55 protein-coding genes (1 of these 55 cut by a window edge) are annotated in these 56617 nt (G+C 65.7%); 16 read left to right on the top strand and 39 right to left on the bottom strand.

The window, feature by feature from the left end; genetic code table 11:
• The 4 genes in view from VGM20_02495 to VGM20_02480 are tightly spaced (at most 25 nt apart) and all read right to left on the bottom strand, a layout consistent with a single transcriptional unit that may run on beyond the window.
• Window positions 1–110, bottom strand: partial view of a peroxidase-related enzyme gene (locus VGM20_02495; GenBank protein HEY4099727.1) — the 5' end (the start) only. It extends 493 nt beyond the left edge of the window; only the first 110 of its 603 coding nucleotides appear in the window; the start codon lies at window positions 108–110; its stop codon lies off the left edge, out of view.
• Between the two features lie 14 nt (window positions 111–124).
• Window positions 125–715 carry a class I SAM-dependent methyltransferase gene (locus VGM20_02490; GenBank protein HEY4099726.1) on the bottom strand — a complete coding sequence of 197 codons (591 nt, stop codon included), beginning with the start codon at window positions 713–715 and terminating at the stop codon, window positions 125–127.
• 25 nt (window positions 716–740) lie between these two features.
• Entirely contained in the window at window positions 741–1142 is a 402-nt protein-coding gene (locus VGM20_02485; protein HEY4099725.1) for an SgcJ/EcaC family oxidoreductase, read from the bottom strand.
• Between the two features lie 9 nt (window positions 1143–1151).
• Entirely contained in the window at window positions 1152–1871 is a 720-nt protein-coding gene (locus VGM20_02480; protein HEY4099724.1) for a peptidase E, read from the bottom strand.
• A gap of 121 nt (window positions 1872–1992) precedes the next feature.
• Between VGM20_02480 and VGM20_02475 the strand changes: the two genes are divergently transcribed.
• The gene (locus VGM20_02475) at window positions 1993–3372 is read left to right on the top strand and encodes an amidohydrolase family protein (protein HEY4099723.1); all 1380 of its coding nucleotides are present in this window, start codon (window positions 1993–1995) and stop codon (window positions 3370–3372) included.
• Here VGM20_02475 and VGM20_02470 read toward each other — a convergent pair whose 3' ends face one another.
• The 3 genes from VGM20_02470 to VGM20_02460 form a co-directional block, all read right to left on the bottom strand.
• The gene (locus VGM20_02470) at window positions 3373–4209 is read right to left on the bottom strand and encodes a hypothetical protein (protein ID HEY4099722.1); all 837 of its coding nucleotides are present in this window, start codon (window positions 4207–4209) and stop codon (window positions 3373–3375) included.
• Between the two features lie 286 nt (window positions 4210–4495).
• Window positions 4496–7201 carry an ABC transporter permease gene (locus VGM20_02465; GenBank protein HEY4099721.1) on the bottom strand — a complete coding sequence of 902 codons (2706 nt, stop codon included), beginning with the start codon at window positions 7199–7201 and terminating at the stop codon, window positions 4496–4498.
• A 9-nt stretch (window positions 7202–7210) separates the two neighbouring features.
• Entirely contained in the window at window positions 7211–7555 is a 345-nt protein-coding gene (locus VGM20_02460; GenBank protein HEY4099720.1) for a PadR family transcriptional regulator, read from the bottom strand.
• A 192-nt stretch (window positions 7556–7747) separates the two neighbouring features.
• Between VGM20_02460 and VGM20_02455 the strand changes: the two genes are divergently transcribed.
• On the top strand, window positions 7748–9349 hold the full coding sequence (locus tag VGM20_02455; protein ID HEY4099719.1) for a M1 family metallopeptidase: 1602 nt from the start codon (window positions 7748–7750) through the stop codon (window positions 9347–9349).
• Window positions 9350–9361: 12 nt separating this feature from the next.
• On the opposite strand, the gene VGM20_02450 is transcribed toward VGM20_02455, so the two are convergent.
• Window positions 9362–11872, bottom strand: coding sequence for an ABC transporter permease (locus VGM20_02450; protein ID HEY4099718.1), 2511 nt, complete (start codon window positions 11870–11872; stop codon window positions 9362–9364).
• Between the two features lie 21 nt (window positions 11873–11893).
• Between VGM20_02450 and VGM20_02445 the strand changes: the two genes are divergently transcribed.
• Window positions 11894–12073 carry a hypothetical protein gene (locus VGM20_02445; GenBank protein HEY4099717.1) on the top strand — a complete coding sequence of 60 codons (180 nt, stop codon included), beginning with the start codon at window positions 11894–11896 and terminating at the stop codon, window positions 12071–12073.
• Between the two features lie 19 nt (window positions 12074–12092).
• Here the strand turns inward: VGM20_02445 and VGM20_02440 are convergent, their stop codons facing one another.
• The 3 genes from VGM20_02440 to VGM20_02430 form a co-directional block, all read right to left on the bottom strand.
• On the bottom strand, window positions 12093–12440 hold the full coding sequence (locus VGM20_02440) for a PadR family transcriptional regulator (protein HEY4099716.1): 348 nt from the start codon (window positions 12438–12440) through the stop codon (window positions 12093–12095).
• A gap of 179 nt (window positions 12441–12619) precedes the next feature.
• A complete protein-coding gene (locus tag VGM20_02435; GenBank protein ID HEY4099715.1) occupies window positions 12620–13282 on the bottom strand; it encodes a peroxiredoxin in 663 nt (220 codons plus the stop codon).
• A 53-nt stretch (window positions 13283–13335) separates the two neighbouring features.
• Window positions 13336–13917, bottom strand: coding sequence for a peroxiredoxin-like family protein (locus VGM20_02430; GenBank protein ID HEY4099714.1), 582 nt, complete (start codon window positions 13915–13917; stop codon window positions 13336–13338).
• Between the two features lie 156 nt (window positions 13918–14073).
• Between VGM20_02430 and VGM20_02425 the strand changes: the two genes are divergently transcribed.
• A complete protein-coding gene (locus VGM20_02425) occupies window positions 14074–15801 on the top strand; it encodes a winged helix-turn-helix domain-containing protein (protein HEY4099713.1) in 1728 nt (575 codons plus the stop codon).
• 20 nt (window positions 15802–15821) lie between these two features.
• Here the strand turns inward: VGM20_02425 and VGM20_02420 are convergent, their stop codons facing one another.
• From VGM20_02420 to VGM20_02410, 3 genes are all read right to left on the bottom strand, one after another.
• A complete protein-coding gene (locus VGM20_02420) occupies window positions 15822–16292 on the bottom strand; it encodes a DinB family protein (GenBank protein ID HEY4099712.1) in 471 nt (156 codons plus the stop codon).
• Between the two features lie 92 nt (window positions 16293–16384).
• The gene (locus VGM20_02415; GenBank protein ID HEY4099711.1) at window positions 16385–19012 is read right to left on the bottom strand and encodes an ABC transporter permease; all 2628 of its coding nucleotides are present in this window, start codon (window positions 19010–19012) and stop codon (window positions 16385–16387) included.
• 47 nt (window positions 19013–19059) lie between these two features.
• Window positions 19060–19416, bottom strand: coding sequence for a PadR family transcriptional regulator (locus tag VGM20_02410; GenBank protein HEY4099710.1), 357 nt, complete (start codon window positions 19414–19416; stop codon window positions 19060–19062).
• Between the two features lie 273 nt (window positions 19417–19689).
• Here VGM20_02410 and VGM20_02405 point away from each other — a divergent pair, with 273 nt between their 5' ends.
• Window positions 19690–22131: an ABC transporter permease gene (locus VGM20_02405; protein ID HEY4099709.1), complete on the top strand. Its 2442-nt coding sequence runs from the start codon at window positions 19690–19692 to the stop codon at window positions 22129–22131.
• Here VGM20_02405 and VGM20_02400 read toward each other — a convergent pair.
• Both VGM20_02400 and VGM20_02395 read right to left on the bottom strand, forming a co-directional pair.
• Window positions 22118–22888 (bottom strand): LytTR family DNA-binding domain-containing protein, encoded by a 771-nt coding sequence (locus VGM20_02400; protein ID HEY4099708.1) that lies wholly within the window; start codon window positions 22886–22888, stop codon window positions 22118–22120. The genes VGM20_02405 and VGM20_02400 overlap by 14 nt on opposite strands.
• Window positions 22885–23931 carry a histidine kinase gene (locus tag VGM20_02395; GenBank protein ID HEY4099707.1) on the bottom strand — a complete coding sequence of 349 codons (1047 nt, stop codon included), beginning with the start codon at window positions 23929–23931 and terminating at the stop codon, window positions 22885–22887. The genes VGM20_02400 and VGM20_02395 overlap by 4 nt, the downstream gene beginning before the upstream one ends.
• A gap of 137 nt (window positions 23932–24068) precedes the next feature.
• Here VGM20_02395 and VGM20_02390 point away from each other — a divergent pair, with 137 nt between their 5' ends.
• A complete protein-coding gene (locus tag VGM20_02390) occupies window positions 24069–26399 on the top strand; it encodes a DUF5916 domain-containing protein (protein HEY4099706.1) in 2331 nt (776 codons plus the stop codon).
• Window positions 26400–26445: 46 nt separating this feature from the next.
• Here the strand turns inward: VGM20_02390 and VGM20_02385 are convergent, their stop codons facing one another.
• From VGM20_02385 to VGM20_02370, 4 genes are all read right to left on the bottom strand, one after another.
• Complete coding sequence (locus tag VGM20_02385; GenBank protein HEY4099705.1) at window positions 26446–26847, bottom strand: hypothetical protein; 402 nt, start codon at window positions 26845–26847, stop codon at window positions 26446–26448.
• Window positions 26844–27167, bottom strand: coding sequence for a hypothetical protein (locus VGM20_02380; GenBank protein ID HEY4099704.1), 324 nt, complete (start codon window positions 27165–27167; stop codon window positions 26844–26846). Before VGM20_02380 ends, VGM20_02385 begins: the two co-directional genes overlap by 4 nt.
• Before the next feature lie 77 nt (window positions 27168–27244).
• Entirely contained in the window at window positions 27245–27874 is a 630-nt protein-coding gene (locus VGM20_02375; protein HEY4099703.1) for a hypothetical protein, read from the bottom strand.
• A gap of 101 nt (window positions 27875–27975) precedes the next feature.
• Window positions 27976–28353 (bottom strand): maleylpyruvate isomerase N-terminal domain-containing protein, encoded by a 378-nt coding sequence (locus VGM20_02370; protein HEY4099702.1) that lies wholly within the window; start codon window positions 28351–28353, stop codon window positions 27976–27978.
• A gap of 159 nt (window positions 28354–28512) precedes the next feature.
• Between VGM20_02370 and VGM20_02365 the strand changes: the two genes are divergently transcribed.
• Window positions 28513–29730: a DUF2911 domain-containing protein gene (locus VGM20_02365; GenBank protein ID HEY4099701.1), complete on the top strand. Its 1218-nt coding sequence runs from the start codon at window positions 28513–28515 to the stop codon at window positions 29728–29730.
• A 13-nt stretch (window positions 29731–29743) separates the two neighbouring features.
• On the opposite strand, the gene VGM20_02360 is transcribed toward VGM20_02365, so the two are convergent.
• Window positions 29744–30571 (bottom strand): hypothetical protein, encoded by an 828-nt coding sequence (locus VGM20_02360; GenBank protein HEY4099700.1) that lies wholly within the window; start codon window positions 30569–30571, stop codon window positions 29744–29746.
• Between the two features lie 405 nt (window positions 30572–30976).
• On the opposite strand from VGM20_02360, the gene VGM20_02355 reads away from it, so the two are divergent.
• From VGM20_02355 to VGM20_02345, 3 genes are all read left to right on the top strand, one after another.
• Complete coding sequence (locus tag VGM20_02355; protein HEY4099699.1) at window positions 30977–31600, top strand: sulfur transferase domain-containing protein; 624 nt, start codon at window positions 30977–30979, stop codon at window positions 31598–31600.
• A 128-nt stretch (window positions 31601–31728) separates the two neighbouring features.
• Entirely contained in the window at window positions 31729–32070 is a 342-nt protein-coding gene (locus VGM20_02350) for a PadR family transcriptional regulator (protein HEY4099698.1), read from the top strand.
• Entirely contained in the window at window positions 32067–34796 is a 2730-nt protein-coding gene (locus VGM20_02345) for an ABC transporter permease (GenBank protein HEY4099697.1), read from the top strand. The genes VGM20_02350 and VGM20_02345 overlap by 4 nt, the downstream gene beginning before the upstream one ends.
• A gap of 58 nt (window positions 34797–34854) precedes the next feature.
• Here the strand turns inward: VGM20_02345 and VGM20_02340 are convergent, their stop codons facing one another.
• From VGM20_02340 to bla, 9 genes are all read right to left on the bottom strand, one after another.
• A complete protein-coding gene (locus VGM20_02340; protein HEY4099696.1) occupies window positions 34855–36207 on the bottom strand; it encodes an aminopeptidase P N-terminal domain-containing protein in 1353 nt (450 codons plus the stop codon).
• 51 nt (window positions 36208–36258) lie between these two features.
• Window positions 36259–38418 (bottom strand): protein kinase, encoded by a 2160-nt coding sequence (locus tag VGM20_02335; protein ID HEY4099695.1) that lies wholly within the window; start codon window positions 38416–38418, stop codon window positions 36259–36261.
• Between the two features lie 82 nt (window positions 38419–38500).
• Window positions 38501–39022, bottom strand: coding sequence for a DinB family protein (locus VGM20_02330; protein HEY4099694.1), 522 nt, complete (start codon window positions 39020–39022; stop codon window positions 38501–38503).
• 47 nt (window positions 39023–39069) lie between these two features.
• Complete coding sequence (locus VGM20_02325) at window positions 39070–39678, bottom strand: hypothetical protein (protein HEY4099693.1); 609 nt, start codon at window positions 39676–39678, stop codon at window positions 39070–39072.
• A gap of 119 nt (window positions 39679–39797) precedes the next feature.
• Window positions 39798–40160 carry a BrnA antitoxin family protein gene (locus VGM20_02320; protein HEY4099692.1) on the bottom strand — a complete coding sequence of 121 codons (363 nt, stop codon included), beginning with the start codon at window positions 40158–40160 and terminating at the stop codon, window positions 39798–39800.
• A 363-nt stretch (window positions 40161–40523) separates the two neighbouring features.
• The gene (locus VGM20_02315) at window positions 40524–40940 is read right to left on the bottom strand and encodes a hypothetical protein (protein ID HEY4099691.1); all 417 of its coding nucleotides are present in this window, start codon (window positions 40938–40940) and stop codon (window positions 40524–40526) included.
• Window positions 40927–41490, bottom strand: a complete 564-nt coding sequence (locus tag VGM20_02310) for a YdeI/OmpD-associated family protein (GenBank protein ID HEY4099690.1) — start codon at window positions 41488–41490, stop codon at window positions 40927–40929. Before VGM20_02310 ends, VGM20_02315 begins: the two co-directional genes overlap by 14 nt.
• 27 nt (window positions 41491–41517) lie before the next feature.
• A complete protein-coding gene (locus tag VGM20_02305; protein HEY4099689.1) occupies window positions 41518–42009 on the bottom strand; it encodes a hypothetical protein in 492 nt (163 codons plus the stop codon).
• Window positions 42009–42983: a subclass B3 metallo-beta-lactamase gene (gene bla / locus VGM20_02300; GenBank protein HEY4099688.1), complete on the bottom strand. Its 975-nt coding sequence runs from the start codon at window positions 42981–42983 to the stop codon at window positions 42009–42011. Before bla ends, VGM20_02305 begins: the two co-directional genes overlap by 1 nt.
• An 84-nt stretch (window positions 42984–43067) precedes the next feature.
• Here bla and VGM20_02295 point away from each other — a divergent pair, with 84 nt between their 5' ends.
• A complete protein-coding gene (locus tag VGM20_02295) occupies window positions 43068–44450 on the top strand; it encodes a YCF48-related protein (GenBank protein ID HEY4099687.1) in 1383 nt (460 codons plus the stop codon).
• Window positions 44451–44457: 7 nt separating this feature from the next.
• Here VGM20_02295 and VGM20_02290 read toward each other — a convergent pair whose 3' ends face one another.
• On the bottom strand, window positions 44458–44655 hold the full coding sequence (locus tag VGM20_02290; protein ID HEY4099686.1) for a hypothetical protein: 198 nt from the start codon (window positions 44653–44655) through the stop codon (window positions 44458–44460).
• 66 nt (window positions 44656–44721) lie between these two features.
• Here VGM20_02290 and VGM20_02285 point away from each other — a divergent pair, with 66 nt between their 5' ends.
• The gene (locus VGM20_02285) at window positions 44722–44895 is read left to right on the top strand and encodes a hypothetical protein (protein ID HEY4099685.1); all 174 of its coding nucleotides are present in this window, start codon (window positions 44722–44724) and stop codon (window positions 44893–44895) included.
• Here the strand turns inward: VGM20_02285 and VGM20_02280 are convergent.
• From VGM20_02280 to VGM20_02260, 5 genes are all read right to left on the bottom strand, one after another.
• A complete protein-coding gene (locus tag VGM20_02280; protein HEY4099684.1) occupies window positions 44892–47009 on the bottom strand; it encodes a dehydrogenase E1 component subunit alpha/beta in 2118 nt (705 codons plus the stop codon). The two genes, VGM20_02285 and VGM20_02280, sit on opposite strands and share 4 nt — an antisense overlap.
• Before the next feature lie 85 nt (window positions 47010–47094).
• The gene (locus VGM20_02275) at window positions 47095–48630 is read right to left on the bottom strand and encodes a S41 family peptidase (protein HEY4099683.1); all 1536 of its coding nucleotides are present in this window, start codon (window positions 48628–48630) and stop codon (window positions 47095–47097) included.
• Window positions 48627–49832, bottom strand: a complete 1206-nt coding sequence (locus tag VGM20_02270; GenBank protein ID HEY4099682.1) for a tetratricopeptide repeat protein — start codon at window positions 49830–49832, stop codon at window positions 48627–48629. The genes VGM20_02275 and VGM20_02270 overlap by 4 nt, the downstream gene beginning before the upstream one ends.
• 124 nt (window positions 49833–49956) lie before the next feature.
• Window positions 49957–50472, bottom strand: a complete 516-nt coding sequence (locus VGM20_02265) for an MBL fold metallo-hydrolase (protein HEY4099681.1) — start codon at window positions 50470–50472, stop codon at window positions 49957–49959.
• A gap of 99 nt (window positions 50473–50571) precedes the next feature.
• Window positions 50572–50820, bottom strand: coding sequence for a hypothetical protein (locus VGM20_02260; protein HEY4099680.1), 249 nt, complete (start codon window positions 50818–50820; stop codon window positions 50572–50574).
• A gap of 101 nt (window positions 50821–50921) precedes the next feature.
• On the opposite strand from VGM20_02260, the gene VGM20_02255 reads away from it, so the two are divergent.
• Window positions 50922–51239: a nucleotide pyrophosphohydrolase gene (locus VGM20_02255; protein HEY4099679.1), complete on the top strand. Its 318-nt coding sequence runs from the start codon at window positions 50922–50924 to the stop codon at window positions 51237–51239.
• 4 nt (window positions 51240–51243) lie between these two features.
• Window positions 51244–52539: a hypothetical protein gene (locus VGM20_02250; protein HEY4099678.1), complete on the top strand. Its 1296-nt coding sequence runs from the start codon at window positions 51244–51246 to the stop codon at window positions 52537–52539.
• Between the two features lie 4 nt (window positions 52540–52543).
• Here the strand turns inward: VGM20_02250 and rsgA are convergent, their stop codons facing one another.
• Genes rsgA through VGM20_02235 form a run of 3 tightly spaced genes read right to left on the bottom strand, consistent with a single transcriptional unit; the run spans window position 52544 to window position 54695 of the window.
• A complete protein-coding gene (gene rsgA, locus VGM20_02245; GenBank protein ID HEY4099677.1) occupies window positions 52544–53452 on the bottom strand; it encodes a ribosome small subunit-dependent GTPase A in 909 nt (302 codons plus the stop codon).
• On the bottom strand, window positions 53446–53769 hold the full coding sequence (locus VGM20_02240) for a hypothetical protein (protein ID HEY4099676.1): 324 nt from the start codon (window positions 53767–53769) through the stop codon (window positions 53446–53448). The genes rsgA and VGM20_02240 overlap by 7 nt, the downstream gene beginning before the upstream one ends.
• A complete protein-coding gene (locus tag VGM20_02235; protein ID HEY4099675.1) occupies window positions 53766–54695 on the bottom strand; it encodes a proline dehydrogenase family protein in 930 nt (309 codons plus the stop codon). Before VGM20_02235 ends, VGM20_02240 begins: the two co-directional genes overlap by 4 nt.
• A gap of 129 nt (window positions 54696–54824) precedes the next feature.
• Between VGM20_02235 and VGM20_02230 the strand changes: the two genes are divergently transcribed.
• Window positions 54825–56153: an amino acid permease gene (locus tag VGM20_02230; GenBank protein HEY4099674.1), complete on the top strand. Its 1329-nt coding sequence runs from the start codon at window positions 54825–54827 to the stop codon at window positions 56151–56153.
• A partial coding sequence (locus tag VGM20_02225) for a beta-eliminating lyase-related protein (GenBank protein HEY4099673.1) occupies window positions 56154–56617 on the top strand: 464 nt, incomplete at its 3' end.

The following is a 56617-nucleotide window of genomic DNA, read 5'->3' as shown; positions in this document are numbered from 1 at the left end:
AACGCTTCGACCCAGTTGGGGTCGAATCCGGCGCGGCCGCGAACCGTCTGGTACATCTCGGCTGTGAGACCGGTCGCTTCCGATGCGGGTGTGGTGGCAATGAACGGCATGGCATTCCTCCGGGTCAGGCCGGTTTGATGGACTCGTAGTAGTGATTCTCGCCGACGTCTTCGTATTCACGGGCGACCACCACACCAGCGGAAGCGCAGATCGCGCGGTATTCCTCGGCTCCGAGTGACCGTGATTCGACGGCCGTCATCGCATCGATCCACACCTGTGGTCTCGGTGGCGATGTGAACAGCAGGCGACCTCCCGCGACGATCGCGTTCGACATCCGATTGATCAGCTGACGCTGTTCGGCGGGGAAGAGCAGGAAGACGAGTCCCCAGGCGATCACCGCGTCGAACTGGCGATTGAAGTATGTCGATTCGAGCACCGATTCACATTCGACCGGGACGTCGGGAAAGTTGCGCCGGAACGCCGCGACGAACGAGGGGGAGCCGTCGACCGCGTGCACATCGAGCCCTGCCTCGATCAGCTCGCGCGTGATCGGAAGGCCGGTGCCGCAGCCGAGATCGAGGACCGAGGACGACGCGGGGAGAGCGCGAGCCCAGGCGCGCACTTCGCGAGCGCCGATGCCGGTCGCCGGTGCGCGTCCGCGACCAGCGATGAACTCGGCGGCGACCGCTTCGTATCCGGTGGACTTGTCGGTCATGCGGCGACCCGGTGGAGGACCCGCTTCAGTCGGTCGCCGGAATGGAATGGTGCTCATGGAGCACCGTCCATTCGCCGTCGATCTTCTTCAACCCGACTGTCAATCGGAATTCGAGGTCGATCTCCTCCCCGCTCTTTTCGGTTCCGGCGCATTTCATCAACGCGACCGCAAATGCGACATCGTGACCCGCCGTGACCTGCAGCGATTCGATACGATACACCACTGGTTCGTGCGACCAGGTGAAAAAAGTGTCCCAGGTGCGGCGGTAGGCGTCAATCCCCTGCGGTTCCGGCGATGGCGGGACATCGAACATCACGATATCGGGCGAATGATGCGCCAGGATTGCCGGGAGGTCCTTCCGGCGCACGGCAGCAGCCCACTCTTCGATCAATGCGCGGATTGCGAGTTCGTCAGGAGTCGTCGTCATGAAGTCCCTCTATCGGCCAAGGATGCGTGTGGCGAGTGGTGTGGTGGTGACAGTACCACCGTCGTGCGTGAGGCGGTGCGCCAGGGCGCCGGGGCGCGACGTGATCGCTTCCCGGTAGTCGGTGCCGACGAAGTGGAGCGCCGCGCCATCATCCGCAGCATATCCCGTGACGCCGTGCTCCTTCACCATCGCGCGAAACACGGTCTGCCGCGCGGACTCTCCGTCGTAGTGTGGGCACGCCACCGCGGGGAGAAGCGCGAGCCCGTCGTTCAGTTCGCGATAGCCACCGAACGAATCCGTGATGCCGCCCTGAAACCAGCAGAGCATACCGGCGCTGATCCCCGCCATGATCGCTCCGGCTTCCCATGCGCGACGCAGCAACAGGTCGAGGCCGTGAACACGCCAGATGCTGAGCAGGTGTGCGGTGTTGCCGCCGCCCACGTAGAAGATCTCCTGCTCGGCGACAAACGCCGGAAGATCGGCCGTGGTCGCAGGCTGGCGCGCCAGCGCGGGAGCGTCGAACAGAGTGAGGTCGGTGGGCGCGGCCCGACCCGCGAAGGCGCGGTAGAACTTGGCGATGTACGACGGCGAATCGGCGCTGGCGGTCGGAAGGAAGCAGACGCGCGGCTTGGCACTCCCGGCGAGCGAGAGGATGAAGTCGTCGACTGCGGGGTTGTCCGGCTCCATCGAGAAGCCGCCCCCTCCAAGGGCTACGATCTGACCGGGCATCGACAGAATGGAAGGATCATGCTTCAAGCTGGCGTGCGATCCATCCGGGTGGCAAGGTCCGGGTGGTTCGAGGCGGGTATACTTTTCTTTGTCCGCCCGCATCCAGTCTTCGAGGTCCTTCATGCTCGCTCGCGTTGCCGTTGTCGCGCTCGCAGCGCTCAGCGCGGTTGTGCCTGCCGCGGCCCAGTCGCTCACGATCACCAATGTCACGATTGTCGACGTCACCAACGGGCATCTTCGCCCGCACATGAACGTGGTGATCGATGGGAAGCGGATCACCTCGATCGATGGCCGTTCACCGGCGAGCCCCACTTCGGGCACGACGCTCGACGGCACCGGGAGGTACCTGATCCCCGGGCTCTGGGACATGCACGTTCACGCCTTCTTCACCAACGACACCGCCCGTTTCCACAGCACCAGCGAGCTGATGCTCCCTACGTTCGTCGTCAACGGCGTCACCGGCGTTCGCGACATGGGGAGCAACCTCGATGCAATCCTCGCGGCACGCGACTCGATCGCCGCACATCAGCTGATCGGCCCGCGAATGGTCGTCGCGGGGCCGATGCTCGACGGACCGACGTCGCGATATCAGGCCATCATCAAGGTCACGACTGCTGACGATGCTCGAGCCGCAGTACGCAAGCTGCACGATCGCGGGGTCGACTTCATCAAGACGCAATCGCTGGTACCGCGCGCAGCGTATTTCGCGGTGGCTGAAGAGGTGAAGCGAGAGGGACTTCGATTCGAGGGACACGTTCCCAACGAGATCCGTGCGACCGAGGCGATCGCCGCGCAACAGCACTCCTTCGAGCATCTCCTCGGCGTCTTCGAAGCGAGCACCACGCGGGAGGATTCGATCGTCAATGGCGGCAAGCGCGACCATGCCACGATTCTCGCGTCACTGAGCGAAGCGAATGAAGCACGGATCATCGCGACGCTGGCGAAGGACCATGTGTGGCAATGCCCGACGATCGCTTCGGACCTGAACACGGCGGTCGACCTGACCTCCGATCCCGGTCTTCCGTTCATGCCGCACGGCACGGTCGAGGGGTGGAAGCGGACCGCACTTCGCGGCCTCAACGCGCCAGATACGGTCGCGGCGGTCACCCGCCGCTTTGCGGCGTTCGAACTCGATCTCAACCGGCGGCTTCACAAGGCCGGCGTGCCCTTCCTGGCGGGGACCGATGCGCCGGCGGGATTCGATCTCGTGCCGGGTCCGTCATTGCACCACGAACTCGAATGGCTGGTCGCGGCGGGTTTCACTCCCCTCGAGGCATTGCAGACCGCCACGATCAACCCGGCCATGTACCTCGGCCGCACCCGCGACCTCGGCACCATCGACGTCGGCAAGCTCGCGGACCTGGTGATGCTCTCGCAGAACCCGCTCGCCGACATCAGCAACACGCGAAGCGTCGTCGCGGTGGTCGCCGACGGCCGCTATTACTCGCCAGCGGACCTCGAGCGGATGCGACTGCATCTCATGGACCTTGCCGCGAAATAGCTATGGCTGGGCGTTGAGCCACGTCTGGAACCGCGCGAACAGCTGTCGTCGCGACAACGGCCGCGTCACATCGGTGAGTGCGGCGGCGAAGGTGCTCGCCGAATCCGCCAGGATTCGCTGATGCACCGATTCGCCAAATTCCGCTGCGAGGAAGGCCAGCACGGCGGCACCGCCGTTGTAATCATCGCGCAGCGAGAGATCCGGGCTGCAGCATGAGAACACGTCGGAGTGGGCCTTCGCCCACGCCATCAATCGACGCGACGTCGTGCTTCGATTCTCCGTCGTCGAATGAAAGATCGCGTCAAACTCCTGGAGACCTTGCACAAACCAGTTCGGCGCATCGTAGTAGGACCAGCCGCCGTCAGCACGCTGCCGCTGAACTTCATAGTGACCGATCGGGATGTACTCCGACATGAGAATCTTGGCGACATAGCTCTCGGAGTTCTTCCGAACACCAAGACTCGACACCGCCGTCGACTGCTGCATGGCCGGGGCCGAGGGTGCCAGGAGTTCAATGCGCCCGGTATCAACCCCCGCGCTGTCGCTGCAGCAGTGAATACGGGCATCGTCGACGGTGACACCGGCCGCGGGCGACGGGTACAAATAGATCCCGAGGCGATAACGGTCGGGGGTGACACCATATTTCGAATGCATCAACGCAATCGAACTGTCCGCCCATCGGATGATCATCGCAGTATCGCGGGCAACATCTGGCTGATAGAAGACCGAATAGTGCGAACGACGCACCTCGATCCATTGCCCGGCCGCAGTCGAGGCGTCGAGCGCGATCAATCCGGCAATCGCCGCAACAATCGCGAGTCGTAGCTGAGAGGTCATGTCACATTGGACAACCGTTCGGGCGGACTCGTTGATTCACCCACCTCCTGACCGGATCGGTTGACGCAACGCAGGGGTTCCCGATGACGCGATCCAGTCGGCGCCATTCTTCCGGTCGAACGACTTGAAGCCGCAACGGAGGCCTGCGGCCCTGAGGCCCTCCGGCCAGTTCATCAGCTGGAAGGGCAGATCCGGCATCGTCGAACGCCCCGAGTGTCCCACCGCGTCGATCCGGTCGCCCGCCGAAACACGATCGCCTGGTCGGCGTGCGGTTCACCTCGACCGGCTATTCCCCGCGCAGCGCCACGTTGGGGTCCACATGCGACGCTCGGCGCGCCGGCAGCCATGCGGCGATCGTCGCCATCGTGAAAAGAACGAGCACTGATCCGATCACGATCGCGGGGTCGAGAGGAGAGACGCCGAAAAGCATGCTGCGCAAGGTGCGCGTGGCCGCGGCGGCCCCCGCCACGCCGATGGAGAGACCGATCGCCGTCAGTATCAGGGCGCCTTTCAGAACGGATCGGAGGAGCGAGCCTCCTGTTGCGCCGAGCGCCATCCGGATGCCAAGCTCACGGGTCCGTTGCGCCACGGTGTACGAGAGGACGCCGTAGATGCCGAGCGACGCAATGACCAGTGCGATTGCGGCGAAGGCGCTGAGAATCAGGGCGTAGAACCGCGGTCGCACCGCCGACGCCGCGACATCGCCGTGGATCGTTCCGTATGAGTAGACCGTGGCGTCGTGGTCGACGGAGTGCACTGCGGCGCGCACCCCGGCGAACAGGCGATCAGGATCGCCGCCGGTGCGAACCATCATTGCCACGGTGAACGGCAGCGTTCCATATCCGACATAGATCGCCGGATCGACCGTCCCGTTGAGCGAATCGAGCTTTGCGTCGGGGACGATGCCCACGATGGTCCCGCGCGAACGAAAGGAATCCGCCGGCGACGCATCGACATGGTGCGACAACCCGAGGACGACCTGCTGCCCGAGGGCATTGCCGTCACGGAAATACTTCCGCACCAGCGCCTGGTTCACGACGACCACCGGCGCGACCTCCGGGCCTTCTTCCACAGTGGTGAACGTTCGACCGGCAACGAGCGGAATTCCCAGCGTTCGGAAGTAGTCCGCCGAAACCGGGAGAACTCTCGCATTCGGCTCGTCCTCGTGCGCCACCGGAGGACGACCCGTGATCTTGAACGAACTGGTGGCATTGAAGGAAGCCTGTCGATCGAATGGGCGTGCAGCTGCGACGGCAACGCTCGCCGTACCTGGGAGGCGCCGCAGTTGCTGCATCACCTGATCGGTGAATCGGCGGGTGTCGATGTCGTATCGATAGCGCGGACCGGTGAGTCCGATATCGAAGGCGACGACTCGCTCGCTCCCCATCCCGGTGTCGACGGCAAGGAGCCGCTCGAAGCTCCGCAACAGCAGGCCGGCACCGACGAGAAGGATCAGCGCGAGGCCGATTTCCACGACGACAAAAGTCTCCCGGGCGCGATGCCCTCCGGACTCCGATCCTCGCCCGCTGCCGCGGAGCGCGCCGCCGAGCGACGAACTCACGGTATGGAGTGCCGGGAGGAGGCCGAAGCCGATACCAACGAGCACGGCGATCGCCGCGGCAACACCAAGCACGACGAGTCGCACGTGGATCTCGTCGGCGCGTGGAAGGTCGGCGGGACCAAGGAGCACGACGATTCGCACCAGCACAAACGAGAGCAGCGCGCCGACGAGTGCGCCGGCGCCGGCGAGAATCACGCTTTCGGTGAGCAGCTGCCGGATCAGACGTCCGCGCCCGGCGCCGAGCGACGTGCGGACTGCAAATTCGCCGCGGCGAACCGATCCGCGAACGAGGAGGAGATTCGCCACGTTGGCGCAGGCGATCATCAGTACGAGGAAGACTGCACCGAGCAATGCATACAGTGGTGTTCTCAAGTCGCCGACCAGGGTGGTGGTGAGCGAGGCCGCACCGAGGTGGTAGCCCTGATCCGACTTCGGATAGGTGGTCGCGAGGATCGACATGATCCGCGAGAGATCGGCCCGGCCGCGCTCGAGCGTCGTTCCTGGACGCAGCCGCCCGATGACGTTCAGTTCGCGGAAGCCTCGGTTGTCGGTCTGGGTCTCCCACGACTCATAGACGGTCGGGATCCAGAGATCGGGATGCGATGGAAAGGTGAGTTGCGGATCGGCAACCCCGATGACCTGGTACGACGCACCGCCGATCTGGACCGTCGCGCCGATCACCTTGGGATCGGCCCCGAACAGCCGCTGCCACGCACCGTACCCGAGGACCACGACCTTCCCCGTCGACGCGGAATCCTCGCCGCGATGGAAGACTCGGCCTCGCGACGCGCCGACCCCGAGGAGATCGAAGAAACCGGCCCCGACTCGCGCCTCGTTGACCCGCTCCGCCTCGTGACCCGCCATCACGACATTCGCGCTCCGTCCTCCCTGCACCGGCACCAATGCGGTAAATGCCGTGGTCTGGCGCTGCATGTCGAACAGATCGAGCGGCGAGATCGCATCGGCGCTGCCGTCCTTGTCGAACGGCCGCAACTGCACCAGTGCGCCGGGATCGGCAAACGGGAGCGGTCGAAGAAGGACACTGTCGACAACGCTCATTACCGCCGTGGTGGCGCCGATCGCGAGCCCGAGGGTTCCGATCGCGACGGCGGCGAAGCCGGGTGCGCGACGGAATTGCCGGAATGCCATCCTGATATCCTGCCAGAGATCACTCATCGAAGCCTTCCTCTCGGCGAGTTCGAGCCGTCTATTGTCATGGTCGCGGAGCCACGCCGACACGGTACCCAGATCGCCGAGGCGACGATGCGCCTGCAGGAGTGCATCGTCGGGCGACGAGCCGGCCTGCGTGTAGTCGCGGGCGCGCATCTCGAGGTGGAAATCGAGTTCGTCACGTACATCATCGTCGACCACCGGCCGCCAGAAGCGGATGTAGCGACGGATCCCGCCGGTGCCACGATCGGGGTCACGCATTGCGCCACCTCATGCGACACCCGGGACGGTGCGAAGGACCGCGGTGACCGCCCCGGCGAACTTGAGCCATTGCACCGACTCACTGGTGAGGTGACGGCGACCGGCGGTGGTGATCGAGTAGAAGCGGGCGCGGCGGTTGTTCTCGGAGACTCCCCATTCCGACTTCACGAGCCGGCGGTCCTCGAGGCGGCGGAGCGCCGGATAGAGCGATCCCTCCTCGATGCGGAGAACATCGCCGGTCGACTGCTCGATCCATCGTGCCACGCCATAGCCGTGCGTGCGCCCGCCAAGCAGGGCGCGCAGGATCAGGACGCCGAGTGTTCCCTGCAGCAGATCCGCCGATTCGCCGGCCATTGTTGCTCTCCCTTGGCAAGTCTATGGGAACGATACGGCGCGACCCGGGATCGGGCAAGAGCCACCGCGCTGGCCGACGCGCCCGGTGGGGCCTATGGTTCGTCTCCCGCACCGGACGATATGCCCCGACACTCCGCGCTCCGACTCGCTTCCGCGGCCGCCGCCGCCGCCGCGATAATCCTCGTCAATGCGATGCCCGCGACTGCCCAGCGGCTCCGCACCTTCACCCACGCCGATTCGCTGCGCGGATCGACGGCGGCTCCGGATCGTACGTGGTGGGATGTCACCTACTATGATCTTCAGGTCGCGATCCATCCTGCCGACAGCACCATCGCCGGGCGGAACACGATCACCTACCGCGTCATCCGGCCGTCGCAGGAGATGCAGATCGATCTCATGGCGCCGCTGGTGCTCGACAGCGTGACGCAGGGTGGGCAGCCGCTCGCGATCCGCCACGACGGCGACGCGCACTTCGTCACGCTCACCACGCCGCAACGCACCGGGGAGCGGTACGCGGTCACCGCGTGGTATCACGGCCGGCCGAAGACGCTGCCCAACGACGGATTCCACTGGGCGAGCGATTCGCTCAAGCGGCCGTGGCTGATGACCGTCGATCAGGGGGTCGGCTCGTCGATCTGGTGGCCGCTCAAGGACAGCTGGGCCGACGAGCCGGACAGCCAGCGCATCGCGATCACCGTACCGGACCCGCTGATCCAGGTCGCATCGGGGCGGCTGCGCAGCACGACGCATCACAGTGACGGCACGACCACGTACGAATACGTCGCGAGCCAGCCGATCAACGCCTACGCCGTCAACGTGACCGCGGGGAACTACGCGCACATCGGCGAGACGTACGTCGGCGAGCGGGGGCCGCTGACACTCGACTTCTATCCGCTCGACTATCACCTCGCCGCTGCCCGGAAGCAGTTTCTCCAGGTGCGCACCATGCTCCAGTGCTACGAACACTGGTTCGGGCCGTATCCGTGGTATCAGGACGGCTACAAGCTGATCGAAGCTCCCACGACCGGAATGGAACACCAGACCGCGATCACCTACGGAAACAACTACGCCAACGGCTATCGCGGCCGCGACGTCTCCGGCACCGGCCTCGGCATGGGATGGGACTACATCATCGTCCACGAGAGCGCGCATGAATGGTTCGGCAACAGCATCACGGCACGCGACCAGCGCGACATGTGGATCCAGGAGGGCTTCGCGAGTTACGCCGAAGCGCTCTTTACCGAGTGCCTCTACGGCAAGGCGGCGGGAGAGGATTACATCGTCGGTGATCGCCGGGGGATTCGCAACGATGCACCGATCGAACTGCCGCAGTCAGGTGTCGGGTCGCCGGGCTCGGGCGACATGTATCCCAAGGGCGCGTCGATGCTGCACACCATTCGCCAGCTGGTCAACAACGACGAGAAATGGCGCGGCATTCTTCGCGGCTTGAGCCGCACGTTCTATCACCAGGTGGTGTCCGGCCCGCAGGTTGAGGCGTACATCGGCGCGCACGCGGGGATCAAACTCGACAAGGTGTTCGATCAGTACCTGCGCACCACCAAAGTGCCGACACTGGAATACCGGATCGGCGACGGACGACTGAGCTATCGATGGACCGATGTCGTCCCCGGCTTTGCCATGCCGGTGCGGGTGCGGCCCGGCGCCGGGGCGGCGTACGCGCTCATCAAGCCGACGGAGAAGTGGCAGACGGTGAAGACGACACTACCCGACGGAGGGGACATTGTGATCGACCGTAATTTCTATGTGAAGAGCCGGAAGGCGACCACTCCGTAATCCGCATCGCCGCTACTTGGAGAGGGCCGCGAGCGCCGGAATCCGGGCGGCCTTCCACGCGGGGACCATCGCCGCGACAACCGCGGAACCGGTAAGAACCGCCAGCGCGCCGAGCGCAGAGCGCCAGTCGGACGCGCTGATGCCGTGGAGCTCGCCCGTGAGCAGCCGGCTCGTCACCCACACCAGCGGGACACTCGCGAGCGTTCCCACCGCGACAAGGATCAGCGCCTCCCGGACCACCATCACGATCATGGCGCCGGGACGGGCACCCAGGGCAATGCGTAGCCCGATTTCGCCGGTGCGGCGGGTTACCGTGTACGTCATGATGCCGTACAGACCGATCGCCGCGAGCAGGAGCGCCAGGATGCCGAAACCCGCCGTGACCTGGGCGAGCAGCCGCTGCTGCGCAATCGAATCACTCATCGACACGGCGAGGGGGAGCGCGTCTTCGATCGGGAGGAGAGGATCCTGCGCGACCACTGCCGCACGAACCGCGGCGACGAGACGCGCCGGATCGCCCGATGTGCGGATTGCGAAATTGACGTCGGCGGGGACCCCGTTGAGCTGCTGATCGTACGACGTATAGAACCGGCGCGGCACGTCACCATCGAGGGTGTGATCCCTGATGTCGCCGATCACGCCGACCACCTCGAACGACGTGGTGTCGTCAATCTTGAACGAACGCCCGACCGGATCAGTCGAACCGAAATAGAACCGCGCGAAGGGCTGATTGACGAGCGCGGTGCGATGCCCATGAAGCGCGGCCTCCTGGCTGGAGAAGTCGCGACCTTCAATGAGGTGCGCACCGAGCGCGCTGACGTAGTTGGGCCCGACCTGGTCGGACGCCGACAGGCTATCGTCCCGAGTCTTGCCGCTCCATCCTGGAATCATCGGTGCAGTGGCCGACTCGATGCCGCTGAAGATCCCGTTCTCGGAGTACGTCACGGCGCGGATCCCCGGAATCGCAGAGAGGCGGGCGGTCAGCGTTCGCGTCAACTCGGTGAGCGCTTCCCCCGAGTAGCCGCGCGACCGCGAATCGACGGAGAGCATCAGGAGATGATCCCGGTCGATGCCGGTCCCGGTGTGCTCGAGATTGCGCAGGCTCTGCACCAGGAGCGCGGCGCCCATCAGGAGGACGAGCGAGAGCGCGATCTGCCCGGCGATCATCATCTTCCCCGCGGGAAAGCGCTCGCCCCTGGCGCCCAGCCTCCCTACGGTGCCGCGCGCACGCAGTCCGGCCGCGAGATCGAGCCGCACCGACCGCGTGGCTGGCAACAGACCGAAGAGCAATACGGCCAGCACGGAGAGCCCGAGCGTAAACATCAGCACGCGCAGGTCGAGCGAGATCGCCAGCGGAGTCTGATCTCCTGCGACCAGCGACACCAGCAGGCGTCCGGCAACCCACGCCGTGCCGAGCCCGGCCGCGGCAGCAAGCGACGCGAGGACCACGCTCTCGGTCATCAGCTGGCGGAGGAGCCGGCCTCGTCCCGCACCCATCGCCAGCCGCACATGGAACTCCGATGTGCGGGCGATGGCGCGCGCGAGCAGCAGATTCCCGACATTGGCACAGATGATGAACAGCAGCAGCCCCACTGCGGCCAGCATGGTGAAGAGCGGCGTCCCGTATACCGTCCGCATCCGCGAGAATCCGTTGGCGCCACGCTGGACCGGAATGGATTGGCGCTGCATCGCGGCGGCGTTGTCGGGCGGCTGCACGTGCTCGACGAGCGCCTGATGCACCAGCGGCGGAAGCCCGGCGATCGCATGAGCGACCGAGCCTCCCGGCGCCACCCTGCCGATCAGGAGCAGCCAGCTGACGTGGCGATCATCGAAGAGCGGAATGTGCGGCTGCAGCAACGGCTGCATCGTGATCGGAATCCAGATGTCGGTGGGCTTGTCCACGATTTCCCCCGCGAAGCCCGGCGCCGACACGCCGATGATCGTGAGCGCGATGTTGTCGACGACGATGGTGCGGCCGACGACATCGGGTGCACGGGCGAAGCGACGCTCCCAGTATCGATCGCTGATGACCGCGACCGGTGACGCACCGGCGACGCTGTCCTCCACCGGACCGAAGACGCGCCCCTTCGCGGCGGGAACGCCGAGCACCTGGAAGTAGTTGCCCGAAACGAACCGTCCTGCGGGATGCTCGAGTCCCGCAACGCCCGAATCGACCCGCACATCCAGACGGTCTGTCCGCCCGGAGGCGAGCATCCCCGAGACCAGCGGATTGTGACGAAGGTCTCGATAGAGCGGATACGAGTAGAGGTCTGCCTGTGGCGTGCCGTTCGACATCGAATTGATCCGCGACGTCTTCCCCAGCGACACCAGCTGCTCGGGTGCGTGCACCGGAATCGGACGCAACAGCACGGCATCGATCAACGTGAAGATCGCGGTGTTCGCTCCGATGCCGAGAGCAAGGGTGCAGATCGCGATGACGGCGAACGCCGGATTCCGCCGCAGGGCGCGCAGCGCGAAGACCGTGTCCTGCCTGAACTCCTCGGCGTAGCGAATGCGCGTCATCGACTTCTCCCGTTCGACATCATGAGTGAGACAGGCATCGTGTACGTGACGCAGGTCGCCAAACTGTCGCAGCGCCTCGTGGCGCGCGGCGTCCGCATCCATCCCGGCCGCGATGAGCTTCCGCGTGCGCATGTCCACATGAAAGGCGAGTTCCTCGTCGACATCGCAAGCCAGATGGTCCGGCCGCAAACCGAGGCGTGACGCGCGACGCATCGCCGGATCAGCTCGCCTGCGGTGCCGGTGCCGCGATCGCCTTGGCGACCGCCCGGGTGTACCGCTCCCACCGGGAGAGTTCACCGCGGAGTTCGATCCGTCCGGTCCGGCTCAGGTGGTAATACTTCGCCTTGCGATTGTTGTCGGAGTAGCCCCATTCCGAGACGAGCCAGCCGCGGCGCTCGAGCCGGTGCAATGCGGTGTAGAGCGGACCTTCCTCGACCAGCAGATCGCCGTCAGTGACGGTGTGGATCCACTCCGCGACCGCGTAGCCGTGCCGCGGTCCCGCGGCCAGCGCCTTGAGGATGAGAAGATCGAGTGTCCCGCGGAGCAATCCGCCATCGGCATCGAGCATGACCCGTTTCCCTCTTGTTTAGATGGGAAGATGCCGGAAGACGCCCGGCGGCGCAAGACAGGTCGAGACCTCAATGGCGGGACGATGGATAGGACGATGTCGCGGGCAGGGGAGCGCGAGGATGACCGCGCGCTCACCCCTGAATCACCGATCGGCCCGGAACTTCAGGCCGGACCGGGTTACGCCGCCGGCTGTGCCACGATCCTGAGATACGGCCGCGGTGCGCTCCATCCCTTCGGATAAATCTTGCGCGCCTCGTCGTCGGTCACGCCCCCGCCGATGATGACGTCGCCCCCCTGGGTCCACTGCGCCGGCGTCGACACCTTGTGCCGCGCGGTGAGCTGCAGCGAGTCGATCACCCGCAGGATTTCGTCGAAGTTCCGGCCGGTCGCCATCGGATAGATGATCACCAGCTTGATCTTCCGGTCCGGTCCGACGATGAACACGCAGCGGACTGCCTGATTGTCCGCCGCCGTCCGTCCTTCGCTGACGCCGGGAGTTGAAGCCGGCAGCATGCCGTAGAGCTTCGACACGGCGAGATCCGAATCGCCGATCATCGGATAGTTGGGCGCCGTCCCCTGCGTATCGGCGATGTCGAGCGACCACTTGGCGTGGTTCGAGACCGGATCGACGCTGAGCGCCATGATCTTGACGCCGCGGCGGGCGAACTCGGACTCGAGCTTCGCCATGTACCCGAGTTCGGTGGTGCACACCGGCGTGAAGTCCTTGGGATGCGAGAAGAGCACCCCCCACGAATCGCCGAGCCAGTCGTAGAAGTTGATGCGGCCCTGGGTCGTCTCGGCATCGAAGTTCGGGGCGGTGTCACCAATCGTGAGCGGCATTGTCGTGTTCTCCGGTGTGATGTGGTTGGTGTGGTGAAGCAACGGGCAATCGGTTACACGGTGATCAATGGCTGCGACGCGAGCCGCTGCGACTCGCCCTGCAGCGCGTGCCACGCGCGCACGACCTGCGGCGCGTCGAGCGAATCGGCGTACTGCGTGCCGTAGTGGGCCAGCACGATGCGGCCGGCCGCGTCGACGATGAAGTCGGCCGGATTGCCGGTGATACCGCCATCGCTCGAGAAGAGGCCTGGGGGATACCCGGCGGCGAGGGCCCTGGCGTAGTCGAACATCACCGCGGGCGACACCATGCCGCGCAGGCCGTTCTCGACGCCGTACGCCCCGAAGACGGTCCTGGCAGGATCGGGAACGAGATCAAACGGCGCCGCATCCCTCTGCGCCGCGGCCAGCTTGTCGGCAGGCGAGTGGTAGAAGACGATCGTGGTGAGGCCCGCGTCCCGCACCAGGTGATGCTCCTGGATGAAGCGGTGCATGTGCAGGTTGCAGACGGGGCACGTTGCGAAGCGGTAGAACTTGAGGAGGAGCGGGCGACCGCGAAGCTGCTCGCTCGAGACGCGGCGGCCGCCGATCGACTCGACGATGAATCCTGGGGCCGGGGAACCGAGGGTGAGGCGCATGATGGACTCCTGGCGGATCGTTGAATTGGCTGTCCGGGCTGGCTCGTCCCGGTTGCTGCGCGTATAGTGTGGGAGTCGGCATTTCCCCGACATTGGGCGCGCGCAGAGCGTTCGATGAGTGTTCGATGAGTGACCGGCGAGGAGCCCCGAAGAGCTGTGCCCATCCTTCGTTTTGGAACATTTGAACTCGATACCGATGCAGCCCAGCTCCTCCGCCAGGGGGTGCGCATCGCGTTGCCGCCGCAACCGTTCAAGGTCCTTGCCCTGCTGGTGACACAGAACGGCTCGGTCGTCACCCGGGCGGAAATCCGCGACGGAGTCTGGGGCACCGGGAGGCATGTCGAGTTCGACCAGGGCCTCAACTATTGCATCCGACAGATTCGCGAAGCGCTCGGCGATGACGCCGAGGCGCCGCGGTATGTCGAGACCCTGCCGCGGCGGGGGTACCGATTCCTGGCGCCGGTCGCGGCGGCGGCGCCGGTAACGGCCCGGCCACTCACGCGCATCATCGTCCTCCCGTTTCGCCAGCTGCGCGACGATGACGACACGGCATACCTCTCCTTCTCGCTCCCCGACGCCGTCGCCTCATCGCTCTCGGGGCTCGAGTCGCTCGTGGTCCGCTCCAGCCTGGTCGCCGCCCGGTATGCCGGCAACGCCACCGACACACACGCCATTGGTGCCGAGACCGACGTCGATGTCATCGTCACGGGGACGCTGCTTCGATCCGGGGGTCATGTGCGGGTGCACGCGCAACTCACCGAGTGCGCGTCGGGAACACTGCTCTGGTCCCATACGCTCCAGGTCCCGGTCGGCGATCTCTTTCAGATCCAGGACGAACTGGCGCGCGGTATTGTCGAATCTCTCGCGGTGCCGCTCACCGCACGCGATCGCCTGCGCTTGCAGAGCGATGTCCCGGCGAGCAAGGCGGCGTACGATTGCTTCCTGCGGGGCAATCAGCTGAGCATCGATCCCAAGCAGTGGAGCGTGGCGCGCGAGTACTACGAGCGCGCCGTGGCGGAGGATCCCCGCTTCGCGCCGGCCTGGGCGCGCCTCGGCCGGCTATACCACGTCGAGACCAAATTTTCTGAAGGGGTACACGACGGCGGGCTGGTTCGCGCCGAAGCGGCGTTCAGGAGGGCGCTCGAGTTGAACGCGGATCTCACGATGGCGCACAAGCTGTATGCGCAGCTCGAGGCCGACCTGGGCCGCGCGCACGACGCGATGGTCCGGCTCCTCGGCCGTGCACGCGCTGCCGACCCCGAACTGATGGCCGGCCTGGTGACCGTCTGTCGGTACGTCGGACTGCTCGACGCATCGGAGGCGGCGCACGAGCGCGCCCGCCGGCTGGATGGCAAGATCGGTACGAGCGTGATGCACACGTGGTTCATGCAGGGGGACTTCGCGCAACTGGCGCGGCTCTCGGTCAGCAGCTTTCCCTACATCGTGGCACTCGCGCTGGCAGAACTCGGGCGTGGAGAAGAGGCGCTGCCGGCGTTGTGCGAGGTCGAGGAAAAGATGCCGACCCGGCGACGGCACATGGCGGTTGGAGCGCGGGCATTGATCGAGGGGCGCGTCGCCGACAGCGTCGTCGCAGTTCGCTCGATGCTGTCACCGGACTTTCGCGATCCCGAGGGGCGCTTCTACGTGGCGCGCCACATCGCTCGCCATGGTGACGCCGAGGAAGCGCTCGCACAACTCGAGCGGATCACCGCCGACGGATTCTCCTGCTATCCGATGCTGGCCCGTGATCCGTGGCTGGACGCGCTGCGCGGCGTGCCGGCGTTCACGTCACTCCTCGAACGATGCGCGGCGCAGCATCGCGCCGCGGTCACTGCATTCGATGCGCTCGATGGTCAGTCAGTGCTCGGCGTCGCCTCGCCGTAAACTGCCGGATTCGCGCGCGGTTACGGCTCCGAATCCGCACTCGGTCCGTAGATGTCGGGGACCTTCGACCCCATGTTCCGCAGGTACGTCGAGAGCTGGCCGCGATGATGGACGCTGTGGTTGGTCGCAAAGCCGATCCACGCTCCACGCGACATCTGCATCCGGCCGTAGAAATCGACCGTCTCCGCGAGCTTCTCGCCGGGAAGCTGGTTCATCGCGTGCAGCTTCGCCGGAATCGTCGCCGTGTAATACTCGACCACATCCCCGACGTTGTTGAACTGCGCCGCGGCCTTCGCGGCTGCTTCCTGATCAAAGTGGAACTGGCCGCGCTCGATGCAGTCCAGAAACCACGCGTCGCTCGTCGCGATGTGGGTGGCGAGCTGCCACGCCGAGCGCGACTTGGGCGCGGGACGGTGCTCGCGATGTGCGTCCGGGACCGCGTTGAGCACCTTGATCGTCGAGGGAATCTCGTGTTCCCAGAGGGCGATCATGGCTGATGCAACGGCTTTGCCTTCTGCAGCGCTGGACATACTCGGCTCGACAGGAATGAGAGAGGAGCAAAGATAGCCCGCCCGCGCAAGCGCTACCCATGCAGCGCAGTCGCCGGATTCACGCCGGTAGCGCGCCGCGCCGGGATCACCGTCGCCGCAGCGGCAACCAGCGCAACCACTCCGATCGACGCGATCATCGTCACCGGATCGCGAGGACGGACGCCGACGAGAAAGCTCTGCAGGAATTGCGTGACCCAGAGCGACGCCATCGCTCCTGCAACGAGCCCCCCAATGATCGCACCCGCTCCCTGCCAGCTGAGCAACGCGACCACATCGAAGGCGGTTGCGCCGAGCGCCATGCGCACGGCGACTTCCGGGGTGCGCAGCGAGACGAAATAGGCGATCACGCTGTACACGCCGGTGATCGCGAGGAGCAACCCGGCACCGCCGAGGACGGTGAGCAGGATCAGCGTGAACCGCGTCGCCGCGAGATTGGTGCGCAGTTGCTCCTTCATCGTCGCCGCCTGGTAGACTGGCGCGGCGGGATCGGCATCCTTCACGACGGCGCGAATGACCGGCGCGAGCGCGGCACCGTCGCCGTGGCGGGCCCGGGCGACCACGGTCATCGCGCGCGACACCCACATCCATGCGTCGCTCGGCGCCTGTGCCATCGGCAGGTAGAATTCCGGCCCGACGTCCTGGGTCGGACCGTTGGAATGCACGTCGGCGGCGACACCAACGACCGTCTTCCACCGCGGGTCGGCGTCGGTTCCTTCGCAGCAGGCGATCCGCTTGCCGATGGCGCTCTCGTTGGGCCATGCCTTCCGGGCCAGCGCCTCGCTGACGACGATGACGCGCATCGCCCCGCGCACGTCGGCGTCGCTGATGTCGCGGCCGGCGACGAGCGGAATGTGCATCGCCGCGAGATAGCCCGGCGTCACCATCCGCAGCTGCGACTGAATGGCGTAGGCGATCGTTCGCGGCCGCCCTTCGGGGACGAGACCGTTGGAGGTCCCGGCAAATCCGAGCGGCGCCTGCGAGGTCAGCGCGGCCGCGGCGATCTCGGGCCGCGACTTGAGTGCCGTGACGATCCGATCGAAGGTCTGCTCTGCTTCGGCCACGCCGTCGCCCTGGGCAGGCTGGCCAAGCGCGACGCGCGCGGTGAAGAGTCCATCCATCTCGAAGCCGGGATTGATGCGCGCGACGTAGATCGCGCTGCGGATCAACAATCCGGCGCCGACCAGCAACATCAGCGCGACGGCAATTTCGATCCCCACGAGCGCGGTGCGAGCCCGGTCGCGGGTGCTCGCCATTGCGGTGCGAGTCCCCTCCTTGATCACGCCGTGGAGATCGGTGCTCCCGGCCCGAAGTGCCGGTACCAGCCCGAAGATGACCGAGCAGACGATCGCAATCATCAGCGCAAAGCCGAGGGCGGTGCCGTCGATGCGGGTCATCTCGAGGCGCGGGATTCCCGCCGGAGCAGCTGCGACCAGCAGTCGGACGCCGGCCCACGCCACGCCGACACCAAGCACCGCCGCGGCGGCGCCGAGCACCAGATTCTCGGTCATCAGCTGGCGAATGATCCGTCCGCGACCGGCGCCGATTGCCGTGCGGATCGCAAATTCCTTGGCGCGGCTCGCACCACGCGCGAGGAGAAGATTCGCCACATTGCCGCACGCGATGAGCAGTACCGATCCGACGGCACCGAGGAGCAGAAAGAGCCAGGTGCGATTGTCGCCGACGATCACATCCTTCTGCGAGCGAACATGCACGGCGTAGCCGGTGTTGGTCTGCGGATATTCCTTTTCCATGTCGCGGGCGATCGAGGTCAGCTCGGACTGCGCCCGGTCGATCGTCGCGCCAGGCTTGAGGAGCCCGATGACCACATAGTGATGATTGTCACGGTCGGTCAGCTGTTCGCCGGTGAACCCCGCCGGCGTCCAGAGTTCTTCGCCCGAGCTGGTGGGATCGAATCCTGCCGGCATGACGCCGACGATCAGATATGACGTTCCGTTGAGACGGATCGTCTTGCCGACGGCATCGCGGTCGCCGCCGAAGTCGCGACGCCACAGCCCGTCGCTCAGCACGGCCACGTTCGGATTTGGGTGATCCTCGGCCGCGGTGAAGACACGACCCACCGCCGGCCGGACGCCCAGCGTGGTGAAGAAGTTGGCGGTCACCTGCGCGCCGACCACGCGTTCCGGCGAGTCGCCTGAGGCGACAGTCATGTTGCCGAAGTCCGCGGCGGCGAGCTGATCGAACGAAGTCGAACGGCGCTGCCACTCCGCGTAGTTGCCTGCGGCAGCATTCCCGTCGACATCGTGCCAGCGATCGAAGACCATCGCGAGCCGATCGGCATGCGCGTACGGAAGGGGCCGCAGCACCACCGCTTCCGCCGCGCTGAAGATCGCCGTGGTCGTCCCGATGCCGATCGCGAGGATCGACACCGCCACGCAGCCGAAGACCGGGAGGCGACGCAACTGCCGCATCGCAAGACGGATATCCTGCATCAGTTCGCTCAGGTATTCGTGGCGTTGCATCTCACGCTCCCGTTGATAGCCGAGTGCACGGCATGTGGTCATCGTCGAGCCCAGGTCACCGAACTTGGTCATCGCTGCGCGCCGGGCGGCCTCGGGGTCGAGACCGCGGGCGATGTATTCGTGAATCCGCATTGCGACGTGGAAGTCGAGTTCGGCGTCGACCTCCTCGTCGACGCTCATCGTGCCCGGAATCGGGCGCGCGCCCTTCCGGCGACCCGGCCACCAGCTCACCGGTCGGGTCCTGCGCCGGTCGCAGTCAGGAGGACCAGCGACACGATGCTCACGTAGTCGTTCCAGTCCGATGTCTCGAGCTGCAGCTGCTTGCGGCCGCGGGGGGTGAGCCGGTAGAGCTTTGCCTTGCGGCCGAGCTCCGACATCCCCCACGACGCTTCGACCCATTTCTTCCGCTCCATGCGGTAGAGCGCCGGATAGAGCGACCCGTCCTCGATCTGCAGCCGGTCGCCGGTGGTGTCTTCAAGCCAGCGCGCGACGGCGTAGCCGTGACGCGGTCCCCCGCTCAACGCCTTGAGCACGAGGACATCGAGGGTACCGTGAAGCCAATCCTTGGACTGATCGCCGGACATTGAAGACTCGCGGCCAGGGTGATTACCAAGACTGTCTAAGTAACGCTACCAACGGATACCCAGACTGTCAAGGCAATGGCGATCGAGGAGTGTCCGTTTCCGGACAAGCGCAACCACAGGCGGACAGCCACAGGGTTTGACGGCACGGGCGCCACGACGCAAAGCGCGGCAGCGCAAGGACTTGCTGTGGGCAGCCGCGGCACGTTGGTTGCCCTTCCCTCCATCCGGTTCGTTGTCGGCAATGATGCCGCGACGCGTGCCCGAGGACTCGCCATGTTCGATTCGATCGTTCGCGACATCCGTTTTGCCCTCCGGACCCTGCGCCAGTATCCGATCTTCACCGTCGTCGCGGTGCTCACCATCGGACTCGGCATCGGTGCGACCGCTGCCATCTTCTCGGTGGTCGACGGTGTCCTCCTCCGATCGCTCGACTATGACGCACCGCAACAGCTGGTGCAGCTCGTCGGTGCCGGCACCGGCGACAATCAGCAAACCCAGTTTTCGTTCCCCGACTTCCGCGACCTTCGCACGTCGTCGCGCTCGCTGACAGAGGTCGCGAGCTTTCGCTACTGGCTGTTCAACCTGAGTGGCGGCGACCATCCTGAATCGACACTCGGGATCTACGTCGGTGACTCCATCTTCGACGTGTTGCGGGTCCACCCCGCCATGGGGCGGCTCTTCACCGGCGGGACCGAGTCGACCAGCTATCCCGAGGAAGCGGTCATCAGTGATCGCATCTGGCACGAACGGTTCAACGCCGATCGCGCGATTGTCGGCAAGGCGGCGATCATCGACGGGAAGCCGCGCACCATCGTCGGCGTGCTCCCCGCGAAGTTCCAGTTCCCCGACCTGGTGCCGTCGGCGGTGCCGATGCCCTCTCACGCGCCGGATGTCTATCTCCCGCTCGGCCACGAAAGCGCAAACGATCTCGACAATCGCGGCAACAACAACTACTGGGTGATCGCGCGGATCAGACCGGGCGCCGAGACCTCCGTCGCGGCCGATCTCGGCCGGATCGCGCGCACGCTGGCGCACGACCATCCTGATCAGGATCGTGATCTGGTGTTCAGGGGATCGCCGCTGCAGGAGCAGATCACCGCGCCGGCGCGCCGGCCGATCGGCATCCTCTTCGGCGCAGTGCTGTTCGTGCTGATGATTGCGTGCGCCAACGTCGGCGGCCTCCTCCTCGCCCGCTCCTCGCAGCGTGAACGCGAAATCGGCATTCGTACCGCGCTCGGTGCGTCGCCGGGACGCCTGGCGCGCCAGCTCCTCACCGAGAGTATCCTCCTCGCGCTGATCGGCGGGGTCGTCGGGATCCTGCTCGCCACCTGGGGCGTGGCACTCCTTCGCGCCATCGCGCCGAACAACATTCCCCGGGTTGGCGAGATCGCCGTCAACGGCCGGGTCCTTCTCTTTGCGGTGGCGGCGTCCGCGGTCACCGGCATGCTCTTCGGCTTCGCCCCGGTACTGCAGCAACGTGGCACCGGGCCGATCGACGCGTTGCGCGAAGGGAGCCGCGGCACCAGCCATCGCGGCCTGCGGAAGATGCGCGCAGCGCTGGTGATCGGCGAAGTGGCGCTCGCGGTGATGCTGCTCACCGGCGCCGGCCTGCTGCTGCGGTCGTTCAGCGCCATCGCGACGATCGACCCCGGCGTCGATCCCAGGAATGTGATGACAATGATCACGCTGTTGACATCGCGATTCGATGACGCCACATCGGCGCGATTCGACCGGGATGTGGTCACGCAGCTCAACCGCATCCCCGGCGTCGTGTCGGCGGCGTCGATCAATACGCTGCCGATGAGCAATCTGGGCAACTCCACCACCGCCGAGGCGGTGGAACATCCGTATGCCAACGTGAGCGACCTGCCGTCGGTGGGATATCGCACGATCGGCGGTGCGTACTTCGCCACGATGCGGATCCCGTTCATCGAGGGGCATGATTTCGACGCGCTGCGCGACACCGCGAAGTCGCCCGCGCCGGTTGCCATCCTCAACCAGACTGCCGCGCGGCTCTTCTTCCCCGACGGCAACCCGGTCGGCCGCAAGATCCGCGTGATGAACGGCGACACGACGGCGAAGGTCGTGATCGGCGTGGTCCATGACGTCCACGGCGAAGCACTCGACCAGCCGGCCAAGCCCGAAGTCTTCTATCCATTTGCCCAGGGGCCCGATCCGATCATCTCGCTCGCCATCCGGACGCAGGGCGACCCGCATCTCCTGCTGCCGAAGATCCGTCATGCGATCGCCGGCGTCGATGCCGATCAGGCGTTCTATGCCGAGCGGACGATGGGCGATCTGATGGCGGCGTCAGTGGCGGTGCGGCGCTTCTCGCTCACGCTGGTGGCGGGATTCGCGGTGCTGGCGCTCCTGCTCTCGGCGGTGGGCCTCTACGGCGTGATCGCCTTCTCGGTGGCGCAGCGCACCCGCGAGCTCGGCATTCGTGCGGCCCTCGGCGCCGAGCGCGGCGGGATCATGGCGCTGGTGCTGAAGGAGGGAGGATTCCTGGCGGTGAGCGGGCTGGTCGTCGGCTTCGCGGGATCGCTCGCGCTGTCGCGCGTGCTGAATGGAATGCTCTTCAAGGTCGGATCGAACGATCCGCTGACACGCATCGGCGTGCTCCTCTTCCTCGGAGCGGTCGTGATGGTGGCGTGCGCGGTGCCGGCGATGCGCGCCGCGCGAGTCGATCCGGTGGAGGCACTCAGGCGGGAGTAATCAGCTTCCGCAGGTTCTCCTGGTGATAGCGGCTCGATGTGACTGTCGCACCGCTGGTCAGCCGGACGGTGTACATCCCCTTGGCGTACCGTTCGAGCGCCGAGACAGCGCGGATATTCACCAGCGCCGAACGTCGTACCCGGATGAAATCGCCGCGGCTGGCGAGCCTGCGCTCGAGCCGGTCCATCGTGGTGCGCAGCGTGTAGCTCCGGCCGCCGGCATGCACGCGGACCTGATTCCCGGCGCTTTCGACCCATTCGACCTTCCCGGCATCGACGAAGACCAGCCGCTCGCCGTCGCGCACAACGAGGCGTGAGAGGGGAGTCCCTTGAGCGGGCGAGGGACCCACCGCATCGATCACCGCCTCGAGCCGGCCCGCACTGCCGCGCCGCGGTTCACGCGCGATCTGCATCGACGCACGATCGATCGCATCGCGCAGCCGCTCGGGATCGACCGGCTTGAGGAGATAGTCGAGCGCGTGCACCTCGAACGCCTTGATCGCATGCCGGTCGTACGCCGTGACGAAGATCACCACCGGCATCACCTCGGCGCCGATCTCCTCGATGATCTCGAACGCGGTGCCGCGACCCAGCTGGATATCGAGCAGCACCACGTCGGGCCGGCGTTCGACGATCGCCGTCACCGCCTCGGCACGCGTGCCACATTCGCCGACGATCACCGTCCCGGGAAGGCGACTGATCTCCCGACGAAGCCCCTGCCGTGCCAGCGGTTCGTCGTCGACGATGAGGAGCTTCACAGCGGAATCCGGATGTCGACCTGCGTCCCGTGCCCCCGTCGCGGGACGACCTCGATCGACGCACGCCCGCCGTACAGATGTTCCAGCCGCGAGCGGGTGTTTCCCAGCCCGACACCGACTTTCGCGCCAGGAGACGCGGCGCGCACGCCGTCGTCGGTCAACAGGAGCAGCAACGTGCCGTCGCGCTCGGTCGCGTCGATCGCGACGAACGACGAGCCGTCATCGGCGACGCCGTGCTGCAGCGAATTCTCGACCAGCGGCTGGAGGAGGAAGACCGGCACCCGCACGTCCATCACCGCCGGATCGATGTCCATGCGAACCTGGAGCTTGTCGCCAAACCGGACGCGCTGGATGTCGAGATAGTCGTCGAGAAATGCCAGTTCCTGGCGCAGCGGCACCTCGTGCGCGGTCTCGTCGAGGCTGCGGCGCAGCAGGGACGACAACCGCAACAGCATCTGTTGCGCCTTGTCGGGGTCCTGCCGCGCGAGGACCGAGATCGCATTGAGCGTGTTGAAGAGAAAGTGGGGCCGCAGCTGCGATCGCAACGCATCGAGCTTGCTAGCCGTCAGCGCGCGTTCGGTGTCGGCGTACAGGGCGCGAAAGCGGAAGGTCGTCAGCAGCACGAGGAGGGCCCAGTAGTAGAGCATCCCCATGAAGAAACCCCAGATCTGGGCGCCGCCGAGATTGGTGAATTGCGCCGGGTACTGCGCCAGCGTCAGGTGACCGGTGAGCAGACGCCACGTCGGCACGAGCGCGATGTAGGTGTAATCGGCGATCGGCGACAGGACGACCGATACCACGACGTGCGGCACCAGCTCACGCGCGCGAATGTCCAGACCGAGAGGCCAACGATTGGCTGCGGCGAGAACAATTGGCGTGTACCCGGCCCAGACGACCCAGAAGAGCATCTCCAGCACCACATTGCGGAGCGTCATGTGATGCCCGACGGCTTCGTTCATGAGCATCGGCTGCGCGGTGAGAAAGACGCCGGCGAAGAGCGCCAGCGCCACGATGCGCCACGAACCAGTCCGGAGCGAAGCCATGAGTAATGTATGGTGCGCGCAGAGCAGTGGAGCAACCGGCACCATCCATCACGCCAACGGGACCACTCAGCACGCAATCGGCACCGGCGGCGCAACATGCGTGGCGCCGGCGATTGGCGGTGGCCTATTGTGGCACCATGCTGATTCTCCTCGCCGCGCTCGCCGTGGTGCAATCCGATTCCACGGCACCGCGGGTGGCGATTCCTCGTGCCGCCGATTCCGGTGTGATGATCGACGGACGATTCGACGAACCGCAGTGGTCGCATGCGGCGGTGCTGCGCGGATTCTTCCAGTACGTGCCGACCGACAACCGCCCCGCGGATGACTCGACGGTCGTGCTGGTGTGGTATTCACCAACCGCGATCTACTTCGGGATTCACGCCCGACAGGACTCGGCCTCCGTCCGCGCCACGCTCGCCGATCGCGACAGGATCGCAGGCGACGACTACGTCGAAGTGATCCTCGATCCGCAGGGCGATCGCCGCCAGGCGTTCACCTTCGGCGTCAATCCACTCGGCGTGCAGTCCGACGGGATGCTGAGTGATGCGCCGCGACACAACATCGACATCACCAACTCGTCGCAGACCGGCGCGTTCGTCGTCGACTTCAATCCCGACTTTGTGTACACCTCGAAGGGGCGCCTCACCAGCTCGGGGTACGATGTCGAAATCCGGATTCCATTCAAGAGCCTGCGGTACCAGGCGCGCGACCCGCAGGACTGGGGGATCAACGTGATCCGCGTGGTCCAGGCGACCGGGCACCAGGAAACGTGGACCCGGGTGCTCCAGGCGCAGCCGTCATTTCTCGCACAATCCGGCACGCTCACCGGCCTCACCGGCCTGCATCGCGGTCTCGTCCTCGACGTCACACCGGAAGTCACGAGCACGACGGCCGGATCGCCGCAGGGATCGCGCTGGAATTACAGCGGCGGCGATCCGCGGGTCGGCACCACGGTGCGGTGGGGAGCGACTCCGACGCTGTCGGTCGCGGGAACGGTGCGGCCAGACTTCTCTCAGGTCGAGGCCGACGTGCCGCAGCTCCAGCTCGATCCACGCACGTCGAGCTTCTATCCGGAGAAGCGGCCGTTCTTTCTCGACGGATTGGAGTTGTTCAACACGCCGGTGCAGTTGATCTACACGCGCCGGCTCGTTGACCCGTCGGCCGCGATCAAGGTCACCGGTGCCGTCGGTTCGACGACGGTCGCGCTCCTTTCCGGTGTCGATGGTACGGTGGCGTCAATCGACTCGACGCATCCGGTCCTCAATGCGCTGCGACTGCGGCGGAATATCGGCGGCCAGAATACCATCGGCATGGTCTATACCGATCGCATCGATGGGTCGAACTTCAATCGCGTCGGCGCGGTCGACGGACGTGTGGTACTGGGTGGGGCGTGGGATGTCACGATGCAGGGCGGTGCCAGCGCAACACGCGATACCGCCACGGCGCCGATCGTCTGGGCGCCGATGTGGAAGGCGACTGCGAACTACGCCGGGAAAGAGTTTGGTCTCCGCGTCCAGTCGTACGGCGTCGACGGGCGCTTCCAGGCGTCGAGCGGATTCCTCTCGAACACAGGCTTCATCACCACCAATCTCATTCCGAGCGTCACGCTCGCCGGCCGCCCCGGGTCGCTGATGGAGAGCTTCAATGCCAATGTCTTTCTTGGCGACCGGATCAACGACTGGGGACGGCCGACACAATCGATCTCGCATGACGATCGGCAGGCGGACTTCTCGTTCGGGTTCACCCTCAAGGGCGGCTGGCAGGTGGGGACCGGGATCTCGATCGAGAAGTTCGGTTATCCCGGATCACTCTTCACCACCTACTGGATCGAGGAACGGGTCCCGGGGACGACGGCGCTCGATACGGTGCCGTTCACCGGGCAGCCGCACATCACCAATCTTGACCTGGGCGGCAACATCGCCACGCCGCAGTTCCAGCATTTCTCGCTCTCGGCGTTCGTGCTCACCCATCATGACGAGAACTTCCTGGAGTGGGCACCGGCGGAGATCCTGCTCAGCATCGTGGACGTGACCTGGCGGCCGACAGACCGGATTCGAAGCGAACTGATCTACAATCACGCGCAGGTGAATCGCCGCACCGACGGATCACTGGCGCAGTTGACGCGGATACCGCAGCTCAAGGTGGAGTACCAGCTTTCCCGCGCGGTCTTCGTGCGGGTGATCGGACAGTACACAGCGAGCCAGGTCGACTCGCTGCGAGATGAGTCGCGCACCAACGCGCCGATCCTGCTGCGCGATCCAGTCAGCGGAAGATTCACACGCACCGCCGCATCGTCGAGCAACGTCTTCGACCTGAACTGGCTCTTCTCGTACCGGCCGGTCCCGGGGACGGTGATCTTCGCGGGGTATGGCAGCAGCTACGATGATCCTGCGCCGTTCACCTTTCGCGGGCTCGCGCGGACCACTGACGCTTTCTTCGTGAAGCTGAGCTATCTCTTCCGGAAGTGAGTCGCAGGTGACGGGAGAACTCCGCGCGCGCAGAGCGAGACCGGTTTCACCGGTGCGGCTCCCTTTTGCGCTGCAGGTCGTTGACACATCCGCCGCTCGCAACCGGCATCCGCTCGCTGTGGCTGCTGTCGTGCCGGATGATCGGCATCCGGTCGCGCGCCGTCGAGTCGAGCGCGATCACCGGCATCGGGCAGTGCCATACAGTCGGTCGCGCAGGCCGGATGATGACGAACGGCCAGGTGCGGGCGAGCGGGCTTGCAGGGAGATCGGCCGATGGCGGACGGAGGTCGAACAAGGTCGGCGCCGGCGCGGTGTCGACGGGTTGCTTCGGTGCGTGCAGACCGACCTGGGCGTGCAGCGATGCCGCAGTGCAGCAGAGCGCGACGACCACCGATCGAATCACTCCGAGGCGAAGCTCCACCGATCCCTCCTGATTGAGTGCTGTCACGGATGAATGGGAGGGTCGTCGCTCCGGGCGTGGTGCGGCGGCAGCTGGCACGCATCGAGCGCCGCCACTGCGGCGTCGATGTACCGGGAGAATGGCGCGAGCTGTCCCACGGCGAGAACGTGCAAGTCGCGAAGTCGATCGCGCAATTCTGGCTCGTTCGCCGGATTGGGGTCGAGAATCATTGCCCGTGTCGTGGCGAGGTTGAGGGCGCGCCAGAACCGACTGCACTCCGGGCAGGCGATCGGAGGCGTCACCAGTTCGATGTAGGCCGGATCTTCTTCAAGCTCGTGCAGCGCCGATCGCACGCGCTGAAACGCCATGAGATCCATACCGCTCGGCTTTTCGGTGGGGGTGGAGAATATACGCCCCCGGACGCCGCGCCGCTCCGGGTGCCGCCTCAGGAGCCGCCAGTCATTCCGCTCGGGCAGCTCGTCCGCCACGCCGAGGCGCCGACCGTTGATTCGGTTCCAACCTGATCACCTCTGGAGTGACTGGTGCCACGCAGTGTGTCGCTGGCGATGAGAAAGTTGAACGTGATTACATCAAACCCGCTCGACCAGTTGATCTGCAAGGTGTCGCCCTTGATCTGCCACGCAGTGCTCCATCCCCAATCCTCGATCTGCTCAGGAGCCCGAAGCCACCGGTCGGGGATGACCCGCCGCCAATTCCCAAACGCCGTAGCGGTGTCGAACGGCGGCGGCGGATGATCGTGAAGGACGCGACGAAGACCGTCGTTCATTCGGTGCAGCATCGGCAGTCGCGCGAGCGGACGCCCGGCGTCAAGCCGGAAGATCTGGGGATCCTGCTGCGTCGGAGCGTCGATGTGCAGCCGGTAACAACCGACCATCGCCGTAACGCGAGCGGAATCGCTCTGCGCGTGAAGCGTCGTGACACCGACGAAGACGCACGCCGACAGCGCAACAAGGATGCGCCCCGCCGCGCCAGCCGTCGCAGGCGCGGCGATCGGCGGGTACCACGACGCGGGCGCCGGAGCGCCCGAGCCGCGGAGAGTCTCCGACCCGATCATCGCCCGAGCGCGCTGCGAATCTTGCCCAGGTGATGGTAGCTGTGGCGCACCGCGTGATCCTCGAGCATGAACTGACAGGTCAGCGGCGCGTCGGCGTACAACTAGATCGGTGCCGCCGAGTCGAGCTGTGCATCACTGAGTCCGCGAATCGCCTCCGCGGCTTCCGCACTGTTGACGCGAAGCACTTCCAGCGCTTCCGCCTTGGTGCATCCCTTGTTGTCGTTCGCATGCGCGGCGTTCATCGCGGCGATCACGTCCCAGGTCACACCGGTGACCGGCTTGCCTGCAGCCAGCGCAAGCGCCAGCTGGATCTCGATCGGATAGACACTGGCGACGTGATGAACCACCACGCCAACGGTGCGGCCGTCGTGGGGAATCGGTGTCTGCCATTCGGCATCGGACAGGCCGGCGACGAGTGTCGCCAGGTCACGGGCGCCTCGGAGCAGCGTCTCCGCATGTCCATCGCTTCGTGTACTCATGGTCCCCTCTCTTTCAGGTCTGTGGCGCACCGGAATGACTCGCAGGAGGTCGAAAAAGATACTCCTCGATCGCTCTTACGCCTTCCAAACCACCAACCTCCCGCATCGGCCACAGGGCCCGAGACATTTCATCCCGGCTTCCTTCTTCCGAGAGCTCTCGTGCCGCTCCATTCCCGCAACGTCCTGTGCGCCCGCTCGCTCGCAGCCATGATCCTCCTGGCGGGATGCGGCTCCTCCGCCGCGCCAACGCGCTACGGCTTCGTCGCGCTCCTCGGCAACGACACCGTTTCGATCGAAAGCGTCACCCGCACCGGGAACCGGCTCACAAGCGATGAAGTCGATCGCTTCCCGCGGGTGCGGCGGCGTCATACAGAGATCCGGCTCGCGTCGGATGGAAGCATTCGCCACCTCGAGATGGATATCCGGACACCGAGCGAGCCGCCGCAGGAGCGGCTGCGACATGTGGTGGCGGATGTCTCGAAGAAGGCAATCCGGATCGTGAAGACCGACAGCACCGGCGTGGTGCGCATCAACCAGGACCCCGGCGGGATGCTGGCGATGCCGCAACTGGAGCAGATGTACTCGCTCACCGATCTCTACTTTGCGGCCGCGTTCGCCAGCGCGCCGTCAACGCCGGTCGGCGGGACGATCAGGCTGCGTCAGTACTACATCGATCGGGAGTTCGACCGCTTCTCGCTGCATCGCGGCGTGGTGCGCATCCTTGGCAACGGCCGAGCATCATTGAGCCACGACTGGCTCTCGGGAACCGCCACCGCGACCTTCGACTCGGCGCACCGGATGCTCACCTATTCGGGCGCGGGAACGACGTACAAGGTGGAAGTCCGGCGCCTCACCGATTCGCTTCCGGATGTGGAGGCGATCGGTGCGCGATTCGCGGCCGAGGAGGCGGCGAAGGGTGGCCCGACGCAACTCAGCGTGCGCGACACGGCGCGCGGCGTGATCGGTCACGACACGATCTCCGTCGATTACGGGCGCCCGTTGATGCGCGGCCGCGTCCTCCTCGGCAATATCGTGCGATACGGTGACGTTTGGCGCACCGGTGCCAACGCCGCGACGCAATTCACCGCCACCGCGCCGATGACGCTGGCGGGAATGCAGCTGGCGCCAGGGACCTACACGCTCTGGACGGTGCCGACGAAGAGTGAAGTCGACCTGATCGTCAACACGCAGTACGGCCAGTGGGGAACGGAGTACAACCCGAAGTACGATCTCGGCCGGCGACCGCTGGTTGTGGGAACGATGTCGGCACCGGTCGAGGAATTCACCATGTCGATCGTGCCGGGCGATGCGCGCCACGGCACGATGGTGCTGGAGTGGGGGTCGTTCCGGTGGACGGCGCCGATCGTGGTGCAGTAGATCGGCGCCGGCGTCAATTATCCCAGGTCGGACGCGGTAGCAGATTGGCCAGCTGATCACGCAATCGCCGCGCGCGATCATGCTCCGTTCCCGGCGGCCCGTGCACGTCGAGGCACGAGAAGGTCGCCGTGCCGTAGTGGATGCCATCAAGCATCTCGATAAACAGTGATTCTCCGGTGATGTCTCGGCATGGCGGCCGTTGCACGATCGGCAGGAGATCGACGCCGGTGACAGGATCTCGCCCGCCCGGCTTGATGAAGCGATAACCGGGGGGCTCGGGGTCGTATCCAGTGTCGACCACTGCACGCAGGACACCGCTCTGGTCGAGCAAGCGTAATACGTGGTGCCAGTTGATCGGAGCGCCGATCCTGCAACCCTCGAGTTCTCCATCCCCTCTGCGGATCCACGGTCCGCAGCGAAAGACGCGACGGTCACTGTCGTTGCGTGCCTCGACTTCGCGGAATTGTCGCGCCCCGGCCGTGTCTCCTGGATCCGGAGCAAAATGCCCCTCAAGCAGATACGCCTCGCCGACTGCGCGATGGTCGGCGGTCCGGATGCGAAAGACATACTTCGGAGTACAGCCACCGCAATCGATCTCCAGGCGGATCTCGCGTTCGCCGGGTGGCAGCGCGGACGATTCAAGGGGAGCGAACCCGAGGCGATCAGTGCCGTCAGTGGGCTCCGAGTGGAGGCCATATGGACGTGGCACCACGTGTCTCAGTCCGGCGTCGAAGGTCAACGGCGGATTGTGGGCGCAGGCCGCGAGCAGGCACGGCACGACCGCGCAGATCAGTCGCTGCAGCATCGGCCGGTGGGGATCAATCAGCGCGGCTGGTACCATTCGTCAAGGTTCGGGACGGAGACGATTCAGGTCGACGTGAATGTAATTAACAACGAGGCCGGCGTGCGAATCGATGACCTGATCCGCACGCCGTCTCTTCTGCTGCCGCTGCGGCCGCAGCGGGCGATGCATCATGACACCTGCTTCGCCGGGTCAATGGGGGATCCCGGCGGTTGCACTGACACCGGTACCGGCGATGGCGATGGAACGGGTGCCGGTACCGGATCGGGTGCCGGCGCCGGTTCCGGCGTTGCGGCGCTTATGCGGGACAGGTGCGGGCGACTGCGGACATCAAGCGGGACGCCGCGGACAAGGTCCGCTCACGGCCCGCACAATTCCATCACACCCCCTGCGAACGATCGGGTGAGATTGGGGCGTCCAGTGCGCCTTCTCCAGGAGATCGTGATGACGAGATTCACCGCAGGACGGATACTGATCACCGGTGCTCTGCTGAGTGCCGTCCCGCCGGTGGCCGCCGCGCAGGGAGCCCAAGGGTCGAGCCCTGGGAGCATCCCGAAGTTCGTGAACTTCGACACGACCGGGATGTTCCAGGGTCTGTTCTTCTCGGCCGGCGACCGACTGTTCGTCGCCGGTCAGCCAACCGAGAAGGGGCTTCGCGAGATGAAAGCGCGCGGCGTCACGACGGTGGTGAACCTGCGATCGCCGGGGGAAATGGCGCGCGTCGGATTCGACGAGGCCGCGGTCGTCAAGCAACTCGGCATGCAGTACGTCTATCTGCCGATGCGGGGCGACTCGGTGATGCCGTTTACGCCGGCGGCGGTGAAGTCACTCGCCGCGGCGATCGCAGGAACCGATGGCAAGGTCCTGCTCCACTGTACCGTCGCATGGCGGGCGCGTCATCTCTATGGCGCGTACCTGGTCACCGAGATGCATGCACCACTCGACGAGGTCCTGACGAAACTGGATCTCGTCACTCCTTCGGATATCCGCGCGATGCGGGAACTACAGCCGTTCGAGGAGTTTCTGGGGCACCCGGTGCCGCAGTTCGCGAAGTACCGGTCGCCGTGAGTCAGGAGCCCTGAACGAAGGGGTGAAGCCGAGAGCCGGGGGCCGAGGGCCCCCAACGCCTCGCGCCCTCCTCCTGCAACCGTTTCACCCCCTCCGGCGTCGTATTGGTAACCCATAGGACGGTTGCCATGTCCAAATCCGATGTGATGCAGGGCACGCTCGCCCTCATGATTCTCCGCACCCTCGCCGTCCTCGGCCCGTTGCATGGCTACGGCGTCGCGCGGCGCATCGAGGAAACCAGCAAGAACCGCCTCGCCCTCAACTACGGCACCCTCTATCCCGCGCTCCTCAAGCTCGAGCAGGAGGGCGCCATCAAGGGCGAGTGGCGGCCATCCGAGAACAACCGCCGCGCCAAGTTCTACGCGCTCACCGCCGCGGGCCGGAAGCTGCTTGCCCGCGAAGAGCGCGAATGGCAGCGTACCGCCGACCTGATCTCCGCCTTTCTCTCGCTTGAGCCGGGGCAGTCATGAGACACCTTCGCGCCATCCTCGCGCGCATCATCGGATTCTTCGGAGATCACGACGACCGTGCCATTCACGACGAACTGCAGGCGCACATCGAGATGGAAACCGACGAGAACATTCGACGCGGCATGTCGCCGGCAGAAGCGCGACGGCAGGCGATCATCGCATCCGGAGGGCTGACCCGCGCCGCCGAAGCGATGCGCGATCAGCGCGGCCTCCCGTGGCTCGAGATCGTTGCGACGAACTTCCGCTACGCCTTTCGCACGCTGCGCAAGAGTCCGGCGTTCACCTCGATCGTCGTGCTCACCATCGCCCTTGGCATCGGCGCCAACGCCGCCATCTTCTCGGTGTTCGACCAGTTCCTGTTGCGTCCGGTTCCGGTCCGGGACCCCGGCGGCCTCGTCAATTTCGCCCGCGTTGGCGTCACCACCGGGTATCAGTCCTGCGGACAGGCCGGTGACTGCAATCAGGTCTTCGATTACCCGCTGTTTCGCGACCTCCAGCGCGCCCAGACCGGCTTCACCGGCATCGCGGCGCACGTCCTCTTCGACGCCAACTTCTCGGCGCGCGGCCACGCCCTGACCGGCGATGGCGTGCTCGTGTCGGGGAACTACTTCGCGGTGCTCGGGCTGCACCCCGCACTCGGACGATTGCTCGACACCACCGACGATCAACGTCCCGGCGACGCGCGCGTTGCCGTACTGAGCCATGACTTCTGGCAGACCGAGTTCGGCGGCGATCCGGCGATCCTCAATCAGTCGCTGATCGTCAATGGCCAGTCGATCACCGTGGTGGGAGTGGCACCGCGTGGATTCACCGGCACGACGCTCGGTGCCAAGCCGCGCGTGTTCGTTCCGATCACGCTGCGCGAGCTGCTCAGCCCCGGGTCGACTGACCTCACTGAACGGCTCGAAGCGTGGGTCTACCTGTTCGGGAGGCTCAAGCCGGGCGTTTCAGTCGACCAGGCGACCGCCGGCATCAACGTGCCGTACCGCGCCATACTTCACGACGTGGAAGCACCGCTGCAGCAGAATCTCTCACCGAAGACGGCGGCCGCGTTCCTCCAGAAGCAGATCAGGCTCGACCCGGGAGCGCGCGGGCAGAGCAATCTCTCGCGCCAGGCGGAGACGCCGCTCCTGCTGCTGCTCGCGATCACGGCACTCGTGCTGCTGATCGCCTGCGCCAACATCGCCAACCTGCTGCTGAACCGGGGGGCCGCGCGGGCGGGCGAGATGGCGGTACGGCTCTCGATCGGCGGCAGCCGCCGTCAGCTCGTGGCGCAACTCCTCACCGAGGCCTGCCTCCTTGGTCTCATGGGCGGGGCACTGTCGCTCCTGGTGGCGCGCACGACGCTTGGTGCGATGGCGCGGCTCCTTCCGCCTGCCACCGCGTCGACATTCAACATTCATCTGGACACCACGATCCTCGCCATCACCGCGATGCTGGCGCTGGTTACCGCATTCGCCTTCGGCCTCTTCCCGGCGCTCCATGCCACGCGACCCGACCTGGTATCGACACTGCGCGGTGTCACCGGTCAACCGGCCGGCGGTCGCGGTGCAGCACGCTGGCGTACCTCACTCGCGACGTCGCAGCTCGCGCTGTCGATGGCGCTGCTTGGTGCGGCCGGGCTCTTCACGAAGAGTCTTGCCAGAATCAATCATGTCGACCTGGGCCTCAGGATCGATCACCTGGTCACCTTCGGCATTTCGCCGGAGCTGAACGGCTACACGCCCGAACGCACGCTGCAGTTCATGCAGCGCCTGGAGGACTCGCTTCGGCAGATTCCGGGCGTCACGGGTGCCACGGCATCGATCGTCCCGCTGCTCGCCGGCAGGAACCGGGCGCGCGGCTTTGACGTCGATGGCTTCGTGAACGGCCCGGATGTCGACAACACCTCGCACTACAATCGCGTCGGCGCCGGATATTTCGGCACCCTCGGCGTACCGCTCATCGCGGGACGCGAGTTCACGCGCTCCGATGGGCCGAGCGCGCCCAAGGTTGCCATCGTCAACGAGGCATTCGCCAGGAAGTTCACGCCAGGCGTAAATCCCATTGGGCGCCGGATGAATGTGGGGAATGGTACGCCGCGCGATGTCGAAATCGTCGGACTGGTCCGGAATGCGAAGTACAGCGAGGTACGTGACGATGTGCCGCCACAGGTGTTCTTCCCCTACGCACAGGATCCCGGACTCGGCGCCGCGTCCTTTTATGTGCGCACCTCGCAGGACCCCGATCGCCTGATTCCAATGATTCCGCGGGTCCTGGCGCGACTGGATCCCGGGCTGCCGGTGCAGGAGATGCGAACGATGCCGGAGCAGATCGAACAGAACGTCTATCTCGATCGATTCATCGGCGACTTCTCCGCCGCGTTCGCCATCCTGGCCACGCTGATCGCGGCAATTGGACTCTATGGTGTGCTGGCACAGACGGTCACGCAACGCACCCGCGAGATCGGTGTCCGCATGGCACTCGGCGCGGCACCGGGGCGCGTGCGCGTGATGATTCTGCGCCAAGTCGGCGTGATGATCGTGGTGGGTGGGGGAGTCGGCATCGCGGCAGCGGTTGGACTCGGGCGCCTTGCGCAGTCGCAGTTGTACCGGATGAACGGCTACGATCCGGCCGTCCTCGCCACCGCAGCGATCACGTTGTCACTGGTCGCCCTGGGCGCGGGGTTGATCCCTGCCGTGCGGGCGTCGCGGGTGGAACCGATGCGAGCGTTGCGAGCGGAGTAAGCTGTAGCCCTTCAACTTCTCCTTCAGCGCCAGGAATCGGGGATTGCCTCGCAGCGATTTAGCGTGATCCGTGCGGCCGCATCGCGCGTTCTATCTCGGTGGCCGAGTCTGGCAGTCCCGTCGTAAGAATCTCGAACCCGGTCGGCGTGACAAGGATCATGTCCTCCATGTAGAACCCTTGTCCGCCGACCACGAAGATCGGCTCGTAATCCACCGTCATCCCCGCCCGCAGCGTATCCGGCAATGCTTCGGCAGCATCGAGACCGATGCCGTGCAATTGCCAGAACGGAATGCCGTCGGGACGAGTGATCACCGCCGCGGCGTCTCGGCCAAGCGACGTGCGCAACGCGGGCCGACGACGGGCGACTGCGGCGACGCTGGCGCGGATGACGGCGTCGGCGGTCGCCCCGGGGCGCAGCGCGGCGAGCCCGGCCCGGTACGCCGTGACGAGGAGATCGATGACTTCCGCCTGGCCGGCGGTGAAGGCACCAGACACCGGCACCGTCCGGCCGACATCTCCCTGGTAGTGATCGACCTGACAGCCGATGTCGAGTCGCGCGACCTCACCGGCGTGCATCACACGGTCGAGGTGCCCGGGGTCGATGAACGACGTGAAGGGGGTGGGAAACGCGGAATTGGGGCCGGACATCGCCCACGGCCAGAACGACACACCGCCGGCGTTTCGGACGCACGCTTCCACAACGGCCGCTTCCACTTCGCGTTGACGCCGCCCGGGCGAGAATCGAGGTAACGCCGCGAGGAGCGCCGCGGCGCTCGTCGCAGCCACGCGGCGCAGTGTCGCGATCTCGCCTGAATCCTTTACCGCACGGATAGCGCTGAGGATTGTGCCACCGCTGCGCACGACAGCGTTCGGCCACCTCTGCTGGATCGCGCGCCGCCACGCGCGCCACGGATTATCAAGGGTCGCCAGCGAATCGAGCGGAGTACCCAGATCGCCCGCGAAGTCGTTCGCCGAGCCACCGTCGTCGACGAAGATCGTCCGATGCGGGTCGGTCGACAGACGGTTGTCGATGTACGACCGGAAGTCGCTCCATTCGGAGACGTGGTCGACGTGAACGGCATTCGGCGACAACGCCGTCGGTGCTGTCTGCTTTGGCGCAAAGAAGCGCAGGTCTGGTGGAAGATCAGCCGGAAGGAACAACTCTGCGTGGTGTGTCGCACCGTCGAGGACGAGAACCGCTGCAAGCGATCGCTCGTCACCGGTGAAGTAGAAGAAGTTTGGCTCTTGATTGAATGCGGCGTCGGTCGACCCCGCGGGCGCCCAGCGGGAGCGAATGATGAGCAGACCGTTTCCAAGTTGGGCGTACGCGTGCGCGAAACGCGCTGGGTATGTCGAAAAGGGGGTCGCGGGTAGAGCGCCCTGGGCGCGCCCGACGGTCGGCGCGATCATGCTCGCGATCAGAAGTGCCGGCAGGGCGACAAAGCGTCGGAGGATCAGGATCTATCCCTTCAACTTGTCCTTCAGTGCCAGGAACCGCGGATTGCCCCGCAGCGATTCGAGATCGGCGTCATTCTCGATCCAGTTCCAGTGCCCGAACCCGGCCGCCACGGCACGTTCCAGCAAGGTGATCGCCTCGTCAGCTTCGCCGCTGGTGGCAAACATGCACGCGATATTGTAGAGCACCGTCGCGTCGCTCGGGTTGATCGCCAGCGCCTGCCTCGCCCAGTCCTTCGCCCCATTGAGCTCGCCAAGATGCGACAGCGCGATCGCGCCCATGTAGAGCGCCCGCGGATCATCCGGGTTGAGCTCCAGCCGCTTGGCCGCAGTGATCGACTGGCGACGATACGCGAGCTGGGCTTCCGCCGTGCGTCCCAGATTCGCGAACGTCTGGCCCATCAATCCTGCGACGACATAATCTTCGGGACGCAGCTCCGACGCCCGCTCGAACATCTTCAGCGCCTTGTCGTGCTTCCCCTGCGCCGTGAGCGCCCGGGCATACATGTACGCGGCGTCGAAGAGCTGCGGATTCAGCTTCATCGCCGTCTCGAACTCTCCTTCGGCATCGGCGTGCCGGCCGCGCAGCGACACCGCCATCCCGCGCGCCACGTGCGCCTCGGCCAGCCCCGGATCGAGTTCCAGCGCCCGGCGACTCGCCGTCTCGGCGTTGGAGAGGTTGGCCTCGGACGCGTCGAAGTTGGTGTACAGCACCGAGCACGAGTCGGCGAGCCCCGCGTACGCCAGCGCGTAGGTCGGATCGATCTCGATCGCCTTGGCGAACATCTGCCGCGCAAATTCGAGACTCTGCTTCTGGAACTGATGGAAATACTGCCGCCCGCGCAGGTAGCAGTCGTACGCTTCGACGTTCGCCGTGGGCACTCGCTCGATCGCCCGCTTTTCGTCGTCGCTCAGGATCACTCGCAGCGCCTTGACGATGCTCTGCGCGATCTCGTCCTGGATGGCGAAGACATCCTCGAGGTCGCGATCGTAGCGCTGCGACCAGAGCTGATACCCGTCGGCGACGTTGACCAGCTGCGCCGTGATGCGGAGCTTGTTCCCGGCCTTGCGAACGCTCCCTTCCAGCACCGTGGCGACATCGAGCTTCTTGCCGACCTGGCGGATGTCCTCGGTGGTCGCCTTGAAGGCGAACGACGAGGTGCGCGACGCGACCCGCAACGCCTTGATCGTCGTCAGCGCGTTGATGATCTCTTCCGCCATGCCGTCGGTGAAGTAGCCGTTCTCCCGCTCGGCGCTCATGTCGGCGAACGGCAGGACCGCGATCGACTTGGGTGCGGTGGCGTGCTTCACCGTCGGCTGTTCGGCCGGTGTCGCCACCTTCGGCCAGATCAGCGCCTTGGCGAACTCGGCCGACGTGTCGAAGCGCTCGCGCGGATCCTTCGACAGCGCCTTGGACACCGCCATGTCGATCTCGTCCGGCACCGTTGCATCGATCTTGTGCAGGGACGGAACCGGATCGGTGAAACGCTTGCTCAGCACCGCCTGCGCCGTGGCACCGGTGAATGCCCTGGCGCCTGAGAGCATCTCGTAGAGCATGCACGCCAGCGAATACTGATCGCTTCGTCCATCGATCTCCGACTCGCCGACCGCCTGCTCGGGGGAGACGTACGCCGGCGTCCCGACCATCATCCCGGTCTGGGTGAGTGTGTCGCCGGCCGAGACGCTGACCGCCTTGGCGATGCCGAAGTCCATCACGGTCGCTTCGCCCTCGTGCAGCATGATGTTTTCGGGCTTGATGTCGCGATGCACGACCCTTTGCCGATGGGCATAGTCGAGCGCGCCGGCAATCGCGCGCGCGATGTGCAGCGCCTCGTCGAGCGGCAGCTTGCTGCGCCGGTTGAGCGTCGCCCGGAGCGATTCGCCCTCGACATACGGCATGACGTAGTAGAGGAAGCCATCGGCTTCGCCAGAATCGTGCAGCGGCAGGATGTGGGGATGGTTGAGGCGGGCGGCGACCTTGATTTCGCGGAGGAAGCGGTCGGGGCCGAGCGCCGAGGAGAGTTCGGAGTGGAGAACCTTGAGCGCCACGGTGCGGTCATGCTTGCGGTCGTGGGCCAGGTACACCGTGGCCATCCCACCGCGGCCGAGTTCACGCTCTATGGTGTATTTGTCGGCCAACGCCCGTTCGATCAGTTCCAGCGCCAACCCGTCCCCCCTCACCGTAAGGCGCCAAAGCTAGCCGGGATTCGTCAGAGCACCAGCAACGGATTCGATGCGCCGCTTTCGCTCACGCCGGGGGCTCGACGAGTTGCGTGATCGCCGCGAGATGGTGGTCGTCGTGATCGGCCACGAAGACGGCCAGATCGATCAGGCGCATCGGCGTCCGCAGGCGAGGATGCAGCGCCGTACGGGTGAGGGCGGAAGCGTCCGCGGTCGCCAGGAGCTGCACGAACTGGTGACGCAGTCCCCGGAACTCGGCGAGGAGATCTTCCAGTGGACGCGCGTTGTGGTTCGCCTCGTGGGTGCGCCGGTTCGCGAGATCGGTGGGCGCCAGTTCCGGTTCCGCGGCGAACAGCTGCTGCGCCCGGCGAAACCACAGCGGCTCCAGGTCGACGAGATGCCCGACGTTCTCCTGCGCCGACCAGTGGCCCGGATGGACCCGGGTAAGAACGTCGGCGGGCAACGCTCGCGTGCGTTCTTCGAGTCGCGCGGGCGTGCCGCGCAGTCGTTCCACAAGACTGGGAAAGCGGCTGCTGGGGAGTGCGAAATCAAAGGAGCGCTCGAACCACTTCTCAGGTGATGGCGACATTCACGGAGCTCCGGTGCGGAAGGTGGAGACGGTGGCGCGGTCGCTCATCACTGCGAAATCCGGTGTACCTCCATCGTCCAGTAATCGCGGATCCACGTCTTGCCGCGGTCGAAGGTCGCGTCGGCGCGCCAGAGGAACTTCGTCGGCTCGATCGCGAAGTACCTGAATCGCACCAGCATCGTGCCATACCACTCGGTGAGGAGACGGTCGGCGCCGGCGCTCCACATCAGCCCCGGCTGCCACGCGCCGCTCGACGTGGTGACCCCTTCCATCTGCCAGAGGTGCCGCTGCGGATTGAAGACGCGGTAGGTCCAGGTGCCGGCATCCCACGTCGAGTTCGGATCATCGGGACGGAAATGGTCCTCGATGAAGACGCCCTTCCCGCCAGTCTGCTTCCTGGTGAAGACCCAGTGGCCAGTGAACGGCTGGCTGAACGCACCGTTCTGGGCGCGCCCCTGGAAAGTGAACGACCAGGTGCCGACCATGAAGTCGTAGTCGCCGGGATCGCTTCGCGCGGTGAGGGTGTCGTTGACGTCGAAGTTGGCACCCATCGTGTCGGGGAGCGGGATCGCGCGGGGAGCGGTCTGCGGAGTCTGGGCCGCGAGCGGAAGTGCCGTGGCGAGCGCGAGCGTGGCGACGAGGTGCAAACGACGCATCGGTGCAGCTCCGGGAAATGGGCGTTGAGCCGGATCGGTCGGACTGCAATGGTCGGTGAATCGTCGAGCGTGACGGAGACCTGACGAGGTAGCGCGGCGGGAGGTTTCGGGGAATTGCCCTAGCGGGAATTGCCCTTGCCCGTGCGCCTCCCCGCCTCCGCGACCGCTCGTGCCCGCGGCGCTCGGCCGCGGGCGTGGGACATATAGGCGCGCAGCACTGCGTTCATCCGAGTCTGATATCTGGGGCCAAGGCTTCGGAACCATTCGAGTATATCGGCGTCGACTCGCAGTGAAATCGCCTCTTTCATCATCGGCATCACCAGCGTGCCGTTGTCCCAGAAGTCGTTGGGAAGATCGGCCAGCTCCGGCGGCGCATTACGCGCAATCTCCTCTTCGCTCATGGCACGAAGCCGCGCGAGATCAGCGCGTCCGCGCGGCGACTTATCGATCTTCGACCGCTTCGCGGTGTGCTTGGCGCTCATGATGATTGCTCCGTCTTGCTGAGATGATCCGGCGGGTCAGAACTCCGCCCGTCCGATACCGATCGGTGAAACACACGGTCAGCTCAATTCCCTCGACCGATCCGACCGCGAGAATCCGTCGCTCGCCGTAGTCCCGGCGGCTGTCCTCGCGCTGTACGGTGAACTCCTCGAAAATCCGGGCCGCGAATTCGAAGTCGAATCCGCGGAGTCGAAGGTTCGCGGCGCTCTTGGCCGGGTCCCATGAGTACTGGAGCATGAATATGGTTCTGTATATACAGATGTCAAGGCAGAGGGAAAGATCGCCGTGACGATCAACTGCGGATCAACGACTGGCGAAGAGTCCTGCGATCAGGGGCCGACCAGTCAGTCCTGCGCGACGATCCGCCGCCGCCCCCACACCAGAAACGGCACGACGGTGAAGATCGCCGCCGCAACCCAGTAGGTCGCACCGACGCCGACCACCGTCACACCGGAGGTCTGGATCGGGATCAGCGTCCCCGCAACCAGCGGCGCACAGAACGCGATCACGCCGATGACCGCCGAGTAGAAGAACTGCTGCGCGATCTCGAATCGACCGAACAAGCGCGACATCCAGCGATTGACCAGCGCGTGCGCCGGCCAGACGAGGAGCGCGAGCGGGATTCCCCAGACGAGTGCGTCGGCGATGGCGGTGCCGATCGGGCGGCCGTCACCGGCGAGTGACGTCACCATCCCCTTGGCGACCGACGCCGCGGTGAAGGCGATCGGGAAGCCGATGGTGCTCGCGTTACGGCCGCTCAAGAAATCCCCTCCCCGCGAAGATCGCCGGCATCGCCTTCTCGATGCGTGAGGTGCGCGTCGCCGACTGCTTCGCGCCGGCGAAGTGGTAGAGGTAGCTGCGCTGCCGCCCCGGTGTCAGCGCGTTGAAGGCACGCTTGAAGCGCGCGTCCTTCCGGAATCGCGCCGTGAGTTCGTCGGGTACCGGGAAGTCGGAGGTCTTCTTCCGTTCGACCTTGAGTCCCGCCTTCTCGACGGCGATCGCTTCACGCACGTACGCCTTGATCGTCGCCGCCTTCGCCGTGATCTCGCGCGCGCTGGTGAACTTCATCACCCGCGCGGCCTGCACCTGGCCGAGTTGCACCAGCAGATGCTTCGGGTCCTTGAGCAGCGCGCCCTGGAAGAAGCCGAGGGCGAAATACTCCTTGAACCCCTGCATGATGACGATGTTCTTGCGGTCGATGGTGTAGGTGGGCTTTCCCCACTTGCACTCTTCCTTCATCGCGAAGCCGGAGAGGACGCGCCGCATCTCGGCGATCTCCCCTTTCCACTGATCCCGGTATGCCATCTCCATGATGAACTGATCCTCCCGCTGTCGTGGTCAGGACTTGCTGCGGCGCCGGGGCTTGGTTGATGCCGACTGCATCACGATCGATCCGGTGCCGGTGCGCGGGAACGGGATCGGATTCCGGGCAATTGCTTCGTCGACCAAGCGCGTGACGGCGGGACGCCGCAGGGTGGCAGCGCTATCGATTGGCACAAAGCGGACCAGCTTCCCCGACCCTCGCAAGAGCTTTTCGGGATCCGGCAGCTCCTTGCCACGACTCAGGTAGAGCGCGACGCCCTTGGCATCGGCGCGGATCGCCAGGACGCCATCATAGCCGTGATCATTCGGCGAATACGAGATCGCCAGCCATGAGGTGTACTCGTAGATCAGTTCGTGTGCTGTCGGGAGGCGTTTGCGGATCGCGCGGCGCAGGGTGGCGATGAGCGGCGCATGTGCCGGCGCGTGTTTGGCGATCACGGTGCGCAACGCCGCTTCGGCGGAGCGCCGTGCCGCTGGAGAGCCGGGATCAGGCGATGCGGTGGCCATCACGGAGCAACCCTTCCCTTCTCTTCGCGCAAGACGCGCTGAGCGACATCGTTCCGCGCATTCGCGACAAACTTCGCCATCGCGGATCGGTCGATCAAGGCTGAGGTATCGCCGCTGTCGCGGAGGGCGATCCGGTGCCAGAAATCCGACGCCTCGGGATGCGGCGTGAGGAGGATATCGCACGGCAGATGGTCGAGCAGCGCCAGCCCGTGCTCGAAATCCTGGATGGCGTTGGGGTAAGCCGTGCTTCGGGTGTAGAGGAAATCGTCGTCGGACGCCGGTGACTGGCTGTCGACATACACGATGTCGACACAGTGGCCTTGTCCAGAGCGAAGCGGCGGCTGGCCGCGCAGTTGACCGACCGGCCCGCTCGTCGTATCGCACGACCGCCAGCTCCAGCTCGTTCCCCCGGGCGTGTGTCCCGGCGTGAGATGCGCCGTGATGGTCAGCGGGCCCACGTGAAGTTTCTGCCCGTCGTGGACGATCTGGTCGACATGCACCGGTGGGTACGGAAGGACCACACCGTATTGCGGGTCGCTCGGATCGGACTGACCGCGTTCGAGGGTCGGCGCGCTCCGGGCGCTCGCCGCCACGCGTGCGCCGGACAATCGCGCCAGTTCGGCGAGACCACCGGCGTGATCGCTGTGGTCGTGCGAATTGAGGAGGAGCTTCACATCCTCGATCCGGAAGCCGAGGGCCTGGATGTTGGCGACGATCAACGGCGCCGACATCGCGAGAGCCCCGTCGATCAGGATGTGTCCCCTGGGCGAGGTGATCAGGATCGACGACAGACCGTCGGTGCCGACGTACCAGGTGTTCGCGAAGATGCGAAACGGCGCGTGCGGCTGGTTCCACTTGGCGCACCTGGAGCAGCGCGCCGCCGAATACGCGACGCGAACGGTGTCGGCCGACTGGGCGCCGGCGGGGACCGCGATGACGAGTGACGCCATCAACAACTGGTATGGACGGAGCATCCAGAAGAATAGCGAAACCCCGGTTCCGGAATCAGGCGTAGATTCTTCCACCCGATCCACCTCCCATACGCCGCGGGGGCCGTGATGCGATCCGCCCGTTTCAGGCTTGGTGCCACCAGCACCGGTCGTCGCGCGAGAGACCTGATCCTCGTCGCCGCCGTGTTGACGCAGGCCACATGCGAGGGACGCGATTCGACCGGGCCCGGATCAAGTGCCGTCGCCGACATCGCGCTCACGACGACCGCCGTCATCGTGGTACCGCAGCAGACGCTGAAGTTGACCGCGACACCGCGCGACGCAGTCGGCAATCCGCTCACGGGCCACACCGTCGTCTGGAGCTCTTCGCAGCCGGCCGTCGCGACCGTCGACAACAGCGGGCTGGTGACCGCCCAGGCGCCGGGAATGGCGACGTTGACCGCGATGATCGACGGGAAGAGCGGATCGGTGACGATCACCGTTCGCCTCCCGGTCCTGCCGCCATCTCCCCCTGGTGCCGACACAGTCTCGGCACTCGGGCCGTGGACACTGGTGCTCAGCCGGCCGATCACGTCGAAATACGAGGGGCTGGCGTTTCCCGACTCGCTCCATGGCTGGGTCGTATCGGATCAGGGCGACATCATCGCTACGGCCGACGGTGGCGCCACATGGACGCAGCAGGCGAGCGGCCTCGGCCTGTTGCGTAGCGTCGACTTCATCGACAGCACTCGCGGCTTCGCGGGAACATTGCTGGGGAAGTTGTTCAGGACGACCGACGCGGGAACGACGTGGACCGACGTCACCTCCACACTCCCCAGGACGCCGGTCGGTTTCTGCGGGATGACGCATGTCGGCAACCATGTGCACATCGTGGGTCGCTACATCGGCGCGACGGATTATTTCATGTCCCCCGATGGCGGAGCGACGTGGCAGTACACCAATCTCAGCGCGCTGATGGGGGGACTGGTCGATATCGCCTTCGTCAACGAGTCGATCGGATTCATCGGCGGAGCCGGCATTGGAGTCGGGAGGGCGACCGGACCCGCGACGGTGCTCAAGACGACCGATGGCGGTGCGACGTGGCGCACGGTGTTCACCAACGCTGCCGGAATTGGATGGGCGTGGAAGATCTTCATTGTTTCGGCCAACGTGATCTATGTCGCGGTCGAATCAGACGACGACACCTATCGCGTGCTCAAGTCGGTAGATGGCGGTGAGACCTGGGCAGTGGAGATCGTCGCGACCGGACAACCGACGGGGACAAGTAAGACAGGATTCCCCGCGGGCGGATTGCAGGGGATCGGATTCCTCGATGCCAACGTGGGGTGGGTCGGCGGCTTCTTCACCGGGATGTTTGCCACGACGAATGGTGGTGCGACGTGGAGTCCGGTGACGCTCGGGAGCGCGTACGTCAATCGTTATCGGCCGGCCGGCAGCACGCTCTTCACTGCGGGAACGCAGGGAGTGCTGCGCTACGACGCGCGGCACTAGCTGACGCTCACCCGTGCGAGTTGTAGACGCTCGGCTCGCCGCGGGCGAGCAGGAGGAGGTGGATCAGGAGTTCTCCGGCGATGAATGCCACACCGCCGATCCACCACGGCATCGTCGACGGATGATGGTGGAAGAAGAGCGCGCGCGTCGCCATCGCGCCGGCGTAGAGCAACGATCCACCGATGAACCAGGCGACGACGCGCACGACGAATCCGACGATGCGATTGCTGATCAGCGGGCGAAGCTGATTTCGGCAGACGAGTTCGACGAAATGGCCACCGAGGGTGAACCAGAGGGCGAACTCGACGCCGAGCGGGAAGAGTGCGAGACGGCGGTGGACCAGCGCGATGATCGCGCCGATCGCGATCGCGAGTCCGATGGTGCGACGCAGCGTCCGCGAGAACGGTTCGGAGAAGTGGTCGGTTGGTCTCTCCGCCTCGCCTAGTATTTCAGAACCTCGACCATCGCGGCCTGGAGGCTTTCGACCTGCGGCAGGATCACATCCTCAAGCTCCGGCGCGTACGCCACGAATGTATCGGTCGCCGCGACGCGCTTGACCGGCGCATCGAGATACTCGAACAGATCCGACGCGATCTTCGCCGAGATCTCCGAGCCGTAGCCCCAGCTCAGCGAATCCTCGTACGCCACGATCACGCGGCTGGTCTTCTTCACCGACGCGGCGATCGTGTCCCAATCGACCGGATTGAGTGACCGCAGGTCGATCACTTCGACACTCTGCCCCGTGGCATCTTTGATATTCCTTGCGGCCTGCCATGCGCGCTGCACCACGGCGCCGTACGTGACCACCGTCAGATCGCGCCCCTCCTTCACCACCCGCGCCTTGCCGAACGGGATCATGAAGTTCGGTCCGGGGTACTTCCCCTTGTTGTATGTCTGCCGGTAGAGGTGCTTGTGCTCGAGGAAGAGGACCGGGTCCTCGCAGCGGATCGCGGTGCGCAGCAGTCCGTTGGCGTCGAGTGCCGTCGACGGACAGACGACGCGGATCCCCGGCACGCCGGTAAAGATCGCCGCCCCGGTCTGCGAGTGATACACCGCGCCACCCTTGAGGTATCCGCCGTACGTGACACGTACGACCACCGGTGCTGCGTTGGCGTTGTTGCTCCGCCAACGGAGCAGCGCGAGCTCGTTGCGGAGCTGCATGTAGGCGGGCCAGATGTAGTCGAAGAACTGGATCTCGACGACCGGCTTCATCCCGCGGGTCGCGAGCCCGATCGCCCGGCCGATGATATTCGCCTCGGCGAGCGGCGAATTGTATACCCGCGTCCCGCCGAACTGGTTCTGCAATCCGAAGGTGACCTTGAAGACGCCGCCCTTCCCCTTCACCGCCGTGCGGTTCGACTCGCGCGATGCGTCGGCGACGTCCTGGCCGAAGACGAGAATCCGCGGGTCGCGCGCCATCTCGTCCCTGAGGCAGGTGTTGAGGAGATCAACCATCGTGGTCGGCTCGCCGGTCGACTGCGGGTCGTCCTCGGTGTCGAACTGCTCCGCCGTCGGATCGACGTCGGGAGAATAGACATACTGATAGATCGTGTCGGCGGTCGGCTGCGGCGATGCGAGTGCGATCCCCGTCGCCACCTCGATCTCCTCGTTGACCGCATTGCTGATCTGCTCCAGCTCCGCCTCGGTGGCGATGCCGTCAGCGAGCAACTTGGCCGGATAGGTGCGCAGCGGGTCGCGCGCGGCGTCGGCCTCGCGCTCGGACGCCGGCCGGTACGCCACTTCGTCATCGGACAGCGAATGCGAGTATGGGCGGATCACCCTGGCGTGCACCAGCGCCGGCCCCTTGCGGGTGCGGGCGTGGTCGAACGCCTTGAGCATCACGTCGTACGAGGCGACCGGATCGCAGCCGTCGACTTCCTGGATGAAGAGGTTGGGGAACGACTGCACCAGCTTCGAAATCGATCCGCCGGCGGTGTTCACCTCCACCGGGACCGAGATCGCGTAGCCGTTGTCCTCGATGAGATAGACGATCGGCAGCTTGAGATTGCAGGCGGTGTTGAGCGATTCCCAGAACTCGCCTTCGCTCGTCGTCCCTTCGCCCGCGGTGCAGAGCACGACTTCATCGCCCGCCGATAGGTCGCGCGTCGCGTCGCTTGCCGGGGCGCGCACCGCGATCTCGGCGGCGCCGACCGCCTGGAGGAACTGCGTCCCGGTCGGACTCGACACGTTGACGATGTTGAGTTCCTTGTGCCCCCAGTGCGACGGCATCTGGCGGCCGCCGGAGTTGGGATCATCGGCGGCGGCAACCGCCGAGAGGAGCTGCTCGGTCGCCGTCATGCCGAGACCGAGGCAGAGGGCGCGATCGCGATAGTAGAGGTAGAACCAGTCGTGGCCGGGGCGGAAGATCCTGGAGGCGGCGGCGGTCACCGCTTCGTGGCCGGCGCTGGAGATCTGGAAGAAGATGCGATTCTGCCGCTTGAGCTGGACTTCCTTGTCGTCGAGCCGGCGGGAGAGGAGCATCAGCCGGTAGAGATCGAGGAGCTCGGTCTTTTCGAGCCGGATCGCTGAGCGCGAGCGCGCCTGGGTACGGGTGGCCATGGTCCAAAGATGCCCCGCCGGGGGGCAGATGTCATCCCGATCCCTTGCTTGGCGTCCTGCGGACGCTGAGCTCGGGGTGAGGCGGCTAGTGTCCGAGAATCGCCGCACTCCGGGCGAAGAGTCCCCGCGCCGCGATCACGTCGGGGTCATTCCTGATCGAGAGTTCTCGACCGGCCTCCTCGTTCCACCGGACCGTCGCAACATCGGCCGCGAGACGTCGCGACATCGCGGCGCGCGAGGGCGCGTCGACCGCCGCAGCGATCGCCAGTCGTGCGCGTACCCGCCCGAGAAAGGGGAGGAGGACGCGATCGTTCCATCTCGACGAATCGGCAAGCCATGCCGCGCGATCGGCCGGCGCACTTCCGAGCGTGTTGGCAACACTGTCGGCGATGGCACGATCCCAGCCGCTGTCGGCCGCGACGGTCCACCATCGTGGCGCTCCGGGCGGTGGCGGCAGCGCGACATCGGGGGCGATCCCGCCGCCGCCCTTTTCCGGCCGTCCGTGCACGGTGTGGAAGATCCGGGTGGTGTCCTGCCAGGCCGAGTCCCCGGCGAAGGCGTAGTACTGCTCGAGCTGCAGCCCGGTGTATGGTCGCTGGATATATCGTCCACTCGGCGAAAGAACATGCCCAACCGTGAGTTCGACGAAACCGTCGGGGACGAGGAAGCCGGTCTGCATCAGCGCCTTCCCGAAGCTCCGCCGGCCCGCGACGATGGCGCGGTCGTTGTCCTGCAGCGAGCCGGTGAGCGCTTCGGCGGCACTGGCGCTTCCCTGATCGATCAGCACCACCATCGGCATCTGTTCGAAGTCGCCGTCGCTGCTGGTGCGGTACTCCTTGTTGACCGATTGCTGGCGGCCGCGGGTGGAGAAGACGAGCGACTTCGCCGGGAGGAATTCGCCGGCCATGTCGACCGCTTCGGTGACGATCCCGCCGGGATTGCCGCGCAAGTCGAGGATCAGGCGCTTGGCGCCGCGGCCCCGGAGGCTCTTGACGGCGTCGTGCACCTGCGTCGCCGCCTTCTCGCCGAACTCGGACAGCTTGAGGTAGCCGGTGACCGAGTCGACCATCAGTGTTTCGGAGACAAAGTTCGCCGGCTTCGGCATCTCGCGCTTCACCGACACGCTCACTGAATCGGGCTCGAGACGCGGGCCACGCTCGACTTCGACGCGTACCTTCGTCCCCTTGTCGCCGGCGAGCCGCAGCGCAATCGCGCGCGCGGTGAGTCCCGCCGTCGGCACGCCGTCGATCCTCACGACGCGGTCGCCGGGGCGGATTCCTGCGCGATCGGCCGGCGATCCGTCGGAGACACTCAACACCGTCGCGACACCATCGGCGAGTTCGAGCGAGACGCCGGTCACGGCAAGTTCGCCACGCTCCAGCGCGTTGAATCGCGCATTGTCTTCGCTGCTCATGTACCAGCTGTGCGGGTCGAGCGACCGGAGCATGCCATCGATCGCGGCGTGGAGCAGCTGCCGGTACGTCGTCGAATCGACGTAGTTGCTCCGCACGTGATTCAGCACGTCCGAGAAGCGCTGCAGCTCTTCGTACGACCCCTGTGCGCGCACCGGTCGTGCGGCAGCGAACGACAGCAGGAGAATCGCCGCCGCAACGCGCCTCACTTCAGCGCCGCCAGATGCTGCCTCGCCTGTTCGGCGCGCTGCGCCATCCGGCTCGGCGCCACCGCCACGACCTCACCGAACGCCTTCCGGGCTTCATCGGTCCGGCCGAGCTGCTGCATCGCGATCCCGTACCAGTACCAGGCGTCGGGATCGCGCGGGAGCACCTGCACGGCGGTCTTGAGCGCGTCGCCCGCTTCGGCAAAACGGCCGGCACGCCCGAGCGTCACGCCGAGATCGACATTGAGCGTGGGATCGTCGGGGTTGGCGTTGACGGCGTTGCGTCGTTCTTCGACCGCGTGGTCGAAATCCTTGCGGCTCTCGTAGATCTCGGCGAGACGAACGTGGGCGATGTAGAGCGAGAGATCGTGCTCGAGCGCGTCGTGCAGCGTGGCAATCGCGGCGTCGCCGTTGCCGGCATCGGCCTGGAGCACTCCCACGAAGTAGCGATACTCGTTCGACCGGATCGGAAAGTGGATCACGTCCTTCTTTTCGGCCTTCGCGGCGGCGATCGAGTCGCGCACGATCAATTGCTGGAATTGCGCGATCGCGCTGGCGTAATTCTTCTGGTGCGCCGCGGCGAGCCCGTCAAACCAGAGAACCTGCTCCGGTACGTCAGCTTGGATCCTGGCGTTGTTGCCGTACGCCTTGATGTAGACATCGAGGTTGGTCTCGCAATCGGCGTAGTGCCCTTCCTCGCAATCGGTGAGCCCCTCGATGAGCGCGGCATCACTCTGCCCGAAGGCGTCGTGCATCGTCCAGTAATCGACCGAGATGTCGTTGGCCGCCATGATCCGCATGTCGACCATCGGATCGATCAGGAAGGCGTGGCGGAATTCGCGGGTTTTCTGGTCGATGGCATCGCGAATCGACTTCGGGGTCTGGGCGTCGATGCGGGTGATTCCGTCGAGCATGTGCCGGTCGCGCGCGAACGGGAGATACGCCAGCGCGAGATGCGCAGCGGCAAAGCGTGGGTCGAGGGCGACGGCAGCGTGCAGTTCGCGATCGACGTCGGGCCACTTCTTCGCGTTCCAGTAACCCAGCGCCACGTTGTAGTGCGCGGCCGGATCGTTGGAGTCGGCCTTGACCTGCTTTTCGAGCGTGGAGAGCGGCACGGGGAGGTCGATCTTCCCCTGCGCCTGTAGGAGTTGCGGCACCGCGACCGCGACAAGCGCGAGGGCGAAACCGAGCGACCGGCCGGACATCAGGGTCTCCTTGAAATTGTCGTCGGGGCGCAGGACACGAATGGTAACGTCGGCAAGGCAACGCGGAAGCGGAGGTCGGGGTTCCCGCACGGGGCCCGCCCGCAACGGCAAATGTGACCCGAGTTCACGATCGTACCGGGAAGATCGCTCCATGCCCGGGGACAATATGGTCAGCGATGCCGCGAACCATCGCGCGGCTCCGGCGTTGACGTTCGGCGTCGTGTGACCAGCGGCTCCAGACGTCGGGCGTGTCGTCGTTGGCGCATTCGAAGAGGTCACCGACAATGGCGATCACGCCGCCGGGAGTCGTGACGAGGACGCTGCGGTCGTGATCGGTGTGGCCGGGCGTGGCGATCACGGTGATCGACGCGTCGGGATCTGCAGGCAGCAGAAATGGCGCGTCGGCAAAGGAGTGCGAGTGGTATTCACCGTCGCGGGCGATGTCGTCGTCGAGAATGAAGGTCGCGTGCGGAAAGAGGGCGTTGCAGCCAACGTGGTCGAGGTGGCCGTGGGTGTTGACGACAAACGCGATCAGCTCCGGCGCGAGATCGCGCTGGTGCAGCGCCTCGAGGAGTGCCGCGTGCTGCGACGTATCGCCGGTGTCGACGAGGATGTTCACCTGGCCGCGGATCAGTGTCACGGTGGCCCCGGTGTCGAAGCGGCCGGGAGCGGTCTCGCGGACCCAGCCGGTGAGGAGAACGTCGACGATGTTGGGCAGGATGCCTGGTCCTCGGCTTGGCTACTTCCCCGCGAGCCGCTTGAGCGCCTGCAGCTGCTGCAGCGCGCTTTTCCCGGAGTCGGCCGGCGCGGCGGGGGCAACTGCAAAGAGGTCCCGGATATCAAGAAGGATCTCCAGCATCAGCTGGTCGCGCATGTAAGCGTTGTCGAGGTCGAACATCCGGTCGGTGGCGCCGACCGTGCGGGCGTGGTCGAACGACTCTTTGTAGATCTGTTCGAGGTTGCCGAGGATCCGTTCACGTGAGCGCATCGTTGGTCCGAATGGGATTGGCGTGGAATATAGGCCGCGCGCCCGCTCCTCCGGACCGCCCCGCACTTGACCCCCGGCCCCCGGCAATCGACCCTTGATCCATGTCGCTTACCGAATCGCAGCAGCGGGTCGATGCCTGGATCTCCCAGTTCGAGGAGGGGTACTTCCACCCGCTCACGAACCTCGCCCGCCTCACCGAAGAGGTCGGCGAGCTGGCCCGGGAGATCAATCACCGGTTCGGCCAGAAGACCAAGAAGAAAGACGAAGCCGAGGGCGACCTGGCGATGGAGATGGCGGATATCCTCTTCGTGATCATCTGCATGGCGAATCGGGAAGGGATCGATCTCCAGCAGGCCTTCGATACCATGATGCACAAAGTGGAGCAGCGCGATGCCAATCGCTGGACGCGGAAGAGTTGACTCGATGAAATGGACGATCGGTGCCCTCGCGTGTGCGCTGATGACCGCGGGCGTCGCGTGCGCGCGGCCACAGGCCGCGACTCCGGTGGAGATCGACCGGCTGGTCGCGGCGAACGACACCACCGGCCTCGCCAAGGCAGCCGAGCGGCAGTGCAAGGGAAAGTCGGCGACGGCGCTGCAGAGCTGCTACGAGGACTACTTCGTCGAGCTGGCCCGCAGCGACCGGATTCACGTCGCGCTGGGCGCACTCGCGGCGCTCGCCGCGCGCAATCCCGCTGTGCAGCTCGACGGGCACGGCTACACCCACGTGATCGGGATTCGCGCATGGAAGCCGGGCGAGGACGTCGCCAGGATCTTCCGGTCGTGCACCGGACTCTTCCAGTCGGGCTGCTATCACGGCGTGATCCAGGCGTATCTCACCGAGAACGGGGCCCTCGATTCGGCCCGCGCCGTCCAGCTCTGCAATGATGTCGCGGCGGCGCCCGAGGATCGCTGGCTCCGCTTCCAGTGCGTCCACGGGCTCGGCCACGGCTTCGAGATGGCGTGGAACTGGGAGCTTCCCAAGGCGCTCAAGGGATGCGACTGGCTGCACAGTTCGTGGGATCGCTATTCCTGTTACGGCGGCGTCTTCATGGAGAACGCCGTCGCATCGATGCCCGGCGGCCATCACACCGCGGTGCATGCGCTCGACGAGTCGGGCGCCGTGGTCGCCGATTCCAGCGCGAAGAGCGACGACGGGATGGCCGGCATGCCGGGGATGGATCACATGATGCCCGACCCGAGCAAGATCACCTTCAAGATGCGCGACTCCACCGACGCGCTCTATCCGTGCTCCATCGTCGACACGACGTATCAATTCTCCTGCTATCAATTGCAGGGTGGCCTGATCCTCGCCCGCACCAACAGCAACTTCGAGCAGGCCACCAAGGAGTGTGACAAGGCACCACTGGTGGGGCGCGGGCAGTGCTACGTCTCGCTCGGCACCAACGCCAGCGGCTTCACCGTGCAGAACACGCCGAAGGTGATCGAGGATTGTTCGCACGGCGACCCGGGATTCCAGCCGTTCTGCTTCTCGGGCGCGGTCAAGAACTACGTCGACGTGACGGCGAAGGCCGACGACGGCCTCAACTTCTGCAAGCAGGTGCCGGTCGGGCCGAATCGCGGACCGTGCTTCGCCGCTGTGGGAGAAGAGATCGCCGTGCTCAAGCCAACCGACCCCGGCGCGCGCGCGGCGGCGTGCGCCAAGGCCGCAGAAGATGGTGTGGCAGAATGTCGCCGCGGAGCGGAGCTGCTCCCCTAGCGCGCTACTCCCAGTCTTCGGGGAGTGTCGCGAGTTCGGCGAAGATGGCGAGGTAACTCTCGTAGCGACTGCGCGGCACATTACCGGATTCGACCAGTGCGCGCACGGCGCATTCCGGTTCGCCGCGGTGGGTGCAGTCGTCGAAGCGGCACTCCCCGACCGCCGGCCGGAACTCCGGAAAACATTCGTCGAGATGGGCGCGATCGAGCGCCCACATCCCCACATCCGAAAAGCCGGGGGTGTCGACGACGAAACCGCCCACCGCCAGCGGAACCATCACAGCCGACACCGTGGTGTGCGTACCGCGCTGCACCTTGGCGGAAATCTCGCCGATGCGAAGTCCGAGTCCCGGCTCAAGCGCGTTGAGCAGCGACGACTTGCCCGCACCACTCGGCCCGGTGAAGACCGACTCCTTTCCGAGCAGCCTCTCGCGGAGCAGTTCGACGCCGTCGCCACGTTTCGCGGCGGTCCCGATCACCTCGTACCCGGCCGCGGCAAGATGCGATGCCACCGCCGATGCCGGCGCGATGTCGATCTTGTTGACGATCACGAACGCCGGGATTTCGCTCGCTTCGGAGGCCACGAGGAGGCGATCGAGGAGCTGCGGGATCGGCGCCGGATTCGCCGCCGCGATCACCACGGCGACCTGATCGACATTCGCCGCGACGGGCCGCGTCCCGCGCCCACCGGGAACGCGGCGGTCGAGAATCGCGGTGCGCGGCTCGACGGTCTCGATGCCGAGAACATCTTCGGTGAGGGTGGCGGGATCGAAGCGGACGCGATCACCGGCGACGGCGCGGTCGACTTCGCGCTTCGCCTTGCCGCGCAGCACGGCGGTCCGTTCGACGCCGTCGACGAGGACGCGGTACGATCCTCCTTCGCGGGCGAGGACCACTCCGATCGTCGTCAGCACTCCTCCGGCTTGGCGGCTTTCTTCGCGATCATCTCGTCGAGTATCGCCTTCACATCGTAGAGCGAAAGGGCGCCGAGACGTTCGCGCGCCTCTTCGACGGTGGCACCCCAGGTGAGATAGTCGGATTCGAGATGGCCGTCGGGAGTGTCGCCGGCGGCGGTCCAGCGGACGAAGAGGAGTGCGGCGCCGTAGCGGCCGCGGTCGTCGGCTTCGTCATCGATCCAGAGCGCGACCGAATAGGGGAGACCATCGCTCCCGGTGAATGCGGCGGCACGATCGTGTGTCGCCATGTATCCACCGAGGGTGAACTCGGTCACGTCCTGGATCGTTCCTTCGCGATGTTGCCGAGAATGAAGACGATGTTCGCCGGGCGCTCGGCGAGGCGGCGCATCAGGTACGGGTACCACTGCGTGCCGAACGGGATGTAGGTCCGGATGCGGTAGCCTTCGCGCGCGAGGAGTTCCTGCAGGTCGCGGCGCACGCCGTAGAGCATCTGGAACTCGAAGCGATCGCGCGGGATGTCATGCATCGCCACGAAGTCGCGCGCGTGCGCGATGATCGTCTCATCGTGCGTGGCGATCCCGGGGTAGTTGCCGCTGGCGAGGAGCTGTTCCATCAGGCGCACGTACTGGGCATCGACATCGCGCTTGTCGGGAAAGGCGATATCGGGCTTCTCGAGATAGGCGCCCTTGCAGAGCCGCACGCGGACCGCGGAGGCGATTTCATCGGAGATATCGCCGGCGGAGCGGCGCAACGCCGCCTGGATCACGACGCCGGCGTTGGCGCGATAATCGGCGAGGAGGTTCTGGTGGTAGAAGTCGAGGGTGCGCTGCGTGTACGGCGACCCTTCCATGTCGAGGCGGACGAATCCGCCGAGGGCGCGCGCGCGATCGAGAATCGCAAGAATGTTGCGCCGGCAGAGCGCCTCGTCGATGTCGAATCCCATCTGGGTGAGCTTGACCGAGACGTTGACCTCGATCCCGGCGGCGTGCATCGCGTCGAGCATGGCGAGATAGGCGTCGCGGGCGCGCTCGGCTTCGTCCGGGAGCGAGACGCTTTCGCCGAGCATGTCGAGGGACGCGGTGATGCCGCGCTGGTGGAGCTCGGCCGCGGCGGCAACGGCATCAGCGATCGTTTCGCCGGCGACGAATCGCGACGCGAACTTGCGGGCGAGGCGATTGGTGCGGACAAAGTTGAAGATCGACTGACGGGTGGAAAGCCAGAGCAGGAACGAGCGCATCATGCCGGGTCACGTCCTCGGTGGTGATCGGAACGGCGGGAAAGGTAGTGGTTGCCTTGGGCGGGGGGAAACGCGAACTTCGGAGACGCTCCTTCCCGGGACCAATTCGATGACGCACGCCGGCCGCACGGCATGAACGACCCGCACGGCTCCGTCGGATACGCGCGGCGGCTTGGCCTCTTCTCCGCGACGATGATGGTGATCGGCGGGATCATCGGTTCGGGGATCTTCCTCAATCCCGCCGTGGTGGCCCAGCGCGTCAAGACACCCGCGATGACACTCACCGCCTGGGGACTCGGCGCGGTGATCGCCCTGATCGGCGCCTTCGTCTTCGCCGAACTGGGGCAGCGGCGGCCGACGGCGGGAGGCGGCTACGCCTACCTCCGCGAAGCGTTCGGCCCGCTGGCCGGATTCATGTACGCGTGGGCGCTGCTGCTGGTGATGGCGACCGGCGCGATCGCCGCGGTGGCGATGACGTTCGCGAGCTATCTCGCAGCACTGGTGGGGTGGCCGGCGAGCGCGCAGCCGATGATCGCCGCGGCGGCGATCGCGATCCTCACCGTGATCAACATCCTCGGCGTGCGGCCCGGCGCGTGGACGCAGAACATCTTCACCCTCCTCAAGCTTGCCGCGATTGCGGCGCTGATCATCGCGGCGTTCATCGCGCCATCAAAGCCACCGGAAATCGCGGCGACGCCGCTCCATGGCGGCCCGCTGATCCTGGCGCTCGGCGCCGCCCTGGTGCCGGTGCTCTTTGCCTTCGGCGGGTGGCAGCAGACCAACTTCGTCGCCGAAGAACTGATCGATGCCGAACGCAACCTGCCGCGCGCGCTGGTGATCGGCGTGGTGGCGGTCGTGGCGGCGTATCTGCTGGTGAACGTGGCGTACCTGCGCGCGCTCGGCGTCAATGGCCTGGCCGCAAGCACCGCCCCGGCCGCCGACACCATGGAGATCGTCACCGGTGCGCTCGGCCGCCGATTGATCGCGGTGGGGATCGTGGCGTCGACGTTCGGCTTCCTCAACCTCGTCATTCTCGTGTCGCCTCGCGTCTACCAGGCGATGGCGCGCGACGGACTCTTCTTCAAGTCGTTCGCCAGGCTGCATCCCACGTGGCGCACGCCGGTCGCGGCGCTGCTGCTGCAGGGGGCGTGGGGGATCGGCTTGCTGATGTCGAAGAAGTACGGCGAGTTGCTCGACTACGTCGTCTTCGGTGACTGGATCTTCTTCGGCCTCAACGCGCTGGCGCTCTTCGTGATTCGCCGGCACGACGGCGACCGGAAGATCGCGATGCGCACCCCGCTGCATCCGTGGAGCACGCTCGTCTTCGTGGCGTGCGCCGTGTACGTGATGGTCGGCTCCATCGTCTCGAACCCCAGCAACGGACTCCGCGGCACGCTCCTCCTCGGCGCCGGGATCCCGATCTTCCTCTTCTGGCGCGCACTCGGCGCCCGTGAGCGTTGAATGTTCTCGCCCAAAACGATCATCGAACCGTTCCGGATCAAGAGTGTCGAACCGATCCGACAGACGACGCACCAGGAGCGCAGCGATGCGCTGAAAGCGGCGCACTACAATCTCTTCCTGCTGCGCGCCGCGGACGTGCTGATCGATCTCCTCACCGATTCGGGGACTGGGGCGATGTCGTCGCGGCAGTGGGCGGGGATGATGCGCGGCGACGAATCGTACGCCGGTGCTGATTCGTTCTTCCGGTTCGAGGAGTCGGTGCGGCACATCACGCGGCTGCATCACGTGATTCCCACGCATCAGGGGCGCGCGGCGGAGCGGATTCTGTTCGGCGCGATGGTGAATCCCGGCGACATCGTTCCGAACAACACCCATTTCGATACGACGCGGGCAAATGTCGAGTCGCACGGCGGGACGGCGCTCGACCTCCCGATCGCGGAAGGGCTGCAGCCATCGACGATCCA

This window comes from Gemmatimonadales bacterium, assembly GCA_036500345.1.
Taxonomy (GTDB): Bacteria; Gemmatimonadota; Gemmatimonadetes; order Gemmatimonadales; family GWC2-71-9; genus Palsa-1233.
This window is presented reverse-complemented; position numbering and strand designations above follow the sequence as displayed.

Bases quoted from the DNA above. Each gene is read 5' to 3' on its own strand.
- VGM20_02490 (HEY4099726.1), bottom strand. From the start codon at position 715: ATGACCGACAAGTCCACCGGATACGAAGCGGTCGCCGCCGAGTTCATC.
- VGM20_02485 (HEY4099725.1), bottom strand. From the start codon at position 1,142: ATGACGACGACTCCTGACGAACTCGCAATCCGCGCATTGATCGAAGAG.
- VGM20_02480 (HEY4099724.1), bottom strand. From the start codon at position 1,871: ATGCCCGGTCAGATCGTAGCCCTTGGAGGGGGCGGCTTCTCGATGGAG.
- VGM20_02475 (HEY4099723.1), top strand. From the start codon at position 1,993: ATGCTCGCTCGCGTTGCCGTTGTCGCGCTCGCAGCGCTCAGCGCGGTT.
- VGM20_02470 (HEY4099722.1), bottom strand. From the start codon at position 4,209: ATGACCTCTCAGCTACGACTCGCGATTGTTGCGGCGATTGCCGGATTG.
- VGM20_02465 (HEY4099721.1), bottom strand. From the start codon at position 7,201: ATGCGTGACCCCGATCGTGGCACCGGCGGGATCCGTCGCTACATCCGC.
- VGM20_02460 (HEY4099720.1), bottom strand. From the start codon at position 7,555: ATGGCCGGCGAATCGGCGGATCTGCTGCAGGGAACACTCGGCGTCCTG.
- VGM20_02455 (HEY4099719.1), top strand. From the start codon at position 7,748: ATGCCCGCGACTGCCCAGCGGCTCCGCACCTTCACCCACGCCGATTCG.
- VGM20_02450 (HEY4099718.1), bottom strand. From the start codon at position 11,872: ATGACGCGCATTCGCTACGCCGAGGAGTTCAGGCAGGACACGGTCTTC.
- VGM20_02445 (HEY4099717.1), top strand. From the start codon at position 11,894: ATGAGTGAGACAGGCATCGTGTACGTGACGCAGGTCGCCAAACTGTCG.
- VGM20_02440 (HEY4099716.1), bottom strand. From the start codon at position 12,440: ATGCTCGATGCCGATGGCGGATTGCTCCGCGGGACACTCGATCTTCTC.
- VGM20_02435 (HEY4099715.1), bottom strand. From the start codon at position 13,282: ATGCCGCTCACGATTGGTGACACCGCCCCGAACTTCGATGCCGAGACG.
- VGM20_02430 (HEY4099714.1), bottom strand. From the start codon at position 13,917: ATGCGCCTCACCCTCGGTTCCCCGGCCCCAGGATTCATCGTCGAGTCG.
- VGM20_02420 (HEY4099712.1), bottom strand. From the start codon at position 16,292: ATGATCGCCCTCTGGGAACACGAGATTCCCTCGACGATCAAGGTGCTC.
- VGM20_02415 (HEY4099711.1), bottom strand. From the start codon at position 19,012: ATGAGCGTCGACGAGGAGGTCGACGCCGAACTCGACTTCCACGTCGCA.
- VGM20_02410 (HEY4099710.1), bottom strand. From the start codon at position 19,416: ATGTCCGGCGATCAGTCCAAGGATTGGCTTCACGGTACCCTCGATGTC.
- VGM20_02405 (HEY4099709.1), top strand. From the start codon at position 19,690: ATGTTCGATTCGATCGTTCGCGACATCCGTTTTGCCCTCCGGACCCTG.
- VGM20_02395 (HEY4099707.1), bottom strand. From the start codon at position 23,931: ATGGCTTCGCTCCGGACTGGTTCGTGGCGCATCGTGGCGCTGGCGCTC.
- VGM20_02390 (HEY4099706.1), top strand. From the start codon at position 24,069: ATGCTGATTCTCCTCGCCGCGCTCGCCGTGGTGCAATCCGATTCCACG.
- VGM20_02380 (HEY4099704.1), bottom strand. From the start codon at position 27,167: ATGGCGTTTCAGCGCGTGCGATCGGCGCTGCACGAGCTTGAAGAAGAT.
- VGM20_02375 (HEY4099703.1), bottom strand. From the start codon at position 27,874: ATGATCGGGTCGGAGACTCTCCGCGGCTCGGGCGCTCCGGCGCCCGCG.
- VGM20_02370 (HEY4099702.1), bottom strand. From the start codon at position 28,353: ATGAGTACACGAAGCGATGGACATGCGGAGACGCTGCTCCGAGGCGCC.
- VGM20_02360 (HEY4099700.1), bottom strand. From the start codon at position 30,571: ATGGTACCAGCCGCGCTGATTGATCCCCACCGGCCGATGCTGCAGCGA.
- VGM20_02355 (HEY4099699.1), top strand. From the start codon at position 30,977: ATGACGAGATTCACCGCAGGACGGATACTGATCACCGGTGCTCTGCTG.
- VGM20_02350 (HEY4099698.1), top strand. From the start codon at position 31,729: ATGTCCAAATCCGATGTGATGCAGGGCACGCTCGCCCTCATGATTCTC.
- VGM20_02345 (HEY4099697.1), top strand. From the start codon at position 32,067: ATGAGACACCTTCGCGCCATCCTCGCGCGCATCATCGGATTCTTCGGA.
- VGM20_02340 (HEY4099696.1), bottom strand. From the start codon at position 36,207: ATGATCGCGCCGACCGTCGGGCGCGCCCAGGGCGCTCTACCCGCGACC.
- VGM20_02330 (HEY4099694.1), bottom strand. From the start codon at position 39,022: ATGTCGCCATCACCTGAGAAGTGGTTCGAGCGCTCCTTTGATTTCGCA.
- VGM20_02325 (HEY4099693.1), bottom strand. From the start codon at position 39,678: ATGCGTCGTTTGCACCTCGTCGCCACGCTCGCGCTCGCCACGGCACTT.
- VGM20_02320 (HEY4099692.1), bottom strand. From the start codon at position 40,160: ATGAGCGCCAAGCACACCGCGAAGCGGTCGAAGATCGATAAGTCGCCG.
- VGM20_02310 (HEY4099690.1), bottom strand. From the start codon at position 41,490: ATGGAGATGGCATACCGGGATCAGTGGAAAGGGGAGATCGCCGAGATG.
- VGM20_02305 (HEY4099689.1), bottom strand. From the start codon at position 42,009: ATGGCCACCGCATCGCCTGATCCCGGCTCTCCAGCGGCACGGCGCTCC.
- bla (HEY4099688.1), bottom strand. From the start codon at position 42,983: ATGCTCCGTCCATACCAGTTGTTGATGGCGTCACTCGTCATCGCGGTC.
- VGM20_02295 (HEY4099687.1), top strand. From the start codon at position 43,068: ATGCGATCCGCCCGTTTCAGGCTTGGTGCCACCAGCACCGGTCGTCGC.
- VGM20_02285 (HEY4099685.1), top strand. From the start codon at position 44,722: ATGGCCACCGAGGGTGAACCAGAGGGCGAACTCGACGCCGAGCGGGAA.
- VGM20_02280 (HEY4099684.1), bottom strand. From the start codon at position 47,009: ATGGCCACCCGTACCCAGGCGCGCTCGCGCTCAGCGATCCGGCTCGAA.
- VGM20_02270 (HEY4099682.1), bottom strand. From the start codon at position 49,832: ATGTCCGGCCGGTCGCTCGGTTTCGCCCTCGCGCTTGTCGCGGTCGCG.
- VGM20_02260 (HEY4099680.1), bottom strand. From the start codon at position 50,820: ATGCGCTCACGTGAACGGATCCTCGGCAACCTCGAACAGATCTACAAA.
- VGM20_02255 (HEY4099679.1), top strand. From the start codon at position 50,922: ATGTCGCTTACCGAATCGCAGCAGCGGGTCGATGCCTGGATCTCCCAG.
- VGM20_02250 (HEY4099678.1), top strand. From the start codon at position 51,244: ATGAAATGGACGATCGGTGCCCTCGCGTGTGCGCTGATGACCGCGGGC.
- VGM20_02235 (HEY4099675.1), bottom strand. From the start codon at position 54,695: ATGATGCGCTCGTTCCTGCTCTGGCTTTCCACCCGTCAGTCGATCTTC.
- VGM20_02230 (HEY4099674.1), top strand. From the start codon at position 54,825: ATGAACGACCCGCACGGCTCCGTCGGATACGCGCGGCGGCTTGGCCTC.